At 70.9% G+C, this 42187-nt stretch carries 33 protein-coding genes and 2 tRNA genes (1 of these 35 only partly in view); 6 read left to right on the top strand and 29 right to left on the bottom strand.

Translation table 11 applies throughout. The features are described from left to right. The 14 genes from ADK54_RS22230 to folC form a co-directional block, all read right to left on the bottom strand. Positions 1-551, bottom strand: a 551-nt coding sequence (locus tag ADK54_RS22230) for a UTP--glucose-1-phosphate uridylyltransferase (RefSeq protein WP_234392157.1), incomplete at its 3' end; no start/stop codon positions are given. Positions 552-683: 132 nt separating this feature from the next. Beyond that, positions 684-4676, bottom strand: coding sequence for an Rne/Rng family ribonuclease (locus tag ADK54_RS22225; protein ID WP_053727420.1), 3993 nt, complete (start codon positions 4674-4676; stop codon positions 684-686). 234 nt (positions 4677-4910) lie between these two features. Next, a complete protein-coding gene (locus ADK54_RS22220) occupies positions 4911-5690 on the bottom strand; it encodes a TIGR03936 family radical SAM-associated protein (RefSeq protein ID WP_053727419.1) in 780 nt (259 codons plus the stop codon). Between the two features lie 132 nt (positions 5691-5822). Then, positions 5823-6911, bottom strand: coding sequence for a hypothetical protein (locus ADK54_RS22215; RefSeq protein ID WP_053727418.1), 1089 nt, complete (start codon positions 6909-6911; stop codon positions 5823-5825). Between the two features lie 93 nt (positions 6912-7004). After that, positions 7005-8930, bottom strand: coding sequence for a TIGR03960 family B12-binding radical SAM protein (locus ADK54_RS22210; protein WP_053727417.1), 1926 nt, complete (start codon positions 8928-8930; stop codon positions 7005-7007). Positions 8931-9002: 72 nt separating this feature from the next. Then, positions 9003-10553, bottom strand: a complete 1551-nt coding sequence (locus ADK54_RS22205) for a CYTH and CHAD domain-containing protein (RefSeq protein ID WP_053727416.1) — start codon at positions 10551-10553, stop codon at positions 9003-9005. A gap of 81 nt (positions 10554-10634) precedes the next feature. Further along, positions 10635-11825 carry a rod shape-determining protein RodA gene (gene rodA / locus ADK54_RS22200; protein ID WP_053727415.1) on the bottom strand — a complete coding sequence of 397 codons (1191 nt, stop codon included), beginning with the start codon at positions 11823-11825 and terminating at the stop codon, positions 10635-10637. A gap of 4 nt (positions 11826-11829) precedes the next feature. Beyond that, entirely contained in the window at positions 11830-14058 is a 2229-nt protein-coding gene (gene mrdA, locus ADK54_RS22195) for a penicillin-binding protein 2 (protein WP_053727414.1), read from the bottom strand. A 19-nt stretch (positions 14059-14077) separates the two neighbouring features. Next, positions 14078-14752 carry a rod shape-determining protein MreD gene (gene mreD, locus ADK54_RS22190; protein ID WP_053727413.1) on the bottom strand — a complete coding sequence of 225 codons (675 nt, stop codon included), beginning with the start codon at positions 14750-14752 and terminating at the stop codon, positions 14078-14080. A gap of 12 nt (positions 14753-14764) precedes the next feature. Further along, the gene (gene mreC / locus ADK54_RS22185; RefSeq protein WP_078966536.1) at positions 14765-15874 is read right to left on the bottom strand and encodes a rod shape-determining protein MreC; all 1110 of its coding nucleotides are present in this window, start codon (positions 15872-15874) and stop codon (positions 14765-14767) included. A gap of 123 nt (positions 15875-15997) precedes the next feature. Further along, the gene (locus tag ADK54_RS22180; protein ID WP_053727412.1) at positions 15998-17017 is read right to left on the bottom strand and encodes a rod shape-determining protein; all 1020 of its coding nucleotides are present in this window, start codon (positions 17015-17017) and stop codon (positions 15998-16000) included. Positions 17018-17284: 267 nt separating this feature from the next. Further along, positions 17285-17698 (bottom strand): nucleoside-diphosphate kinase, encoded by a 414-nt coding sequence (gene ndk / locus ADK54_RS22175; RefSeq protein WP_053727411.1) that lies wholly within the window; start codon positions 17696-17698, stop codon positions 17285-17287. An 87-nt stretch (positions 17699-17785) separates the two neighbouring features. After that, a complete protein-coding gene (locus ADK54_RS22170; RefSeq protein ID WP_053727410.1) occupies positions 17786-18136 on the bottom strand; it encodes a DUF4233 domain-containing protein in 351 nt (116 codons plus the stop codon). Between the two features lie 4 nt (positions 18137-18140). Beyond that, complete coding sequence (gene folC, locus ADK54_RS22165) at positions 18141-19646, bottom strand: bifunctional tetrahydrofolate synthase/dihydrofolate synthase (protein WP_053727409.1); 1506 nt, start codon at positions 19644-19646, stop codon at positions 18141-18143. A gap of 101 nt (positions 19647-19747) precedes the next feature. Between folC and ADK54_RS22160 the strand changes: the two genes are divergently transcribed. After that, positions 19748-20755, top strand: a complete 1008-nt coding sequence (locus ADK54_RS22160; protein ID WP_107090592.1) for a rod shape-determining protein — start codon at positions 19748-19750, stop codon at positions 20753-20755. 30 nt (positions 20756-20785) lie between these two features. Here ADK54_RS22160 and ADK54_RS22155 read toward each other — a convergent pair whose 3' ends face one another. Beyond that, complete coding sequence (locus ADK54_RS22155) at positions 20786-21946, bottom strand: sensor histidine kinase (RefSeq protein WP_053727439.1); 1161 nt, start codon at positions 21944-21946, stop codon at positions 20786-20788. Positions 21947-22077: 131 nt separating this feature from the next. On the opposite strand from ADK54_RS22155, the gene ADK54_RS22150 reads away from it, so the two are divergent. Further along, a complete protein-coding gene (locus ADK54_RS22150; RefSeq protein ID WP_053727407.1) occupies positions 22078-22644 on the top strand; it encodes a vitamin K epoxide reductase family protein in 567 nt (188 codons plus the stop codon). Positions 22645-22744: 100 nt separating this feature from the next. Here the strand turns inward: ADK54_RS22150 and ADK54_RS22145 are convergent, their stop codons facing one another. Further along, complete coding sequence (locus ADK54_RS22145; protein ID WP_053727406.1) at positions 22745-25369, bottom strand: valine--tRNA ligase; 2625 nt, start codon at positions 25367-25369, stop codon at positions 22745-22747. 137 nt (positions 25370-25506) lie between these two features. Here ADK54_RS22145 and ADK54_RS22140 point away from each other — a divergent pair, with 137 nt between their 5' ends. Further along, positions 25507-26502, top strand: coding sequence for a hypothetical protein (locus ADK54_RS22140; RefSeq protein WP_053727405.1), 996 nt, complete (start codon positions 25507-25509; stop codon positions 26500-26502). 82 nt (positions 26503-26584) lie between these two features. Here ADK54_RS22140 and clpX read toward each other — a convergent pair whose 3' ends face one another. The 5 genes from clpX to ADK54_RS22115 form a co-directional block, all read right to left on the bottom strand. Continuing rightward, entirely contained in the window at positions 26585-27877 is a 1293-nt protein-coding gene (clpX, locus tag ADK54_RS22135; RefSeq protein ID WP_053727404.1) for an ATP-dependent Clp protease ATP-binding subunit ClpX, read from the bottom strand. 176 nt (positions 27878-28053) lie between these two features. After that, positions 28054-28743 carry an ATP-dependent Clp protease proteolytic subunit gene (locus tag ADK54_RS22130; protein WP_053727403.1) on the bottom strand — a complete coding sequence of 230 codons (690 nt, stop codon included), beginning with the start codon at positions 28741-28743 and terminating at the stop codon, positions 28054-28056. A gap of 44 nt (positions 28744-28787) precedes the next feature. Further along, positions 28788-29396, bottom strand: a complete 609-nt coding sequence (locus ADK54_RS22125) for an ATP-dependent Clp protease proteolytic subunit (RefSeq protein WP_053727402.1) — start codon at positions 29394-29396, stop codon at positions 28788-28790. Between the two features lie 255 nt (positions 29397-29651). After that, positions 29652-31046: a trigger factor gene (gene tig, locus ADK54_RS22120; protein WP_053727401.1), complete on the bottom strand. Its 1395-nt coding sequence runs from the start codon at positions 31044-31046 to the stop codon at positions 29652-29654. A gap of 178 nt (positions 31047-31224) precedes the next feature. Next, a tRNA-Pro gene (locus ADK54_RS22115) sits at positions 31225-31301 on the bottom strand. A gap of 247 nt (positions 31302-31548) precedes the next feature. Here ADK54_RS22115 and ADK54_RS22110 point away from each other — a divergent pair. Further along, positions 31549-31619 (top strand) — tRNA-Gly (locus ADK54_RS22110). A gap of 51 nt (positions 31620-31670) precedes the next feature. Here ADK54_RS22110 and ADK54_RS22105 read toward each other — a convergent pair. The 5 genes from ADK54_RS22105 to ADK54_RS22085 all read right to left on the bottom strand — a co-directional run bounded on the left by ADK54_RS22105 (position 31671) and on the right by ADK54_RS22085 (position 37556). Beyond that, positions 31671-31865, bottom strand: coding sequence for a hypothetical protein (locus ADK54_RS22105; RefSeq protein ID WP_053727400.1), 195 nt, complete (start codon positions 31863-31865; stop codon positions 31671-31673). A gap of 159 nt (positions 31866-32024) precedes the next feature. Continuing rightward, complete coding sequence (locus tag ADK54_RS22100; RefSeq protein ID WP_107090591.1) at positions 32025-32468, bottom strand: HD domain-containing protein; 444 nt, start codon at positions 32466-32468, stop codon at positions 32025-32027. 29 nt (positions 32469-32497) lie between these two features. Beyond that, entirely contained in the window at positions 32498-34951 is a 2454-nt protein-coding gene (locus tag ADK54_RS22095; RefSeq protein ID WP_053727399.1) for an ABC transporter permease, read from the bottom strand. Positions 34952-35457: 506 nt separating this feature from the next. Beyond that, a complete protein-coding gene (locus tag ADK54_RS22090) occupies positions 35458-36267 on the bottom strand; it encodes an ABC transporter ATP-binding protein (RefSeq protein WP_078966533.1) in 810 nt (269 codons plus the stop codon). Positions 36268-36410: 143 nt separating this feature from the next. Then, positions 36411-37556 (bottom strand): PP2C family protein-serine/threonine phosphatase, encoded by a 1146-nt coding sequence (locus ADK54_RS22085; RefSeq protein ID WP_053727398.1) that lies wholly within the window; start codon positions 37554-37556, stop codon positions 36411-36413. A gap of 290 nt (positions 37557-37846) precedes the next feature. Here ADK54_RS22085 and ADK54_RS22080 point away from each other — a divergent pair, with 290 nt between their 5' ends. After that, entirely contained in the window at positions 37847-39076 is a 1230-nt protein-coding gene (locus ADK54_RS22080) for a GNAT family N-acetyltransferase (RefSeq protein WP_053727397.1), read from the top strand. Here ADK54_RS22080 and ADK54_RS22075 read toward each other — a convergent pair. Together ADK54_RS22075 and ADK54_RS22070 are read right to left on the bottom strand one after the other, a co-directional pair. Next, positions 39064-39873 carry an Fpg/Nei family DNA glycosylase gene (locus ADK54_RS22075; protein ID WP_053727396.1) on the bottom strand — a complete coding sequence of 270 codons (810 nt, stop codon included), beginning with the start codon at positions 39871-39873 and terminating at the stop codon, positions 39064-39066. The two genes, ADK54_RS22080 and ADK54_RS22075, sit on opposite strands and share 13 nt — an antisense overlap. A gap of 9 nt (positions 39874-39882) precedes the next feature. Continuing rightward, complete coding sequence (locus ADK54_RS22070; protein WP_053727395.1) at positions 39883-40371, bottom strand: ribose-5-phosphate isomerase; 489 nt, start codon at positions 40369-40371, stop codon at positions 39883-39885. Positions 40372-40552: 181 nt separating this feature from the next. On the opposite strand from ADK54_RS22070, the gene ADK54_RS22065 reads away from it, so the two are divergent. Beyond that, positions 40553-42022, top strand: coding sequence for an amino acid permease (locus tag ADK54_RS22065; protein WP_053727394.1), 1470 nt, complete (start codon positions 40553-40555; stop codon positions 42020-42022). Here ADK54_RS22065 and ADK54_RS22060 read toward each other — a convergent pair. Beyond that, on the bottom strand, positions 41986-42187 hold the 3' end of the coding sequence (locus tag ADK54_RS22060; protein WP_063802031.1) for a serine/threonine-protein kinase. 1325 nt of this gene lie beyond the right edge of the window; 202 of the gene's 1527 nt are visible here — the last part of the coding sequence; its start codon lies beyond the right edge, outside the window; its stop codon occupies positions 41986-41988. The genes ADK54_RS22065 and ADK54_RS22060 overlap by 37 nt on opposite strands.

Here is a 42187-nt window from a genome sequence, read left to right as displayed (position 1 = left end):
ACGACGTCACTCTCGGCGGTGGTTTCGACGGCCGCACAGCCGTAGAGGTGGATCTGTTCGGGATCGACCTCCATGAGCGCGATCACGCTGCCGCCCTCGCGCTCCTGGACCTCGACCATGCGGCGCAGGAGCGGGTCCCGGGCGTCTATGAGGTCGTCGCCGAGCAGCACGGCGAAGGGCTCGTCGCCGACGTGCGGGGCGGCGCACAGGACCGCGTGGCCGAGGCCCTTGGGATCGCCCTGGCGTACGTAGTGGACGGTCGCCAGGTCGCTGGACTCCCGCACCTTCGCGAGCCGGTCCGCGTCGCCCTTGCGGGTCAGCGCGGACTCCAGCTCGTGGTTGCGGTCGAAGTGGTCCTCCAGGGCGCGCTTGTTGCGCCCGGTGACCATCAGGACGTCCGAGAGCCCCGCCGCGACCGCCTCCTCCACCACGTACTGGATCGCCGGTTTGTCGACCACCGGCAGCATCTCCTTGGGGGTGGCCTTGGTGGCCGGCAGGAAACGCGTGCCGAGCCCGGCGGCGGGGATGACGGCTTTGCTGATCGCACTCATGCGGGGACTCATGCGGGGGCGGACTCTCCTTCGTACGACGGAGCCCGCCCCCGGTGATCCGGGGGCGGGCTCCTGGGGCCGTACAACAGCCAACTACCGCTTGGTGTACGTCATCTGAGCGCAGGCTGTCCGTCAGCTGTCGGTCGACGCCGAGACCGACGTCTGCTGCTGCTCGGCCGCCGCCGTCTTCTTGGCGGTGGCCTTCTTGGCGGTCGTCTTCTTCGCCGCGGTCTTCTTGGCCGCCGTCTTCTTGGTGGCGGCCTTCTTCGCGGTGGCCTTCTTCGCCGTCTTGCGGGCCGCCTTCTTCGCCGGTGCGGCCTCCTCGGCGGGCTCCACGACTGCCGTCGCCTCGGCCGGGGCCGGCTCGGCGGCCGGGGCAGCCACGACCACGACGACCGCGGCGTCCTCGGCACCCGAGGGCGAACCGGCCGGGGCCGTGGCCTTGCGGGTCGCCCGGCGGCGGGCCCGCGGCGGGGCGGCGACCGGCGCCTCCTCAACAGCGGGCTCGGCGACGGGCTCGGCGACCGGCTCCTGTGCCTTGGGCTCCTCGGCCTTCGGCTCGGGCTCCGTGACGACCACCACCGGCTCGGCGACGGCCGCGGTCGGCGCGCCCGCCGGGGCGGTCGCCTTGCGCGTGGCGCGGCGACGGGTGCGGCCGCCGCGCGGCGCGTCGTCCTCGATGAACGAGGCGACGGTCACCGCCGCCGGAGCCTGCACGGCCTCCGGCTCCTCGGCCACCGCGGCCGGGGTCTCGACGGCGGCCGCACGGGGCGCACCGGCCGGAGCCGAGGCCTTGCGGGTGGCGCGGCGGCGCGACCGTCCGCCACGGGCCGCGGCCTCCGCCTCGGCGGCGCTGCTGTACAGCTCCTCGTCGGGCACGAACTCGGGCTCGGCGAGCGCCACGGGAGCGGCGATCTCGGCGGCGACCTCGGCCTCGGACTCGACGGCCTCGACGGCCTCGCTGTCGAGGACCTCGTGCTCGTGGGTGTGCTGGTCGTGCTCGGCGCCACCGCGGCCGCGCTTCTTCGCGCGCTTGCCCGCACCGCCGCCGACCGTGGTCGGCTGCTCCATGTGCACGATCACGCCGCGCCCGTTGCAGTGGACGCAGGTCTCGGAGAACGACTCCAACAGGCCCTGGCCGACCCGCTTGCGGGTCATCTGGACCAGGCCGAGCGAGGTGACCTCGGCCACCTGGTGCTTGGTGCGGTCGCGGCCCAGGCATTCGAGCAGCCTGCGCAGGACCAGGTCGCGGTTGGACTCCAGGACCATGTCGATGAAGTCGATGACGACGATGCCGCCCAGGTCGCGCAGCCGCAGCTGGCGCACGATCTCCTCGGCCGCTTCGAGGTTGTTCCTCGTCACGGTCTCTTCGAGGTTGCCGCCCTGGCCGGTGAACTTGCCGGTGTTGACGTCGACGACGATCATCGCCTCGGTCTTGTCGATCACCAGCGAGCCGCCGGACGGCAGCCAGACCTTGCGGTCCAGGGCCTTGGCCAGCTGCTCGTCGATCCGGTACGTCGCGAAGACGTCGACCTCGCTGGTCCAGCGCGAAAGCCGCTCGGTCAGGTCCGGCGCGACGTGCGCGACGTACCCGTGGATGGTCTCCCAGGCCTCGTCACCGCTGACGATGACCTTCGAGAAGTCCTCGTTGAAGATGTCGCGGACGACCCGGACCGTCATGTCCGGCTCGCCGTAGAGCAGCGACGGCGAGGACGTCGAGATCTGGTTGGCCTTCTTCTGGATGTCGGCCCACTGCGCCTGGAGGCGCTCGACGTCGCGGCGCAGCTCGTCCTCGCTGGCGCCTTCGGCGGCGGTGCGCACGATGACGCCCGCGTCCTCGGGGACGATCTTCTTGAGGATGGTCTTCAGACGCGCGCGCTCGGTGTCGGGCAGCTTGCGGCTGATGCCGGTCATCGAGCCCTCGGGCACGTACACCAGGTAGCGGCCGGGCAGCGAGACCTGGCTGGTCAGGCGGGCGCCCTTGTGGCCGATCGGGTCCTTGGTGACCTGGACGAGCACCGACTGGCCGGACTTGAGGGCGGCCTCGATGCGGCGCGGGCCGTTGCCCATGCCGAGCGACTCGAAGTTGACCTCGCCGGCGTACAGGACGGCGTTGCGGCCCTTGCCGATGTCGACGAACGCGGCCTCCATGGAGGGCAGCACGTTCTGGACCTTGCCCAGGTAGACGTTGCCCACGTAGGACGTGGCCTGCTCCTTGTTGACGTAGTGCTCGACGAGCACGTTGTCTTCGAGGACACCGATCTGCGTGCGCTCGCCGCTCTGGCGGACGACCATGACGCGCTCGACGGCCTCGCGGCGGGCCAGGAACTCGGCCTCGGTGATGATCGGGACGCGGCGGCGGCCCTGCTCGCGGCCCTCGCGGCGGCGCTGCTTCTTGGCCTCCAGACGCGTCGAGCCCTTGATGGACTGGACCTCGTCGGAGGAGGTAGAGCCCGACGAGAGGGACTCGGCGCGCTCGCGGGCCGGGCGCGGCTCGCGGACCTTGACGACGGTGCGCTCCGGGTCGTCGGAGCCCGGCTCGCCCTCGGGGCCCGCGTCGCCGGAGCGGCGACGGCGGCGGCGCCGGCGACGGCTGCTGCTGGTCCCGGCCGCGGAGGGGGTGCCGTCCGCGTCCTCGTCCTCGTCGTCCTCTTCCTCGGACTCGGAGCCCTCGGCCTGCTCGTACGTCTGCTCCTCCGCGGCGTCCTCGGCCTCGGCGGGCTCGCCGCGGCGACGGCGACGGCCGCCACGGCGACGGCGGCGCGAGGGGCGGTCGTCGTCGGACTCGTCGGACTCCGCTTCGGCCTCGGCCTCGGCGGCCTCCTCGACGTGCTCGTCGAGGGGTTCCTCGGCGGGCTTCTCCTGGACCGGCTCGGTCGGCTCGCCACGGCGGCGACGACGGCGCGAGCGGCCCTGCGGCTCGGCGGCGGGCTCGGCGGCCTCGGCCACCGGAGTCTCCTCGGCCTCGGCCTCGGGCTCCTCGACGCGGGCGGCGGCAGCGGCGGCCGCGGCCGTCTCCGGGGTCTGGAACATCGGCTCGGTGAAGACCGGCGCCTGGAACACGGCCACGGCGGGCCGGGTGGCGCGGCGGCGGCGACCGGTGGCGGGCTCCTCCGCCTGGGCCGCGGGCTGCGGCTCCGGCTCGACCGGGGTGAACTGCGGGGTGGACGCGGGCCGGGCGGCACGGCGGCGCGTACGCCCACCACGGGGTGCCTCGTCCTCGGCGGCCGGGGCGGCGGCCTCGACCGGCTCCTCGACGGCGGCCGGGGCAGCGGCGGCGGGCGCGGTGGCCTGCCGGGTGGCACGGCGGCGGATGGGGGTACCTCCCTGGCCCTTAAGGCCTCGGGGGAGGCCGCGCGGCGCCTCGTCCTCGACGACCGGGGCTTCGACGGCGGCGACCTCTTCGGTCCCCTCCTCGTCCTCGTCGGGCTCTTCCTCTTCGACGACCTCGACCGGGGCCGAGACGGTGGTCTGCGGCGCGGTGGCCTTACGGGTCGCACGGCGACGGGTCCGCGGCGCGGGCGCCTCGGCGGCCTCCTCGACTGCCTCGGGCTCGGCGGCGACCGGGGTCTCGACGACCTCGACGATCTCCTCGGCGGCCGCGGGCGCACCGGCCGGAGCCGTGGCCTTGCGGGTGGCACGACGGCGGGTACGAGGCGCGGGCGCCTCAGCGTCGGCCTCGACGGCCTCGGGCTCGGCGACGACCGGGGCCTCGACGGCCTCTACGACTTCGGCGGCCCGCGGCGCACCGGCCGGAGCCGTCGCCTTACGGGTCGCACGACGGCGCGTACGAGGCGCGGGCGCCTCAGCGTCGGCCTCGACGGCCTCGGGCTCGGCCGCGACCGGGGCCTCGGCGGCCGGAGCGGTCGCCGTACGGGTGGCACGGCGGCGGGTGCGCGGCGCCGGAGCGGCGTCGGACTCGGCGGCGGCCGGTGCGGCCGGCTCGGCGGCCGGTGCCGCGGGCTCCGCGGTCTGCCCGGCGGGCTCCGCGTTCTGTGCGCCCACCGGCGGCCCCGCGGGCCGCGACGCCGCGCGGCGCCTGCGGCGCGGCGGCAGCGTGTCGCTGGGGCTGTTGTTGTCGTTGGTGTTGTCCCCGGTGGTGCCGGGTTCGTTCTGCTCAAGCATGCGGGCGTAGCTCCCGTCACGCTCCCGGGCGCCGCGCCTGTTCCGGTCCGGCGGCACGGCCCGCGTGATGTGCGCGGGTGCCGCCGTCCGGGGCGCGGGCGCCGCACGGGAGCTGATATCTGGCTCGCCGGTTCCGTACGCGTTGTACGTACGGCCTGGCGAAAGTCTTCAGGTCAGTGCGCGGCCCGACCCAGGTGGCTCCCGAGTGCCAGGGCTGCGCTACAACGACTGCCCTTACGCGGCGGGACCTTCCGGCGCCGTCGCAGAGACGGTCCCGGCGGCTGTTTGTGGAGCGGCCGGGGCTGCCTCGCGGTCGGGCGCGAGCGGGTCGGTCACCGTGCCGGACTCCTCGTCGAAGAGCCCCTGCGCCAGCCTGGTCACCGCTGCGGGGACCGGCGGCGCCAGGTCGGCCACAGCTTGGAGACCGGACAGGACGTCGTCGGGTCGTACGGCAGGTGTCAGGTGCCGTACTACCAGCCGCAGTATCGCACAGGCGTCGTCGAGAGGCCTATCAGCCTGCGGAGCGAGCGCTTGGAGCTCGGCGACGGCGCCCCGGGTGTCGAAGGTGCGCATGCCGTTCTTGGTCTTGCGCTGGACCTCGACGGTCTCGGCGGCCAGGAACGTCGCGACGGCCTTCTCGGCCGCCGCCACGGTGACGCCCTCTAGGCGCAGCTCCCAGACGGAGGCGGTGAGCCGGTCGGCGAGGCCCGAGGTGCGGACCTCGACCGCGTCGATGATGTCGAGCCCGGTGGGCAGCGACTCGTCGAGCAGGGCGCGCAGTTTCTCGGGGTCGCGCTGTGCGGTGAGGGCGATCTCCAGGTACTCGGCCTCGGAGCCGACGCCGGTGGGTGCGGCGTTCGCGTACGACACCTTGGGGTGCGGGGTGAACCCGGCCGAGTACGCCATGGGCACCTCGGCGCGGCGCAGGGCCCGCTCGAAGGCGCGCTGGAAGTCGCGGTGGCTGGTGAACCGGAGGCGGCCGCGCTTGGTGTAGCGCAGTCGGATGCGCTGCACCGCAGGTGCGGGCGGCGGGCCTTCGGGCTGTCGCTTGCCCAGTGGTTCTTCTCCTCGGTGCGGGGCGGCGCGGTGGGCGCCGCCCACCGTCCTGTGGGGGCCCCTCCGGTCACGGCCGGTGCGCCACCCGGCTCATCCCTCCGTCTTGCTGAGGGAGATCTCGGGGGCGGGCACCGCGCCGGAGGCAGTAGTTGTACTACCCAGAGTACGCGCCCGGTGCCCACCCTGTTCCCGGGGCGGGCCGCCGACCAGCGCCCGCCAGGCGTCGCGCCGGGCGGTCCGCACGGTCTCGCGCGCCGACGCCAGCGCCTCCCGCGCGCTGCGCCCCGCCGCGAGTGCCGCCTTCTTGGCCGGCCGCAGGACGGCGTCCTGCACCCAGTGCCCGACCGGCGTCAGGAGCACGACGTACGCCCAGCGCGCCGGCCGCCCGACAAGATTCCGGGCGAGCCACTTGAGGGCCCGCCCCACCGCCCGCGACACGAACCCGGCGGCCCGCCAGGCGTGCCCGAGCGCGTCACCGATCTCCCGCGCGACGACCACCACCGCGTGCCCGAGCGGGGTGAGCAGCGTCCGGTACACCCAGACCGCCGGGACCACTAGCAGCAGGACGGCCAGCGCCGCGAGCCCCCGCCCCACCGCGGCGAGAGCGGCCGCCGCCAGCCCGGCGAGGAGGGCGATCGCGTGGCCGGCCGGGGTGAGTGCGTACCGGTACAGCCAGGCCCCCGGCGTGAGGAGGCCGTGGCGCAGCAGCGGCGCGAGGACCCGGCGCCACAGCGTGACCGGCGGCCACACGAACAGCGCCCAGAGCAGCCGGCGCAGTCCGAGGCCGATCGCCTCGGCCACCCGGGCGGCGCCCCGGCCGAGCGGGGTCAGCACCGTGCGGTACACCCACGCCGCGGGAACGGCCACCAGTGTCACCGCGACCCACGCCACGCCGCGCCCGAGCCACCCGATCCCGGCCCCAACTGCCCTTCCCAGCCCGGCAGTTGCGTGCCCGAGCGGGGTCAGTACGCGGGCGTACAACCATCCGGACGGGGTGACGACCAGGGCGCGCCACAGGGGTGTGAGGACCGCCCGGCGCAACGCCTTCGCGCCGGCCGCGAGGAGGTCCCAGACCATTCGGACGGGGACGACCAGGACGAGCACCACGATCCGCACCGGCATGCGGATCGCGACGGTCAGACACCCTTCGGGCCCCTGTGGGGCGGGCCGGTTCTCCATACGATCAAGGACGCACGAAGGGCCCCTGCCGTTGCGGCGGGGGCCCTTCGTGATCCGGCGGTTATGCGTCCAGCGCTGCTGAGGGGCGCGGGCTCAGCTCTTCACCGTGAGCGGCAGCAGCTTCTTGCCCGTGGGGCCGATCTGGATGCTCGTGTCCATCTGGGGACACACGCCGCAGTCGAAGCACGGCGTCCACCGGCAGTCCTCGACCTCGGTCTCGTCGAGCGAGTCCTGCCAGTCCTCCCAGAGCCAGTCCTTGTCGAGGCCGGAGTCCAGGTGGTCCCAGGGCAAGACCTCCTCGTAGGTGCGCTCGCGGGTGGTGTACCAGTCGACGTCCACGCCGAAGGAGGGCAGCGTCTTCTCGGCGCAGGCCATCCAGCGGTCGTAGCTGAAGTGCTCGCGCCAGCCGTCGAAGCGGCCGCCGTCCTCGTAGACCGCGCGGATGACGGCGCCCACGCGGCGGTCGCCGCGCGAGAGCAGGCCCTCGACGATGCCGGGCTTGCCGTCGTGGTAGCGGAAGCCGATGGAGCGGCCGTACTTCTTGTCGCCGCGGATCTTGTCGCGCAGCTTGGTGAGGCGCGCGTCCGTCTCCTCGGCGCTCAGCTGCGGCGCCCACTGGAACGGGGTGTGGGGCTTGGGCACGAAGCCGCCGATGGAGACGGTGCAGCGGATGTCGTTCTGGCCCGACACCTCGCGGCCCTTGGCGATCACGTTGACCGCCATGTCGCCGATCTGGAGGACGTCCTCGTCGGTCTCGGTGGGCAGGCCGCACATGAAGTACAGCTTCACCTGGCGCCAGCCGTTTCCGTACGCGGTCGCGACGGTACGGATGAGGTCCTCTTCCGAGACCATCTTGTTGATGACCTTGCGCATGCGCTCGGAGCCGCCCTCGGGGGCGAACGTCAGACCCGAGCGACGGCCGTTCCTGGTCAGCTCGTTGGCGAGGTCGACGTTGAACGCGTCCACGCGGGTGGAGGGCAGGGACAGGCCGATCTTGTCGTCCGTGTAGCGGTCCGCGAGGCCCTTCGCGATGTCGCCGATCTCGGTGTGGTCCGCAGAGGAGAGGGAAAGGAGCCCCACCTCTTCGAAGCCGGTCGCCTTGAGGCCCTTCTCCACCATTTCGCCGATGCCGGTGATGCTTCGCTCCCGCACGGGGCGCGTGATCATGCCGGCCTGGCAGAAGCGGCAGCCGCGGGTGCAGCCGCGGAAGATCTCCACGGACATGCGCTCGTGGACGGTCTCGGCGAGCGGGACCAGGGGCTGCTTGGGGTAGGGCCACTCGTCGAGGTCCATGACGGTGTGCTTGGACACCCGCCACGGCACGCCCGACTTGTTCGGTACGACGCGGGCGATGCGGCCGTCCGGCAGGTACTCGACGTCGTAGAAGCCGGGAACGTAGACGCTGCCCGTCTTCGCGAGGCGGAAGAGGACCTCTTCGCGGCCGCCGGGGCAGCCCTCGGTCTTCCACCCGCGGATGATCTCGGTCATGTCGAGGACGGCCTGCTCGCCGTCGCCGATGACGGCGCAGTCGATGAAGTCCGCGATCGGCTCGGGGTTGAAGGCCGCGTGGCCGCCCGCGAGCACGATCGGGTCGTCGATGGTGCGGTCCTTGGACTCCAGCGGGATGCCCGCGAGGTCCAGGGCCGTGAGCATGTTGGTGTAGCCGAGCTCGGTGGAGAAGCTGAGCCCGAACACGTCGAAGGCGCGCAGCGGGCGGTGCGAGTCCACCGTGAACTGCGGGACCTTGTGCTCGCGCATGAGCTCTTCCATGTCCGGCCACACGCTGTACGTGCGCTCGGCGAGGACGCCCTCGCGCTCGTTCAGTACCTCGTAGAGGATCATGACGCCCTGGTTGGGCAGCCCGACCTCGTACGCGTCCGGGTACATGAGCGCCCAGCGGACGTCACACTCGTCCCAGGCCTTGACGGTGGAGTTGAGCTCACCGCCGACGTACTGGATCGGCTTCTGCACATGCGGGAGCAGCGCTTCGAGCTGTGGGAAGACGGACTCGGCAGACATCTCGACCTTCGTGGGCTGGCAGGGGGCGACTCTCTAGCGTAACGCGAGCCGGGTGGCCCCCTCGCACGACGATCATGGGGCGGTGAGGCGTTCCCGGAGCTTCGGGGCGCTCGCGCGGGCCCAGACCTCGGGCAGTTCGCGCTCGCGCCGGTCGGCCGTCGCCTCTTCCTGGCCGTACAGCAGTCCCCAGGTGAACGCGGACTCGCCGGCCGCGTGGGCCTGGGCGGCGAGCGTGCGCAGGGCGTCGCGGGCGACCACGCTGTCCTGGTGGTCGCCGAGCACGTTCTGTACGGCCTTCATGCGCTTGGCGAACTTCTCGGCGGCCCTGCCGAGCGCGGGGGCCGCGGCTTCGGCGGCGTACCGGGCGCGTTTGGCGGCCTTGCGGGCCTCGTGCATGGCGAGGTCCCGTTCGTGGCCGGGCGCGAGGCCGAGCGCGGTGTGGACGCGGCCCGCGAGCCGGTCGTAGTCCTTGAGCACGGCCCTGGGCAGGACGTCGGCGACGGGCCGCTCGGCCGCGGGGAGCAGCGGCGGGGCCGCGAGCAGCGTGTCGAGGGTGCCGAGGAGGGAGAGGTAGCGCTTGCCGTCGAGCACGGCGAGTGTCCTGCGCCGGGAGCCGGTGCGGCGGGCCGCGGTCCAGACGCGCAGCCGGCCGCGGACCGGGCCGAGGAGCAGGGTGCGGGGCAGCGTGGCGATGCGGGTCCGCAGGCGTTCGGTGAGGACTTCCTGGTCGCGGTCGACGCCGAGCTCGGCGGCGAGCCATTTGAGCTCCTCGCCGACGGGGTCGGTGACGGCCCGGTCGACGACCTTGGCGTACGACTTGAACGCGCTGCGCAGGCGGCGGGTCGCGACCCTCATCTGGTGGACGGAGTCGGGCAGTTCGCGCCGGACGGCTGGGTCGAGGGCGACGATCGCGTCGCGCTGGGCGCGCAGGTAGCCGAGGACGTGGGCGCCCGCGGTGCCTTCGGCGGGCCCGGCGTTCTTCGCGGCCTTGGCCGCCTTGCGCGGCTTCGGGGCCGTCTCCCGCAGGGCCCGGGCGACCTTGGAGGAGCTCGTCGAGGGCCGGATGCCCGCCTTGCGCAGTCGTTTCTCCACACCGTCCAGGATGCTCTCGTCCGCCACGCCGTCGGCGAGCTCGACCTCGATCTCGGTCCAGGTGGTGGCCGAGGACCCTTCGCGCAGCCCTTCGGCGCGGACGGTGTCGATGCTGAGCTCGGCGAGCAGCGTGTGGTCGGCGGCGAGCAGGTGGCGTACGTCGCGGGAGGACAGCAGCCTCACGACGGGCCGCAGTTCACCGTCGCGGACGCGGGAGCGCAGCAGGGCGGCGAGGACGGGCGGGAGGCGGTCGGAGAGCGGGGCGCGGATCTCGTCGCGGATGCCCGCGGAGACCGGGAATTTGAGGTGCCAGCCGGCGTCGGCGCCGCCCGTTCTGCGGCGCAGGGTGAGGGAGTCGGCGTCCAGGCGCAGGTCCTGGGTGTCGTAGTAGACCGCGTCGAGGTCGACGACGCCCTTGTCGACGACGCTGCCGACGCCGGGGACCCGGGTCAGGTCGGGGAGCGGGCCCTGGTCCCCGTCGGACGGGGTGTACTCGAATTTCCGCTCGATCTCGCGCTTCGTGTCCGCCATGACCAGAATCTAGACGCGATCGGGTCTCGGCGGCAGGGCCCCGGACCGGCCATCTCCCGGGCCGGTCCGGGGCCCTGTGCGCTATGCCGTCATCGGCCGCTGCACCCGGATCGACTGGAGCAGCCCTATGGCGACCCACACCGCGAACATGGAGGAGCCTCCGTAGGAGACGAACGGCAGGGGGATGCCCGCCACCGGCATGATGCCGAGCGTCATGCCGATGTTCTCGAAGGACTGGAAGGCGAACCAGGCGATGATGCCGGCCGCGACGACGGTGCCGTACAGCTCGGTCGTCTCGCGGGCGATGCGGCAGGCCCGCCACAGGATGACGCCGATCAGCACGATGATCAGGCCCGCGCCGACGAAGCCGAGTTCCTCGCCGGCGACGGTGAAGACGAAGTCCGTCTGCTGTTCGGGGACGAACTGGCCGGTGGTCTGGGAGCCCTTGAAGAGCCCGGTGCCGGTCAGGCCGCCGGAGCCGATCGCGATCCTGGCCTGGCCGGTGTTGTAGCCGACGCCGGCCGGGTCGAGCTTGGGGTTGGCGAACGCGGCGAAGCGGTTGATCTGGTACTTGTCCAGTATTCCGAGCGCGGCGACCAGGACCGCTCCGACGACACCGGCGCCGAGCAGGCCGAAGATCCAGCGGTTGGAGGCCCCCGAGGCAAGCAGCACGCCGAGGATGATCACCAGGATGACCATGGTCGAGCCGAGGTCGGGCATCAGCATGATGCAGCCGATCGGGATGATCGCGATCCCTAGGGATTTCACCACCGTGCGGTGGTCGGGATGCAGTTGGTCGCCCGCGTCGACCCGGGCCGCGAGCAGCATCGCCATGCACAGGATGATCGCGATCTTCGCGAACTCGGAGGGCTGGAGGGAGAATCCGCCGCCGAGCACGATCCAGGAGTGCGCGCCGTTGACGGTGGCGCCGAGCGGCGAGAGCACCGCGAGCAGCATCAGGATCGAGAGCCCGTACAGGATGGGCACCGCGCCGCGCAGGGTGCGGTGGCCGAGCCAGATGGTGCCGACCATCAGGCAGAGCCCGATGCCGGCGTTCATGATGTGCCGGATCAGGAAGAAGTACGGGTCGCCCTGGTTGATGTTGGTGCGGTTGCGGGTGGCGGACCACACCAGGAGCGAGCCGATGAGGCAGAGCGCGAGGGCTGCCAGGAGCAGCGGCCAGTCGAGCCTGCGAAGGACCGAGTCGCGGGCGGTCAGCTTGGCGAACGCGCTGCGCTCGGGGGTGTAGCGCTGGACGGAGAAACCTGCCATGGCGCTAGTCCCTCCGTGGGTTGCGGTTGTCGACGTCGGTGGCCGGGGTGTTGCTGGGCTGCGGCTGTCCGCTGGGCAGCGGCTGGCCGTCGGGGCCCTTCTTGTCCTTGACCTTGCCGGCGTTCGGGTCGTACGCGGTGATGGTCGGGGCGTCGATGGAGCCGTCGGCCTGGATCTTGGGCAGGGACTCCACGGGCTGCGGCAGCATGGCGCGCTTGAGGTCCTGGTTTCCGGCGTCGTCGACGCCGTACATCGCCTCGTAGATCTTGCGCACGGCCTCACCGGAGGCACCGGAACCCGTACCGGCCTGGGAGATGGTCATGACGACCGTGTAGTCCTTGGAGTACGTGGCCAGCCAGGACGTGGTCTGCTTGCCGTAGACCTCGGCGGTGCCGGTCTTGGCGTGCAGTTCGATCTTGTCCTGCGGCCAGCCCTGGAACTTCCAGGCGGCGGTACCGCTGGTGACGACCCCGGCGAGGGCCTTGTTGTAGCCGTCGAGGGTGGCCTGGCTGACCGGCAGCTTTCCGTTGACCTTCGGCTTGATCTCCTGGATCGTCTTGCCGTCGGCGCTGACGATCGCCTTGCCGATGGTCGGCGCGTGCATGGTGCCGCCGTTGGCGATCGCCCCGTAGATCATGGCCTCCTGGATCGGCGTGACGAGGGTGTCGCCCTGGCCGATGGAGTAGTTGATCGCGTCGCCCTCGCGCATCTTGTTGCCTTCGAGGCAGTTCTCGTACGCGATCTTCTCGACGTAAGTGCCGTTCTTCTTGCCGGACTTGCACCAGCTGTCCTTCATGGCCGTGAAGAGGTTCTCCTTCCACTGGCGGTCCGGGACGCGGCCGGTGACCTCGTTGGGCAGGTCCACGCCGGTGGCCTTGCCGAGGCCGAACTGGTGGGCCGCCTTGTAGAAGTAGTCCTTGGGCTGGCCCTTCTTCGGGTTGATGCCCCCGTCCTTCTTCCACTCGTTGTCGGCGAGCCCGTAGAAGACGGTGTCGCAGGAGACCTCAAGGGCCCGGCCGAGCGAGATGGGGCCGAAGCTCTCGCCCTCGAAGTTCTTGAAGACCTGCCCGCCCACGGAGTAGGAGCTGGTGCACGGGTAGCCGCCGTCCCACTTGTAGCCGGCCTCGACCGCGGCGGCCGTGGAGACCACCTTGAACGTCGAGCCGGGTGCGGCCTGACCCTGTATGGCCCGGTTCAGCAGCGGGTAGTCGCTGTCCTTGCCGGTGAGCTGCTGGTAGTCCTTGCCGGAGATGCCGCCGACCCAGACGTTCGGGTCGTACGTCGGCGCCGAGGCCATGGCGACGATCCGGCCGGTCTTGGCCTCCATGACGACGACGGCGCCGGAGTCGGCCTTGTAGTTCTCGTTGGTGATCTTGTCGAACTGCTTGCGGGCCTCGACCATCGCGTTGTTCAGCTCGAACTCGGCGACCGCCTGCACGCGTGCGTCTATCGACGTGATGACGTTGGCGCCCGGCTGAGCCTTGTCGCTCTGCGCCTGCCCGATGACCCGCCCGAGGTTGTCCACCTCGTACCGGGTGATGCCGGCCTTGCCGCGCAGCTGCTTGTCGTAGGTGCGCTCAAGGCCGGAGCGGCCGACCTGGTCGGAGCGCAGGTAGGGCGAGTCGGTGTCCTTCGCCTTGGTGATCTCGTCGTCGGTGACGGGCGAGAGGTAGCCGAGGACCTGGGCGGTGTTGGACTTGCCGGGCGCGGGGTAGCGGCGTACGGCGGTGGGGTCGGCGGTGATGCCGGGGAAGTCCTCGGAGCGTTCGCGGATCTGGAGGGCCTGCTGGGTGGTGGCCTTGTCGGTGACCGGGATCGGCTGGTAGGGCGAGCCGTTCCAGCAGGGCTTGGGGGTCTTGGCGTCGCAGAGCCTGACCTTGTCCATGACGTCCTGCGGCTTCATGCCGAGCACGGCGGCGAGCCGGGTCAGGACGGCCTTGCCCCGGTCGGGCATCTTCGAGAGGTCGGTGCGCGAGGCGGAGACCACGAGGCGGGTCTCGTTGTCGGCGAGCGGGACGCCGCGGGCATCGAGGATCGAGCCGCGCACGGCGGGCTGGACGACCTGCTGGACGTGGTTGTTCTTGGCCTCGTCCTCGTACTCCTGGCCGTTGCGGATCTGCAGGTACCACAGGCGTCCGCCCAGCGTCAGCAGGAGCGAGAAGACCAGGACCTGGATGATGATGAGCCGGATCTGCACCCGGGGGGTGCGGCCGGTCTCAGGGATGTTGCTCATGCCGTGACGACCCCCTGTTTCACAGTCGCTTGACGCCCTTGATGCGGCCTGCGCGGGCCGCTCTGTTCTTCGCCACCTTGACCCGCAGACCGCCGCGCTGGCCGCCGATGCGCAGGCCGGTGCCTCCGGAGAGCCAGCCGGAGGTGATGTCGCTCCTGGGGCTGCCGTTGCCGGTGGTCTCGGCGAGCGGGTCGTTCTCCGCGCGCCGGGCGATCGCCATGATCAGCGGCACGACGAAGGGCGCGAGCAGCAGGTCGTACACGGCGGCCGTGAACAGCAGGCTGGGCAGGCCGACATGGCGGGCCGCGGTGTCCCCGACGAGCGCGCCGACCAGCGCGTAGAGCAGCGTCGAGCCGATGGCGGCGCCGACCACCACCAGCATCGGCCCGGCCGCCGTGCGCAGCCGGCCGTGGTCCGGCTTGGCCAGGCCCGCGAGGTAGCCGATCACGCACAGCACGAGGGCGTAGCGCCCGGCCGCGTGGTCGGCGGGCGGCGCGAGGTCGGCGAGCAGCCCGGCGCCGAATCCGACGAAGGCGCCGCCGAGGTGGCCGTAGACCAGGGCCAGACCGAGGACGGTCAGGAGCACCAGGTCCGGTACGGCGCCCGGGAGTTGGAGGCGGGCGAGGACGCTCACCTGGATGACGAGGGCGACGACGATCAGGGCGGCGGAGAGGATGACCCTGTTGACACGCATCTGGATCAGCTCCTACTGGTCGCCGTCGGCGTTGGCGTTGCCGTTGGGATCACCGTTCGGATTGGGTTTGGGCGGATTCGGATTCGGATTGGCGTTCGCGGCCGGGGGGTTGGCGTTGCGCGCCGGCGGGTTCGGGTTCCCGTTCGGGTCCGGGTTGCCGTCGGGGTTGGCGTTCTGGTCGGCGATGTTGGTGTTGCCCTGGCCGTTGGGGGTCGGGGACGGGGTGGCCGTGACGGTGACCGTCGGGGTCGGCGTGGGCTTGGGCTTGGCGGGCAGCACCTCGTCGCGCGGATCGGTGCGCGGGGCCTGGACGACGACGCCGACGATGTCGAGCTTGGTGAAGCCGACGAAGGGGCGTACGTAGATGGTGCGCGTGAGGTCGCCGCCCGAGGGGTCGACCTTGACGACCTCGCCGACCGGGACGCCCGGCACGAACGGCTTGTCGGCCTGCGAGCCGAAGGTCACCAGGCGGTCGCCGGGGTTGACCTTGGCCTTGCCGTTGAGCAGTTGCACCGACAGCGGCCGGTCGCCGTGGCCGGTGGCGAAGCCCAGCTCGTCGCTGCTCTCCATCCGGGTGCCGACGGTGAAGTCGGGGTCGTTGGCGAGCAGCACGGTCGCGGTGGAGGGGCCGACGGTGGTGACCCGGCCGACCAGGCCGTCGCCGTTGAGCACCGTCATGTCGCGCTTGATGCCGTCGTTGGACCCGGCGTCGATGGTGACCGTCCAGGAGAAGCCCTGGGCCGCTCCTATGGCGACGACCTGGGCGGCCTTGATGCCGTACTGGCCCTCGCCGGCGGTCTTCAGCATCGCGTCGAGCTGGTTCAGTCGGCTGCGGTTGCGGGCGTCGCTGCCGAGTTTCTGCTTGAGCGCCTCGTTCTCGGCCTGCAGGGTGGAAATCTTGTCGTGGCGCTTGCCCGAGTCGCGTACCGCGCCGATCGCGTTGCCGACCGGGTCCACGGCGGCCGCGACCCCGTTCTCCACCGGGCCGAAGACTGCGGCGGCGGCCTGCCGGGCGCCGTCCACCGGTGAATTCGCCCCGCCTCTGATATCGACCGTGATCAGCGCGAACGCTACGGCGATCAGCAGCACCAGGAGCAGCCGGCTCTCTCGTGTGTCCCTCACGTGCGGCGGCCGTGCCTTCCTCATAGGAATGTGGGTGATCTACAAGATCTCTTCGATCTGTATATCAACGATCCGCCGTACGAGTTGGCAGTGACCCGTACGGCGGACAGCAGGCCCCGAGGGCTATCTGCGGGGCTGGGCGTCGAGCACCTGCTGGAGCGCCTCGAACTCCTCGACGCACTTGCCGGAGCCCAGGGCGACCGAGTCCAGCGGGTCTTCGGCGATGTGGATCGGCATGCCCGTCTCGCGGCGCAGCCGCTCGTCCAGGCCGCGCAGCAGGGCGCCGCCGCCGGTGAGGACGATGCCGCGGTCCATGATGTCGCCGGAGAGCTCCGGCGGGCACTTGTCGAGGGTCGTCTTCACGGCGTCGACGATGGCGTTGACGGGCTCCTCGATCGCCTTGCGCACCTCGGCGGCGGAGATCACGACGGTCTTCGGCAGGCCGGAGACGAGGTCGCGGCCGCGGATCTCGGTGTGCTCGTCCTTGTCGAGGTCGTACGCGGAACCGATGGTGATCTTGATCTGTTCCGCGGTCCGCTCGCCGAGCAGGAGGGAGTACTCCTTCTTGATGTGCTGGATGATCGCGTTGTCGAGCTCGTCGCCCGCGACCCGGATCGACTGCGCGGTGACGATGCCGCCGAGCGAGATCACGGCGACCTCGGTGGTGCCGCCGCCGATGTCGACGACCATGTTGCCGGTCGCCTCGTGGACGGGCAGGCCCGAGCCGATGGCCGCGGCCATGGGCTCCTCGATGATGTGCACCTGGCGGGCACCGGCCTGGGTGGAGGCCTCGATGACGGCGCGGCGCTCGACTCCCGTGATGCCCGAGGGCACGCAGACCACGACGCGCGGGCGGGCCAGGTATCGGCGCTTGTGGATCTTCAGGATGAAGTAGCGGAGCATCCGCTCGGTGATCTCGAAGTCGGCGATCACACCGTCCTTCAGCGGCCGCACGGCAACGATGTTGCCCGGCGTACGCCCGATCATCTTCTTGGCCTCGGCACCGACCGCGAGGATGCCGCCGGTGTTGGTGTTGATGGCGACGACGGACGGCTCGTTCAGGACGATTCCGCGGCCCCTGACGTACACCAGCGTGTTGGCGGTCCCGAGGTCGACAGCCATGTCACGGCCGATGAACGACATTTTGTTGCTCCCCATGAGGATGCGTCCGGCCTTCCCTAATCGAGCGTTGACGGCTTCTCAGGTCGGCGAGGTGGGTGCGTTGAGCGCGAGGCCCCATCGTAGTCCGGCCTGCACGGACACGGCGCGTTGGTCCACCTCAGTATTGGTGACGTCTTGTCGGGGCGATGCGTTCCCGAAGTGGGCCCGCATATGCCAGGGGGCGACCGAAATTCCTTCGGTCGCCCCAGGTCATGAGCGCTATATGGCTGACATTGCGTCAGGAAATGGTCAGCCGCGGCCCGGGAAGAAGATCTTCAGTTCTCGCTCCGCGGACTCCTCGGAGTCCGCGGCGTGGATGAGGTTCTCCCGGACGATGGTCCCGAAGTCGCCACGGATCGAGCCGGGCGCCGCCGCGATCGGGTCGGTGGGACCCGCCAACTGGCGCACGCCCTCGATGACGCGCTCACCCTCGACCACCAGGGCGACGACCGGACCCGAGGACATGAACTCCACGAGCGGCTCGTAGAAAGGCTTGCCCTTGTGCTCGCCGTAGTGCTGCTCAAGGGTGTCCTGATCCAGGGTGCGCAGCTCCAGCGCGGTGATCTGCCAGCCGGCCTTGCGCTCGATGCGGCCGATGATCTCGCCGACCAGCGAGCGGCGGACGGCGTCCGGCTTGAGGAGGACGAGGGTGCGCTGCGTCATGGTGTGCGGCTCCTTGGCAAACGTGTGCGGTCCGCCGAGATTACCGGGTGTAGCTGAGCTGCTGTCACCCGGTCCCTTCACCGCCCCTTACGCCTGCGGCTGGGCCTCCGCCTGGGCGGCGAATCTGGCCTTCGCCTCGTCGATCTTGCGGCCGTAGTGGACCGAGGCCCACCACAGGGCCGCGAAGAGGGCGCCCATGAAGAACATCAGCGGGACGGCGAAACCGCTCGCGATCAGCGCGATCTGGAGCGCCCAGCCGAGCTCGACCCCGCCGCGCCGGCCCAGCATCCCGCACAGCAGCACCGAGAGCAGCATGCCGATGCCGCACACCGTCCAGACCGTGGTGGTGGCGAGGTCCGGGTCCTTCATGGCGACCAGGCCCGCGAAGGCGATGACGAAGAATTCACCGATCAGGGTGGACGCGCAGAGCGTACGCATCGGCTCAGCCCCTCTTCAGCAGCAGCCGGGCATCGCCGACCGTGAACACGGAGCCGGTGACGAGGACGCCCGCGCCCGCGTACTCGTCCTCCTCCTCGGCCAGGGTGATGGCGGCCTCGATGGCGTCGTCCAGGCGCGGCTCGACCACAACCCGCTCGTCGCCGAACACCTCGACGGCGAGCGCCGCCAGCTCGTCCACGTCCATGGAGCGACTGGAGGTGTTGGCGGTGACGACGACCTCGGCGAAGACCGGCTCGAACGCTTCGAGCAGGCCCTTCACGTCCTTGTCGGCGCTGGCCGCGACCACTCCGATCAGGCGCGAGAAGCCGAACGCCTCGGTCAGGCCGTCCGCGGTGGCGCGGGCGCCGGCCGGGTTGTGCGCGGCGTCCAGGACGACGGTCGGCGAGCGGCGCACGACCTCCAGGCGGCCCGGCGAGACGACGGAGGCGAACGCCTTGCGGACGGTGTCGATGTCGAGCGGGCCCGCCTGCTGCGAGCCGACGCCGAAGAACGCCTCGACCGCGGCGAGCGCCACCGCCGCGTTGTGCGCCTGGTGGGCTCCGTACAGCGGGAGGAAGACCTCCTCGTACTCGCCGCCCAGGCCCCGCAGCGTCAGGAGCTGGCCGCCGACGGCGACTTCGCGGCCGACGATGCCGAACTCCATGCCCTCACGGGCCACGGTGGCATCCGTCTCGACGGCCTTCTTCAGCATGACCTGCGCCGCGTCGACCGGCTGCTGGGCCAGGATCACGGTCGCGCCCTGCTTGATGATCCCGGACTTCTCGACGGCGATCTCGGCGGGCGTGTTGCCGAGCCGGTCGGTGTGGTCGAGGTCGATGGGAGTGACGACGGCGACGCCGGCGTCGATGACGTTCGTCGCGTCCCAGGAGCCGCCCATGCCGACCTCGACGACCGCCACGTCCACCGGGGCGTCCGCGAAGGCCGCGTACGCCATGCCGGTGAGGACCTCGAAGAAGGAGAGCCGGAACTCCTCCTTGGCGTCCACCATCTCGACGTACGGCTTGATGTCCTCGTACGTCTCGATGAAGCGCTCGGCGGGGATCGGCAGGCCGTCCAGGCTGATCCGCTCGGTGATCGACTGAACGTGCGGCGAGGTGTAGCGGCCGGTGCGCAGCTCGAAGGCGCCGAGCAGGGCCTCGATCATGCGGGCGGTGGAGGTCTTGCCGTTGGTGCCGGTGATGTGGATCGTCGGGTAGGCGCGCTGCGGCTCGCCGAGGACGTCCATCAGGGCGGCGATGCGGCGTACGGACGGCTCCAGCTTGGTCTCGCCCCAGCGGCCCGCGAGCTCGGTCTCGACCGCGCGCAGCGCCGCGTCCACCTCGGGGTCGGCGGGGCGGCCGGGGGCCGCGTCGCCCTGGGGCACGCCGCCGTGGGTGCGCAGGGTGCGGCTGCCGGCCTCGATCACCGCCAGGTCGGGGTCTCGATGGGTTTCGGCTTCGACGATTCCGTCGAAGTCATCGGCTTCACTGCGGTCGGGCTGCTCGGTCACGGGACCAGTCTACGGAGGGGCACCGACAGGACCTTGGACCCGCCCCTTTCGGGACGTTCGGCCCCCGGGTCCCACAGACTCCCCGGGCAAACTTGGCGATCATGGACATAGGGATCGACCTCGGGACCGCCAACACTCTGCTGTACGCCAGGGGGCAGGGCATCGTGCTCAACGAGCCGTCCGTGGTGGCGATGAAGGAGGGCGGCCGCACGGCACTGGCCGTCGGCACGGAGGCCAAGGAGACCATCGGCCGCACGCCCGGTTCGATCACCGCGATCCGGCCGCTGCGGGACGGCGTGATCAGCGACTACGAGGCGGCGGAGGAAATGATCCGCCACTTCGTGAAGAAGGCGGTGCCCGGGCGCCGCCCGCGCACCCGCATGGTGGTGTGCGTGCCGAGCGGGGTGACCCCGGTGGAGCGGCGCGCGATCGTGCACGCCGCGCAGCGGTCCGGCGCGAAGGCCGTGCACCTCATCGAGGAGCCGATGGCGGCGGCGATCGGGGCCGGGCTCCCGGTGGCCGAGCCGCGCGGCTCGATGGTGGTGGACATCGGCGGCGGCACCACGGAGGTCGCCGTGATCTCCCTTGGTGGCATCGTGACCGCGCAGTCCCTGCGGGTGGGTGGCGACCGCCTGGACACCGCGATCACCGACTACGTACGCAAGGAGCACGCACTGCTCATAGGCGAGCGCACCGCCGAGGACGTCAAGTGCGCGATCGGGTCGGCCTGGCCGGTGCCGGGTGACGACGAACTGGAGGAGCGGACCTTCACCGTCCGGGGCCGCGAGAAGGTGGGCGGCCTGCCCAAGACGCTCCAGCTCACCGCGCGCGAGGTGCGCGCCGCGCTCGACGAGCCGGTCGAGTCGATCATCGCGGCGGTGCGGGTGACCCTGGAGGAGTGCCCGCCGGAGCTGTCCGGCGACGTGATGGAGCACGGCATCGTGCTGACCGGCGGCGGCGCGCTGCTGCCGGGCCTGGACCTGCGCCTCGCATCGGCCACCGGCATCCCGGTGTTCGTGGCGGACAACCCGCTGGACTGTGTGGCGCTCGGCTCGGGCAAGTGCGTGGAGGACTTCGACCAGCTGCAGAAACTGCTGGCCAGCGCGTAGGCCCGCCCCCAGGGCGGGCCGGCCGCCCGATCAGCCGACCGCCCCGGCCGGAAGCGTCGCCCGCACCTCGTACGTGGTGTCCGTACGGGTCGTGGCGAGCGAGCCGCCCATGCTCTCCACCCGCTCCCGCATCGAGAAGGTCCCGGTCCCCGTGGAGACCGGGGCCTTCACCGGCACCGAGCGGGGCAGCGGGTTCTGCACCGTCACGACCAGGTCCCCCTCGGCGAGCCGGATCGTCACCGCGACCGGCTCGCCCTGGGCGTGCTTGACCGAGTTGGTCAGGCACTCCTGGACCACCCGGTAGACCGCCGCCTGACGCAGCGGGGACACCCGGTGGGCGGCCGGCTCGATGTCCAGGCCGACCGGGGTGCCCGCTCCGCGGCTCTCCTCGGCGAGCGCGTGCAGGCCGTCGATCCCGGGCGTGGCCGTACGCTCGTCGGCGCGCCGCACGATGATCTCGTTCAGCATGAGGTGGGCCCGGCGCGCGGTGTCGGCGAGCTCCTCGAAGTCCTTGTGGTGCGGCTCGTTCCTGGCCCGCATCGCGAGCACCTCGGAGCGCACCGCGAGCATCGTCAGCTCCCGGCCCACCATGTCGTGCACGTCCCGCGCCACCGAGACCCGCTCGACCTGCACGGCCTGCACGGCCGCGTGCTCGGCCCGCTGGGTCTCCAGCTCGCGTACGAGGTCGTGGCGGTAGGCCGAGATGCCGACGCCCGAGGCGAGCACCCCCACCGGCACCACGATCGCCAGGAACGAACTCAGCGTCTCGCCCCGGGTGTCGGGCCAGCCCGGCAGGTTGAACAGCGCGTACGCCACCGCGATGTACCCGCACGTGGCGAGGATGCCCGCGCGCCGGCCCCGGAAGCGGCCGAGCGAGTACAGCGCGAACTGCACCAGGTTCAGCTGGTGCAGCCAGCCCAGATAGAGCAGCGAGACCAGATACGGCAGCCACGGCCAGCGGCGGCGGAAGAGCAGGGTGGCCGCGCCGAGGGCGAGGACGGGCGGCGCGGTGTAGCTGTTGAGGGAGTTGTCGGCCTTGGCCAGGCCCGGCACGTCCAGGATCATCAGGCCGAAGCAGCTCAGCGCGATCAGCACGTCCAGAGCGCGCTCCTCGCCCACCCAGCGCGCGCTCGCGGCACGCGCCGCCGCCAGCGCGCGCTGGGGCGCGGAGCGGGAGGGCGGCGTGTGCATGCCCTCCATCATCCAAGGTCTTTGGACCTGAACACCTAAGCCGAACGGCCCAAATTTAGTGATATGTCGCACGCGGCTGCTGGCCGTTCGGCCCTGCCCCGGTGGCCATGTGGATCCCTAGCGTTGTTCCCATGCCTGCCCTCTCCTCCCGCCGTCCGGCGCGCGGCACCGCCCTGCTCCTGCTGATCGGCGGGCTGCTCGGCACCCTCGCATCGGCCGTCCTGACCGCCGACCGCATCCACACCCTGGAGAACCCGGCCTTCTCCCCCGGCTGCAACATCAACGCGGTCCTGAGCTGCGGCGACGTGATGGACACCTGGCAGGGCAACCTGCTCGGCTTCCCCAACATGCTGCTCGGCGTCGGCGCGTTCGCGGCCCTCGCGGCGCTTGGCCTGGCCCTGCTCGGGGGCGCGGAGTTCCCCCGGTGGCTGTGGCTCGGCATCTGGGCCGGCGTCGCGGCGGGCTTCGCCTTCACGGTGTGGCTGATCAGCCAGTGCCTGTACGTCATCGGGGCGCTTTGCCCGTGGTGCCTGCTGGTGTGGGCGGTGATGATCCCGCTGTTCTGGTACGTGACCCGGCATGTGGCCGGCCCCCGCTCCTTCGTCCGCCGGGTGACCCCGCACTGGCTGGTGCCGCTCGCGATGTACGCGGTGGTGGCGGCGCTGGTGTGGGCGGAGTTCGGCGACCGGCTGTTCTGACCGCCTGGTCTTCCGTACGCATGAGGCGCATAAGACGCATGAGGAAGGCCCCCGGGATCGAATCCCGGGGGCCTTCCTGCCATCCGTATGTCCGTCCGGATCAGCCCTTGGGCAGGGCGGCGATCTGGTTGGTGATGCGCTCGATGTCGGCCTCGGCCTTGGCGAGCCGCCCACGGATCTTGTCGACCACGTTGTCCGGGGCCTTCGCGAGGAAGGCCTCGTTGCCGAGCTTCTTGTTCGCGTCCGCCTTCTCCTTCTCGGCCGCCGCGAGGTCCTTGGTCAGGCGCTTGCGCTCGGCCTCGACGTCGATGGTGCCCGACAGGTCGAGGGCGACCGTGGCGCCCGCGACCGGCAGCGAGGCGGTGGCGTGGAAGCCCTCGCCGGCCGGCTGGAGACGGAGCAGCTGACGGATGGCCGCCTCGTGCGGAGCCAGCGCGGTGCCGGTCAGGGTGAGCTCGGCCGGAACCTTCTGGCCGGGCTGGAGACCCTGGTCGGAACGGAACCGGCGGACCTCGGTGACGACCTGCTGGACGAGCTCGATCTCGCGCTCGGCGGCCTCGTCGCGGAAGCCGCTGTCCTTGGGCCAGTCGGCGACGACGAGGGACTCGCCACCGGTCAGCGTCGTCCACAGGGTGTCGGTGACGAACGGGACGATGGGGTGCAGGACCCGCAGCATCACGTCGAGGACCTCACCGAGGACCCGGCCGGAGACCTTGGCCTGCTCGCCGCCCGCGAAGAACGTCGTCTTCGACAGCTCGACATACCAGTCGAAGACCTCGTCCCACGCGAAGTGGTAGAGCGACTCGCTGAGCTTCGCGAACTGGTAGTCCTCGTAGTACGCGTCGACCTCGGCCACGGTCTTGTTCAGGCGCGACAGGATCCAGCGGTCGGTCGCCGACAGCTGCTCCACGGGCGGGAGTTCACCCTCGACCGTGGCGCCGTTCATGAGCGCGAACCGGGTCGCGTTCCAGATCTTGTTGGCGAAGTTGCGGGACGCCTGGACCCAGTCCTCGCCGATCGGCACGTCCGCGCCGGGGTTGGCGCCCTTGGCGAGGGTGAACCGGACGGCGTCCGAGCCGTACGCGTCCATCCAGTCGATCGGGTCGACCGCGTTCGGGTTGGACTTCGACATCTTCTTGCCGAACTCGTCGCGGACCAGACCGGTCAACGCGACCGTCTTGAACGGGACTTCGCCGTCCATCGCGTACAGGCCGAACATCATCATCCGGGCGACCCAGAAGAAGATGATGTCGTGGCCGGTGAGCAGGACGTCGGTCGAGTAGAACTTCTCCAGGTCCGGGGTCTTCTCCGGCCAGCCCAGCGTGGAGAACGGCCACAGACCGGACGAGAACCACGTGTCCAGGACGTCGGGGTCCTGGCGCCAGCCCTCACCGCTGGGCGGCTCCTCGTCGGGCCCGACGCACACGACCTGACCCTCCGGGCCGTACCAGATCGGGATGCGGTGGCCCCACCACAGCTGGCGCGAGATGCACCAGTCGTGCATGTTGTCGACCCAGTCGAAGTACCGCTTCGACATGTCCTCGGGGTGGATCTTGACCCGGCCGTCGCGGACCGCGTCACCGGCGGCCTGCGCGAGCGGGCCGACCTTGACCCACCACTGCATCGACAGGCGCGGCTCGACGGTCGTCTTGCAGCGCGAGCAGTGCCCGACGGAGTGCATGTACGGGCGCTTCTCGGCGACGATGCGGCCCTGCTCCTTGAGCGCGCCGACGATCGCCGAACGGGCCTCGTAGCGGTCGAGCCCCTGGAAGGGACCCGGGACCGTGATGATGCCGCGCTCGTCCATGACGGTGATGGAGTCGAGGTTGTGCCGCTGCCCGATGGCGAAGTCGTTCGGGTCGTGCGCCGGGGTCACCTTGACGCAGCCGGTGCCGAACTCGGGGTCGACGTGGGTGTCCGCGACGACCGGAATGGAGCGGTCGGTCAGCGGCAGCTTGATGAGCCTGCCGATGAGGTGCTGGTAGCGCTCGTCGTCCGGGTGGACGGCGATCGCGGTGTCACCCAGCATCGTCTCGGCGCGGGTGGTGGCGACGACCAGGGTGTCGTCCCCTTCGCCGTACTTGAGCGAGACGAGCTCGCCCGGGTCGTCCTGGTACTCCACCTCGATGTCCGAGATGGCGGTCAGACAGCGCGGGCACCAGTTGATGATGCGCTCGGCCCGGTAGATCAGCTCGTCGTCGTACAGGTTCTTGAAGATGGTCTGGACGGCCTTGGAAAGCCCCTCGTCCATGGTGAACCGCTCACGCGACCAGTCGAGCCCGGCGCCCAGGCGCTTGAGCTGGCCCAGGATCCGGCCGCCGTACTCGCCCTTCCACTGCCAGACCCGCTCGGTGAACGCCTCCCGCCCGAGGTCCTGCCGGGACTTGCCCTCCTCGGCGAGCTGCTGCTCGACCTTGTTCTGGGTGGCGATGCCCGCGTGGTCCATGCCGGGCAGCCACAGCGTCTCGTACCCCTGCATCCGCTTGCGGCGGGTGAGGGCGTCCATGAGCGTGACCTGGAAGGCGTGCCCGAGGTGCAGCGCGCCCGTGACGTTCGGCGGCGGGATGACGATGGTGTACGGGTCCTTGTCGGACCCGGCGTCAGCGGTGAAGTAACCGCGCTCTACCCAGCGCTCGTACAGCTTCCCCTCTACCTCGGCCGGCGCGTACTGGGTCGGCAGTTCGGTGGTGGGCGCTGGATTCTGCTGCTGAGGATTCTCGGTCACGGGGTCAGTTTAGAGGTGTCACGGGCCCGTACTGAAACGGGAATGTTTGGTAACGGTGAGCCCCCCGATGCACCACCTCAACGGCCTGTCGGCCAGGATGTTCGGATCGGATAAGCATTCCTAGGGGGAACCCAGCAATGAGCTACAACCAGCCGGGCCCGTACGGCGGCCAGCCCCAGCAGCCCGGTCCGTACGGCCAGCAGCCTCCGCAGCAGCCGTACGGGCAGCCCGGCCAGCCGCAGCCCGGATACGGCTACCCGCAGCAGGCCCCGCAGGGCGTGCCGCCGCAGCAGCCGGGACCGTACGGGCAGCAGCCTCCGCAGCAGCCCTACGGGTACCCGCAGCAGCAGCCGCAGTACGGCCAGCCGCCCCAGCAGCCCCCGTACGGCCAGCAGCCTCCTTACGGCGCCCCGATGCAGCCCGCGCCCCCGGCCCCGCCGAAGAAGAAGACCGGCCTCATCGTCACGGCGGTCGTCGTGGCGGTCGCGGTCATCGGCGGCGGCGTGTGGTTCCTGACGAAGGGCGGCGGCGCGAGCAACAGCGACGTGTCGGCCAGCACGAAGGGCTACAAGATCGCCCCGCCCGCCACGGTCGAGGACTTCAAGAAGTCCGCTGCGGGCGACAAGACGTCGCCGATGACCGCCGAGCAGAAGTCGAAGGCCGAGGCCCTCGGCGTCAAGAACCCGCAGCAGATCGGCGCGCAGTACCAGTCTGGCGACAGCGCGAACCCGCTGGCCGGCAAGGCGCTCACCTTCCAGGGTTTCTGGGGCGACATCACCGACCCCGCCAAGGTGATCAACGCGTCGTTCCAGAACACCAAGGACAACGTCAGCAAGGACCCGAGCGTCAAGGCCGAGCTCGTCGGCGAGGCCAAGGCGGTCAAGCCGGCCGGGTTCTCGGGTGCGCTGATGAAGTGCCAGAACATGAAGCTCACCAGCTCCGGCAGTGACGCGGCGGCAGCGAAGGGGCCCAAGGAGTTCCTGATCCCCATCTGCGTCTGGGCCGACTACAGCACGTACGGTGTCGTGGACGAGGTGGACATGGCCAAGGCTGCCCTCGGTGGCGGCCCGAGCCAGGACGAAGTCGCCAAGCTGACGGCCTCGCTCTACAACACGGCCCGCCAGAAGGCCTAGTCACCCTCTGAACACGGCTAAGGGGCGCCCGGTCAAGGAGGTTGACCGGGCGCCCCTTAGCCGTGCCTGGGCAAGCGCAGCGCTACGCGCTCTTCTCGTGACGCCCGTCGTTCTTCACGATCCGCGGCTCGCGCGGGACCAGCGTCGGGTTCACGTTGTTGCGGACCACGTCCGCGGTGATGACGACTCGGGCGACGTCCTTGCGGGACGGGACCTCGTACATCACCGACTGGAGGACCTCCTCCATGATGGCGCGCAGGCCGCGCGCGCCGGTGCCGCGCAGGATGGCCTGGTCGGCGATGGCCTCCAGGGCCGGGCGGTCGAAGTCCAGCTCCACGCCGTCGAGTTCGAAGAGGCGCTGGTACTGCTTGACCAGCGCGTTGCGCGGCTCGACCAGGATCTGGAGGAGGGCTTCGCGGTCCAGGTTGTGGACCGAGGTCAGGACGGGCAGGCGGCCGATGAACTCGGGGATCATCCCGAACTTCACCAGGTCCTCCGGCATGACCTCCTGGAACTGGTCGCTGGCCTCGATCTCGCGCTTGGAGCGGATCGTCGCGCCGAAGCCGATGCCCTTGGCGCCGGCCCGGGACTCGATGATCTTCTCCAGGCCCGCGAAGGCGCCGCCCACGATGAACAGGACGTTCGTCGTGTCGATCTGGATGAATTCCTGGTGGGGGTGCTTGCGGCCGCCCTGGGGCGGGACGGAGGCCGTGGTGCCCTCCAGGATCTTCAGCAGGGCCTGCTGGACGCCCTCGCCGCTCACATCGCGGGTGATCGACGGGTTCTCGCTCTTGCGGGCGACCTTGTCGATCTCGTCGATGTAGATGATGCCGGTCTCGGCCTTCTTGACGTCGTAGTCAGCGGCCTGGATCAGCTTGAGGAGGATGTTCTCGACGTCCTCGCCGACGTAGCCGGCCTCCGTGAGGGCGGTCGCGTCCGCGATCGCGAACGGCACGTTGAGCATCCGGGCGAGGGTCTGGGCCAGGAGCGTCTTGCCGGAGCCCGTCGGGCCGAGCAGCAGGATGTTGGACTTGGCGAGCTCGATCGCGTCGTCGCGGCCCTGCGCGCCGCCGTTCTCGCCGGCCTGGACGCGCTTGTAGTGGTTGTAGACCGCCACCGAGAGCGCCTTCTTGGCGGGCTCCTGCCCGACGACGTAGCCCTCAAGGAACTCGTAGATCTCGCGCGGCTTGGGGAGTTCCTCCCACCGCACCTCGGAGGACTCGGCGAGCTCCTCCTCGATGATCTCGTTGCAGAGGTCGATGCACTCGTCGCAGATGTACACCCCGGGGCCTGCGATGAGCTTCTTCACCTGCTTCTGGCTCTTTCCGCAGAACGAGCACTTGAGCAGGTCGCCGCCGTCACCGATGCGTGCCACGAGGTGCTTCCCCTTCGCCTGGGAGACGCCATGTGCGCCGCCTCCTGGTGCCTACTGCGTTTTCCGGGGGGACACCCCCAGACCCCCTACCGACGGTACCTTGCCGAGCCCCTCGTTCGGGCCCCCCTTGGCGCGGTTCACTTTGACGTGGACCGCGCCAAGGTCGCCGAAGCGGCTCAGGCCGCCGCCGAGGTCGTCGTCTTGCGGGTCGAAACGATCTGGTCGACCAGGCCGTAGGCCAGCGCGTCCTCGGCCGTGAGGATCTTGTCGCGCTCGATGTCGTCGCGGATCTTCTCGATCGGCGTCGTCGAGTGCTTGGCCAGCATCTCCTCCAGCTGCGAACGCATCCGGAGGATTTCGTTGGCCGCGATCTCCAGGTCGGAGAGCTGCTCGCGGCCGGTGCCGCCCGAGGGCTGGTGGATCAGGACGCGGGCGTTCGGCAGCGCCATGCGCTTGCCCGGCGTGCCGGCGGCGAGCAGGACGGCGGCGGCGGAGGCCGCCTGGCCCATGCAGACCGTCTGGATGTCGGGCTTCACGAACTGCATGGTGTCGTAGATCGCCGTGAGGGCGGTGAAGGAACCACCCGGGCTGTTGATGTAGATCGAGATGTCACGGTCCGGGTCCATCGACTCCAGGCACAGGAGCTGCGCCATGACGTCGTTGGCGGACGCGTCGTCGATCTGCACGCCGAGGAAGATCACGCGCTCCTCGAAGAGCTTCGCGTACGGGTCGTACTCGCGCACGCCCTGCGAGGTGCGCTCGACGAAGCGCGGCACGATGTAGCGGTTGTCGACCTGCGGGCCGGTGTAGAGGCCGCTCGCGTTGGCCGAGGGGCCGGAGAAGTTGCTCATTGGGGTGTTCACCATCCTGGTGGCGTTCAGTGGGCGGGTCGAGGCGGTGCGGGCGGGGCTCAGGCCCCGGTGCCGCCGCCGCCCGGAACGCCCGAGGCGGCGGAGATGATCTCGTCGATGAGGCCGTAGTCCTTGGCCTCCTCCGCCGTGTACCAGCGGTCGCGGTCGCCGTCGCGGATGATCGTCTCGACGGACTGGCCGGAGTGCGCGGCAGTGATCTCCGCCATGCGCCTCTTCGTACGGATCAGGTACTCGGCCTGGATCTTGATGTCGGAGGCGGTGCCACCGATGCCGGCGGAGCCCTGGTGCATCAGGATGTCGGTGTTGGGGAGCGCGAAGCGCTTGCCCGCGGTGCCGCCGGTCAGCAGGAACTGGCCCATCGAGGCGGCCATGCCCATGCCGATGGTGACGACGTCGTTCTGGATGTACTGCATGGTGTCGTAGACCGCCATGCCGGCCGTCACCGAGCCACCGGGGCTGTTGATGTAGAGGTAGATGTCCTTGTCCTGGTCGGCAGCGGCCAGGAGGAGCATCTGGGCGGTGATCTTGTTGGCGATCTCGTCGTCGACCTGCTGGCCGAGGAAGATGATGCGGTCGTTGAGCAGTCGGCTGTAGACCTGGTCGCCGAGGCCACCACCGAGGGACGGCTCACCGGCGGCGTAAGGCATCAGATTCGTCACGTATCCACCTGCTCGTCTCTGACGGCTTCGGCCGTCTCAGCGTCTTCGTTCCGGGGGCGCGGGCTCCGGCTCGCCAGACTCCACCACCCTCGTATTCATGGACCCTAACGCGCAGGTGGGACAACGCCATCCCGGTTCCCGAACTGTTCGCTCGGAGCGCAAGGTGGTTGAACCGGAATTACGTACGAAGAAGGGCCCGTACGCGGCTGCGCACGGGCCCTTCTCGACGGGTCAGGCCGAGGCTCAGGCCTCGGTCTTCTCCTCGGCGACGACCTCGGCCGGCTCGCCCTCGGCGGCGGCGACGACGGCCTCGGCGACCTCGTCCTCGTCGTCCTCCAGGTCGACGACCTCACCGTTGGTGTCGGTGACCTTGGCGGCCTCGACGACCACGGCCAGCGCCTTGCCGCGGGCGACCTCGCCGACGAGCATCGGCACCTGGCCACCCTCGACGACGGCCTGGGCGAACTGGTCCGGGCTCATGCCGGAGGAGGCGGCACGCCGCATGAGGTGCTCGGTGAGCTCCTCCTGGTTGACGTTCAGCTTCTCCTTGTTGACGAGCTCGTCCAGGATGAACTGCGTCTTGATGCCCTTGACCGCCTGCTCCTCGGTCTCGGCGGTGAACTCTTCCTCGGTCTTGCCCTGGATCTCCAGGTACTTGGCGAGGTCGATGCCCATCTGGCCGAGCTGGTGGTGCTCAAGGTTGTGCTTGCGGGTCTGGATCTCGTCCGCGAGGAGCTTCTCGGGGATCGGGACCTCGGCCAGCTTCAGGAGCTCGTCCAGGACGCGCTCCTGGGCCTGGGTGGCCTGGTCGTACTGCTTCATGTTCTCAAGGCGCTTGCGGCTGTCGGCCTTGAGCTCGTCCAGGGTGTCGAACTCCGACGCGAGCTGCGCGAAGTCGTCGTCCAGGGCGGGCAGTTCACGGGCGGCGACCTGGGTGACCTTGACGGTGACCTCGGCCTCCTTGCCCTCGGCCGAGCCGCCCTTCAGCTCGGAGGTGAAGGTGGCCTCGCCACCGGCCTCCAGGCCCTTGACGGCGTCGTCGATGCCTTCGAGGAGCTCGCCGGAACCGATGGTGTACGAGACACCCTCGGCGACGCCGTCCTCCAGGACCTCGCCGTCGACCTTGGCCTGCAGGTCGATCGTCACGACGTCGCCGTCCTCGGCGGCACGCTCGACGGGGGAGGTCGAGGCGAAGCGCTCGCGGAGCTGCTCCACGGACTTCTCGACGTCCTCGTCGCTGACCTCGACGGCGTCCACGGTGACCTCGATGCCGGAGTAGTCCGGGATCTCGATGGTCGGGCGGATGTCGACCTCGGCGGTGAAGTTCAGCGTCTCGCCGTCCTTCAGCTCGGTGATGTCGACCTCGGGCTGACCCAGCGGGTTCAGCTCCGCCTCGTTGATCGCCTCGGTGTAGAACTTCGGAAGCGCGTCATTGACGGCCTCTTCGAGCACGGCGCCACGACCGAACCGCTGGTCGATCACTCGGGCCGGGATCTTGCCCTTGCGGAAGCCCTTGACCGTGACCTGCTGGTTGATCTTCTTGTACGCCGCGTCGAGGCTGTCCTTGAGCTCCTCGAAGGGCACCTCGACAGTGAGCCGAACCCGAGTCGGGTTCAGGGTCTCCACGGCGCTCTTCACGGTTCGGTCTCCTTGTGGCTGACTTCTTTGGGGGTTCTGCCTAAGACCGACGGTCCCTGGCGGATGGGGCCCGGTACATCATTCATCAGACACACGGGCACGCAGCTTGCATAGTAACCGCAAGCGGGATGCCACCCACAATGTGATCTTGTACGCGGAGATCGGACATCGGTGACGCTGGTCGGGGTGGCGGGATTTGAACCCACGGCCTTCCGCTCCCAAAGCGGACGCGCTACCAAGCTGCGCCACACCCCGTCGGTGCGACACGTAGGGTACATGGCCGCGGGGACCGCGTCGGCCGCTTTGTTCAGCTGGTGCGGTGCGGATCGTTCGGGGGGCGCGGCCTGGCGGGATCGCGCGGGCACGGGTCACCGGGAATGCGCGGGCGTGGCCAGAATCGTTTCGCGAACGGGCGCCGGGAGAACGCGGTGTGCACGGCCGGGGTGTGACCCGCTACGATGCTCTACGTGCCGCGGTCGCGATGACCTGCGGCGCGGTGCTTGCGGGCGTAGCTCAATGGTAGAGCCCTAGTCTTCCAAACTAGCTACGCGGGTTCGATTCCCGTCGCCCGCTCTTGTGATCCCGAAGGGCCCGGCAGCCGAGCTGCCGGGCCCTTCGGCGTGGTCAGAACTTGATCTGGTTGATCGTGTCCGCTATCGAGTTCAGGAATCGCTGGATCGAGGGGGCCATGCCCGTCGAGGCCAGGAAGAAGCCGAAAAGTATCGCGACGATGGCCGGCCCGGCCTTGATGGAGCCGCCGCGGATGAGCACCACGAGGACGACCGCCAACAGCAGCACCACTGACAGTGAAATGGCCACAACTGATCACACACCCTTGGTCGGTCCGCCTTGCCGGCCCGGGGGCATGCCGCGCACACCCCCACAATGACTATCGTGCCACCAACACCCCTGTGGTTGTTCCCGGGTGACGGATCGCCAAGGTAAGGATCAGGCCAACCGCGAGCCGGGCTCAAGGGCTTACGAGAGGCCGAGCAGGCGGCGCACCTCGGCGTACTTGGCCGTCAGGCGCGTGCGGGTCGGCTCGTCCAGGACCGCGAGGCGCGCCGGGTCGGCGTTGTGTGCGAGGTCGGACTCCTTGATCAGGAGCGCGCCCTCGGCGGCCAGGATGCGCCGCGTGTAGGACTCCAGTGCCTCGCCCGGGCGTTTGGTCATGGCGAGCACCAACTCCTTGACGGATCGCGGGAGTTGGGCGGATTCCAGCCACTGGATCGACAGCGCGTCGTCTTCGATCGCGTCGTGCAGCCAGGCCGCCTTGATCTGGTCCTCGGTGCCGCCCCGGGCCCGTACGCCCTCGGCGACCGCGGCCAGGTGTTCGGCGTAGGGGCGGCCCGCCTTGTCGGTCTGGCCCTCGTGGGCGGCTCGGGCGACGGTCTCGACCTCACTGAGGGTCATCATCGGCATGGCTTCGACTGTACGGGCCCGGGTGCGGGTCACTTCAGCGCCGCCCGGGCCGGGAGGGCCGTCGCCGCGAGGCCGAGGACCAGGATGCCGCCCGCGAACGAGGCGTACAGGAGCGGCGGTACGTAGGGGGCGCGGCCGGTCAGGCCGTTCATCATCGGGACGAGGGTGGCCAGGGCGATCGCGCTGCCGATGACGACGCCCGCCGCGACCACCAGGAGGGCCTCCCAGCGGATCATCTTGAGGACCTGGCGGCGGGTGGTGCCGATCAGGCGCAGGGTGCCGAGTTCGCGGCGGCGGTCGAAGACCGTCATCACCAGGGTGTTGACGGCGGCGACCGCCGCGAATCCGCCGAGGACCGCGGCCATGACGGCGTTGGCCCAGGCGTTGACCTCGCGGTCCGTGCTCTGCGCGGTGGCGTACCCGGCGGCGTCGGTGACGTGGCCGAGGGTGGCGAGGGGGGTGGCCGCGGCGGGGGTGGCCCTGGTGAGCAGGGTGGTGGGGGTCGGCGAGGTCAGGTGGGTCCTCAAGTCGGCCTGAGGGAAGGTGAGTTGAGCAAGGCCGAGGCCTCGTTCGTACGTGGCGACGATCTTCGGGGCGGCCTTGGTGCCGTCGGGGAGCAGCAGCGGGAGGCGGTCTCCGGTGCGTACGCCCGCGGTGTCGGCCAGGGAGGCGTCGATCGCGACGGTGCCGGGGGCGAGGGAGGCCAGGGATCCGGTGCGTATGCCCAGGTCCTGGACCTTCGCGAGGTCGGTGCCGGTGCCGGTGACGCCCTGCGCGGAGGCGTCGCGCGGGGTGGAGCCGGCGCCGACGTTCGGGATCAGGACGGCGGTGCGGGTGAGGCCGACGGCGGTGTCGACGCCGGGGACGGCGGCGGCGCGGGCGACCGCGTCGGAGGGCAGGCCCGCGGGGGCGGTGACCACCTGGTTCGCGGTGATGCCGGCGCGCTGCTGGTCCTCGGTCGCCTTCTCCTCGCTGGTGTGCATGAAGACCAGGACGGACGAGAAGGCCATCGCGAGGACGATGGGGGTGATCGCGGAGGCCAACCTGCGTGCGTTCGTACGGGAGTTGGCGGCGGCCAGCGCGCCGGGGGCGCCCGCGGCGCGCAGCGGGACGCCGAAGACGGTGGCGCAGGCGCGGGCGAGCAGCGGGCCGAGCAGGCCGACGGCGAGCATGAAGAGCATGACGACGCCGAGGGCGGCGTTGGCCGCGTTCTCGCCGGTTTCCGAGGCCGCGACCCCGGCGAACACGCAGCCGCCGACGAGGGAGGCGACGCCGAGCGGCGTACGGATCCAGCCGGGGCGCAGGCGTTCGGCGGCGGATTCGGCGAGGGCCTGGCCGGGCTTGATCTTCGAGGGCCGGCGGGCGGCGGCGGCTCCGGCGCACAGGGCGGTCAGGACGGTGGCGGCGACGGCGATGAGCAGCGGGAGCGGGGTGATGGCGAGGTCGACGGTGTCCGGGATCGCGCCCTTGTCGCGGAGCTGGCCGAACCACCAGGTGGCGAGCGCGATGCCGGGCAGGCAGCCGAGCACTCCGGCGAGCGGGGCGACCAGGAGCGCTTCGGTGGCGATGGTGCGGCGGATCTGGCGCGGGGTGGCGCCGATCGCGCGCAGCAGGGCGTACTCGCGGCGGCGCTGGCCGACGGAGAGGGCGACGGTGCCGGCGGCGGTGAACACGGCGACCATCGCGGCGACGCCGCCGAACGAGCCGCCGAGCCCGGTGAGCATCTCCTTCGCCTTGGCGAGGCCGCTGTCCTCGACGGTGGCCCGGTCGTCGCCGGTAAGCACTTGGGCCTGGCCGCCGAGGGCCTGCTCGACCTGCGCGGCGAGGGTGGCGGTGGAGGTGCCGGGCTTGGGGAGTACGGCGATCGCGTCGATCTTGCCGGGGTGGCCGGACAGGGCGCGGGCGTCGGCGTCGTTGAGCCAGATCTGGTTGGTGCCGGGGGCGCCCACGGTGCCGGAGATCCTGAACTCCCGCTTGCCGCCGGGGGTGTCGAGGGTGATCCGCTCCCCCACGGCGCCGGCCGTGGTGACCGCCTCGCCGGGGCGGGGGGCCGTGCCGGAGGTCGGCTTCGTGCCGGTGAAGGCGGTGGAGGCCCAGTTGTGGGCGGTGGCGGGGGTGTTGTTGTCCGTACCCACCGTACGTACGGGGAGGGCGAGGTCGGCGACGGCTTCGGCCGCGCCGGGGGCCGAAGCGGCCTTCGCCACCAGGGAGTTGTCCAGGCGGGCCCGGTCCGGGTAGGCGACGGACTCGGTGGTGCGGTCCTCGCCGGAGCCGGTGGTGTAGTGGAAGCTCTGGTCGGCGGCGGCCACGACGGGGGCGGCGGCGTAGCGCTGGGCCGGGACGGAGGCGGTGATCCCGGTCGCGAGCAGGAGGCCGCACGCGGAGACGATCATCGCGGCCATGAGGAGGGCGACGAAGGTGCCGGCGAAGGCGGACGGTTTGAACCGGAGTGCTGCGCGGGCCAGGCGGTTGGGGCGGTGCATGCGGGGCTCCTGCGGAGTGCTGGGGGGTGTGGTGCCGGGTTCTCCCACCCGCCCGCCCGTTCTGCTCCCTCGGAAGGGTGAGGGATCTGTGGGTGGTGCGGGTGCGTTGGCGGCCGCGGGCCGGTGGGCGGGGCCCGGCCTTCGGCCGGTGAGGTTTCCCACCCGCCCGCCCGTTCTGCCCGCTCTAGAGGGCTGAGGGACCAGTGGGTGGTACGGGTGCGCCGGCTGCCGCCGGCCGGCCGGTGGGGCCTGGCCTTCGGCCGGAGGGCATCACCCACCTGCCCGTTCGGCTCGGTTGGGAAGGTCTCGGTCGGGAAGGTGAGGACCAGCGGGTGGTGCGGGTTCGCCGGTGGCCGGCTGGCGGGGCGCGAGTTGGCGGGGTGGGGCCGGGCCAAGGCGGGCTCGGCTATGTGTGCTGCGCTGCACCCGGCCCACAAGGGGCGCGGGGAACTGCGCGGTCGGCCGTCACCGGGCCGAGGACGAAGCGCTCCATTCCCGCGGAGCGCTCAGGCCGCCACCCCCACGAACGGGCGCCTCGCGGTCAGGGTTGTCATCCTCTCCGCGATCTGGGCCCTGGACGCGCTCGCGAGGGCGTCCACGATGGAGCCGTCGGCCAGGAACAGGACCTGGTCGGCGTAGGCGGCGGCCGCTGGGTCGTGGGTGACCATCACCACCGTCGCGCGCAAGGAGTCCACCGCGTTGCGCAGGAGGGCGAGGACCTCGGCCGCGGTGGTGGTGTCCAGGGCTCCGGTCGGCTCGTCCGCGAAGATCACGTCGGGGCTCGTGACCAGCGCGCGGGCTATCGCCACGCGCTGCTGCTGGCCGCCGGAGAGCTCGCCGGGACGCCGGTCGCCCTTGCCGGCGAGGCCCACCTGGGCCAGGAGTTCGGCCGCACGGCGCCGGTCGGGGCGGTCCCCGGCGAGCCGCATCGGCAGCACGACGTTCTGCTCGACCGTGAGCGAGGGCAGCAGGTTGAAGGCCTGGAAGACGAAGCCGAGGCGGGAGCGGCGCAGTTCGGTGAGCTTGTTCTCGCTCATGCCGGTGATCTCGGTGCCGCCCAGCCGGACCGAGCCGTCGGTGGGCCGGTCGAGGCCCGCCGCGCACTGCAGGAACGTCGACTTGCCGGAGCCGGACGGTCCCATCACCGCGGTGAAGCTGCCCCGGGGCAGGGTGAGGTCGATGCCGCGCAGGGCGTGCACGGCGGAGGCACCGCGGCCGTACTGCCGCCGGACCCCGCGCAGTTCGACGGCCCAGTCGTGGGCGGGCGCCGCGTCCGCGGTCGTCCGCCGTGTGTTCTTGGCCCGTCGCAGTGCCATGGCTCCTGCCTTCCACTCGTTCCGCCCGGCGCACTCACGCCGACCCTTCGAACCTACGGATCGGGGCGGATACGAACCATGGCGGTCGCCGGTGGATCAAGGGTGGGGCTGACCCCACCACGGGGCGGGGGGACGACCGGCGATCACGCCTCGCGCCTGATCAGGAGCAAGGCCCTGTCGTCGTTGACATCCTTCGCCACCGCCTCGATCAGGTGCCAGGCCGCCCCGTCGAAGCCCGTCGACACGTAGCGGTCGGCCTCGCCCGTCAGGCGGTCCATGCCTTCGCCGATGTCGCGTTCCGAGGTCTCGACGAGGCCGTCCGTGAAGAGCATCAGGACGTCGCCGGGGGCGAGCGAGCCCTTCGCGGGGTGGAACTCGGCGCCGTCGTACACGCCGAGCAGGGGGCCTTCGGCGGCCTGTTCGTGCCAGCGGCCCGAGCCCGCGTGGAGCTGGAGGGCCGGGGGGTGGCCCGCCGAGAGGAGTTCGTAGTCGCCGGAGTCGAGGTCCAGGACCAGGTGGATGGCGGTGGCGAAGCCCTCGTCCCAGTCCTGGCGCAGCAGGTAGCCGTTGGCCGCGGGCAGGAAGGCGTGCGGGGGCAGCGAGCCGAGGAGGCCGCCGAACGCGCCGGACAGCAGCAGGGCGCGGGAGCCCGCGTCCATGCCCTTGCCGGAGACGTCGGTGAGGACGATCTCCAGGGTGCGGCCGCCGCCGGTGCGGGCCGCGACGACGAAGTCGCCGGAGAACGACTGGCCGCCCGCCGGACGCAGCGCCATCTCGCGGTGCCAGCCCTTGGGCAGGCGGGGCAGCGCGCTCTGGACCCGGATGCGTTCGCGCAGGTCGAAGAGCATGGTGCCGCCGCGCCGCCACGGCACCCCGACGCGGGCCCGGAACTGCGCGATGAGCAGCCCGAAGAGCCCGCAGGCGGCCACCACGAGCACCGTGCCGGGGGTGACCCGCGACGGCCCCGCCGTGTAGGGGCCGAGCCGTACCGACTCCACGATCAGCGCGGTCGCGGCGGCCGCGTACAGGCCGAGGAGGTTGGCGGGCCGCAGCAGGAGCCCGCCCGCCACGATCGGCAGGACCAGGGCGGAGGGGGCGCACCAGACGGGGGCGACGAGCGTTGCCCAGGTGATGGCCGGGACGGTGAGGAGCAGGCCGGCCAGGGCGATCCAGTCGGAGCCGTCGCCGCGGAAGTAGTCGACGCCGGATCTGCGCACCGCGTTGCGGACCCGGTGCAGCGCCTTGCGCCACCGGGCGGTGAACGAGTCCGCTCTCATCGCACGTGCCATTGCCGAGGACCCTATCCAGCCGGTGGCGCCCCGTGCAGGTGGCCCCCGGCGCCCGGAGGGGGCGGTCCGGTGGAAAACCGGTAGCCAGGGAGGCGTACGGCCCGCCGGACACGGCGCCCGGGCCGCTCGCGCCCCGCGCGGGTGCCCCCGACGGGGGGTGTGAGGAAAATCCGTTCCCCCGGGGCCTCGTACGGCCCGCCGGGGCACAGCCCGCGGCCCGGCTGCCCCCGGGGCGGGCCGTGCCGGAAATCCGTTCGCTCCAGCCGCGTCCTGCCTGCTAGTCATGGCCCATGACGATGGAGTTGCGGGTTCTGGACCCGGCCGAGTGGGACGAGTGGTACGGAGCCCTGGTGGTGGCCTTCGGGGGGAATCAGGATGCCCCCGAGGAAGTCGAGCTGTGGCGCGAGCTGATCGATCCCGCGCGGACGATCGCCGTGTGGGACGGCTCGCAGTGCGTGGCAGGCACCAGCACCTTCCCGTTCCGCCTGAGCGTGCCGGGCGGCGCCGTGGTGCCGGCCGCGGGCGTGACCGGGGTCGGCGTCATGGGCACCCACCGCCGTCGCGGCATCCTCACCTCGATGATGCGGCGCCAGCTCGACGACCTGCGGGAGCGCGGCGAGGCGCTGGCCGTTCTGACCGCGTCCGAGCCGGCCATCTACGGGCGGTTCGGGTACGGCATCGCCACGATGGCGCTGTCCGCGGAGATCGACACGACCCGGGTCCGGCTCGATGTGCCGCCCGGCACCGACGAGGTGCGGCTGCGGTACGTGAAGGTGGCGGATTCGCTGGCCGCGTGCGAGGCGCTGTACGCGCGCCTCGTGCCGGGGCGCCCCGGCATGCTGGCCAGGCAGCCCGGCTGGGACCGGTTCACCACGTGCGACCCGGAGTCCTACCGGGACGGCGCCTCGGCGTTGCAGTGCGTGCTGGCCGAGCGCGACGGGGAGCTCGTCGGATACGCCCGCTACCGGGTCGCCGCGAAGTCGGGGCCGGCGGGCGTGGACGGCACGGTGACGGTGAACGATCTGGAGGCCGTGGACCCGGCGGTGTCCGCGGCGCTGTGGCGCTACCTGTTCGGCATCGACCTGACGAACACGCTGAAGGTGAAGAGCCGCCCGGCCGACGACCCCTTCCAGCATCTGGTGTCCGATGTGCGGCGCTGCGGGATCCGGCTCCGGGACTCGCTGCACCTGCGCCTCGTCGAGGTGGGCGCGGCCCTTGAGGCGCGCACGTACGCGGCGCCCGTCGACGTGGTCCTGGAGGTCGAGGACGCGTTCTGTCCGTGGAACGCAGGTCCCTGGCGGCTGACCGGCGACGCGAAGGGCGCGTCCTGCGTGCGCACCGAGGACCCGGCCGAACTGGCCCTGTCCGTAAGGGAGTTGGGCGCCGCCTACCTGGGCGGGGTCACGCTCGCCTCACTGGCGGGCGCGGGCCGGGTGCGCGAGCTGCGCCCCGGCGCGCTGACGGAGGCCTCGACGGCGTTCGGCAGCGAGCTCGCGCCGTGGCTGCCTCACGGCTTCTGACAGCCGGGGCACCAGAACAGATTGCGGGCGGCGAGATCGGCGGTGCGGATCTCGCCGCCACAGATGTGGCAGGGCTGATGGGCGCGGCGGTAGACGTACACCTCGCCGCCGTGGTCGTCGACGCGCGGCGGGCGGCCCATCGCCTCGGGGGTGTGCTCGGGGCGGACGGTGTCGATCCGGTTGAGCCGGACGCCCTCGCGCATCAGCTCCACCAGGTCGGCCCAGACGGCGTCCCACTCGGCGCGGGTCAGGTCCTTGCCGAGCCGGTAGGGGTCGATGCCGTGCCGGAAGAGGACCTCGGCGCGGTACACGTTGCCCACGCCCGCGATGACCTTCTGGTCCATGAGCAGGGCGGCGATCGTGGTGCGGCTCTTCGAGATCCGCTGCCAGGCCTTCTCGCCGGTGTCGGCGGCCCGCAGCGGGTCGGGCCCGAGCCGGTCGTGTATCGCCCGCTTCTCGCCGTCGGTGATCAGCGCGCACGTCGTCGGTCCGCGCAGGTCCGCGTACGCGTCGTCGTTCAGGAGGCGCAGCCGTACGGTGTCGGTGGCCGGCGGGGCCGGGGCGTCGCCGAAGCCGTACTTTCCGAACAGGCCCAGGTGGATGTGGAGCCAGCCGGAGGGGCCGAAGCCGAGGAACAGGTGCTTGCCGTGGGCCTCGGCGCCTTCCAGGACCTGGCCGTCGACCAGGGCCGCGCCGTCCGAGAACTTGCCCTGGGGGCTGGAGACGCGCAGCGGCCGGCCGCCGAACATGAGGTCGTGGTCGGCGGCCAGCCGGTGGATCGTGTGCCCTTCAGGCATGGGTGACGCTCAGCCCTGCTGCGGGTGGTGGGCCGGGATCTCGGGGAGCTTGCCGGTGGTCTCGTACTCGGTGAGCATCTCGATGCGGCGGGTGTGACGGGCCTCACCCGAGTACGGGGTGGCGAGGAAGATCTCGACGAACTTGGCCGCCTCCGCCTCGGTGTGCATCCGGCCGCCGATGGAGATCACGTTGGCGTCGTTGTGCTCACGCCCGAGGGCGGCGGTCTGCTCGCTCCAGGCCAGTGCGGCGCGGACGCCCTTGACCTTGTTCGCGGCGATCTGCTCGCCGTTGCCGGAGCCGCCGATCACGATGCCCAGCGAGTCCGGGTCCGCGGCCGTCTTCTCGGCGGCACGCAGGCAGAACGGCGGGTAGTCGTCCTGGGCGTCGTAGATGTGCGGACCGCAGTCCACGGGCTCGTGGCCGTGGGCCGTGAGCCACTCGACGAGGTGGTTCTTGAGTTCGAAGCCGGCATGGTCGGAGCCGAGGTACACGCGCATGCCCCGAGTGTGGCATGCGCGGGGCTGGGCAGGGCTGAGCGGGGTGGAGCCTTTCGACCCGGGCTCCTGGGACTTTCGTCCTAGTACAACGATCCGGATTCAGGTCTTCCGTCCCGAAGCCGTCCAGGCTTGAATGCACGGGCTCGTAACCCGAGTGCTCCGAAAAGGTAAGGAAGCGTCCATGACCTCGCAGCCGTCCCTTGCGAAGGAAGACAGCCTGCCCGGTATACCCGGTGATTCACAGGTGCCCGACAGCGGCCTCAAGGCCGGTCTCAAGAACCGCCATCTGTCCATGATCGCCATCGGTGGCGTGATCGGCGCCGGCCTGTTCGTGGGCTCCGGCTCCGGCATCGCCGCGGCAGGCCCCGCCATTCTGCTCTCGTACGCGCTCGTCGGCGTGATGGTCGTCTTCGTCATGCGGATGCTGGGCGAGATGGCCGCGGCCCGCCCGTCGTCGGGCTCGTTCTCGGCGTACGCGGACCGCGCGCTCGGCCGCTGGGCCGGGTTCTCGATCGGCTGGCTCTACTGGTTCTTCTGGGTCGTGGTGCTCGCGGTCGAGGGAACGGCCGGCGCGAAGATCCTGCACGAGTGGGTGCCGGGGGTTCCGCAGTGGGGCTGGGCGCTCATCGTGATGGTGGTCCTGACCGCCACCAACCTGGCCTCGGTGTCCTCGTACGGCGAGTTCGAGTTCTGGTTCGCCGGGATCAAGGTCGTCGCGATCGGCGGCTTCGTGGTCATCGGTCTGCTCGCGGTGTTCGGCGTGCTGCCCGGCTCCCACAACCCGGGCGCGGGCTTCGCGCACCTCACGGACGCGGGCGGGTTCTTCCCCAAGGGCTACGGCGCGATCCTCACCGGTGTGCTGATGGTCGTCTTCTCCTTCATGGGCTCCGAGATCGTCACCCTGGCCGCCGGCGAGTCCGAGGACCCGCGCCGCGCCGTGACCAAGGCCACCAACAGCGTGATCTGGCGGATCGCGGTCTTCTACCTCGGTTCGATCTTCATCGTGCTCACCCTCCTGAAGTGGAGCGACCCCTCGATCGTCGCGGACGGCTCCTACGTCGCCGCCCTGAAGACGATCGGCATCCCGCACGCCGACCAGATCATGAACGTGATCGTCCTGACGGCGGTGCTGTCCTGCCTCAACTCCGGCCTGTACACGGCCTCCCGGATGGCGTTCTCGCTCGGTGAGCGCGGCGACGCGCCGAAGTCCTTCGCCCGGACGAACAAGCGGGGCGTGCCGCAGGTCGCGATCCTGTCCTCGGTCGTCTTCGGCTTCGTCGCGGTCTTCTTCAACTACAAGTGGCCGGACACCGTCTTCGCGTTCCTCCTGAACTCCTCGGGCGCGGTCGCCCTGTTCGTGTGGCTGGTCATCTGCTTCACGCAGCTGCGGATGCGCGGGATCATCCTGCGCGAGCAGCCGGAGAAGCTGACCGTGAAGATGTGGGGCTTCCCCTATCTCACCTGGCTGACGATCGGGATGATCTCCTTCGTCCTCGTCTACATGCTGTTCGACAAGTCGGGGCGCGAGCAGGTGCTCCTGTCGCTGCTCGTCGCGGCGATCGTGATCGTGATCGCGGTGGTCAAGGAGAAGGTCCTCGCGGGCCGCGCCACCGCCTACAGCGGGGTGAACGAGGACGTCACCGCGTCGTAGGTGCCGAGGGCGGCGGACTCCGTGTCGGCCTCGTACCAGGTGTTGATCTGGTAGGACTTGCCGCCCTCGTTGAAGCCGATCTGGCGGGCCTTCCACGGGATGCCGTTCTGGGTGAAGTCGTAGTCCCAGATGATGGCGGGCTGGTCGTGGAAGGTCGTCCGGTCG

This window comes from Streptomyces sp. WM6378, from assembly GCF_001279695.1.
Classification (GTDB): Bacteria; Actinomycetota; Actinomycetes; order Streptomycetales; family Streptomycetaceae; genus Streptomyces.
The sequence above is the reverse complement of the archived record's forward strand: the minus strand, read 5'-3'. Positions and strand labels throughout refer to the sequence as shown.

Bases quoted from the DNA above. Each gene is read 5' to 3' on its own strand.
- ADK54_RS22225 (WP_053727420.1), bottom strand. From the start codon at position 4,676: ATGCTTGAGCAGAACGAACCCGGCACCACCGGGGACAACACCAACGAC.
- ADK54_RS22215 (WP_053727418.1), bottom strand. From the start codon at position 6,911: ATGGAGAACCGGCCCGCCCCACAGGGGCCCGAAGGGTGTCTGACCGTC.
- ADK54_RS22210 (WP_053727417.1), bottom strand. From the start codon at position 8,930: ATGTCTGCCGAGTCCGTCTTCCCACAGCTCGAAGCGCTGCTCCCGCAT.
- ADK54_RS22205 (WP_053727416.1), bottom strand. From the start codon at position 10,553: ATGGCGGACACGAAGCGCGAGATCGAGCGGAAATTCGAGTACACCCCG.
- rodA (WP_053727415.1), bottom strand. From the start codon at position 11,825: ATGGCAGGTTTCTCCGTCCAGCGCTACACCCCCGAGCGCAGCGCGTTC.
- mrdA (WP_053727414.1), bottom strand. From the start codon at position 14,058: ATGAGCAACATCCCTGAGACCGGCCGCACCCCCCGGGTGCAGATCCGG.
- mreD (WP_053727413.1), bottom strand. From the start codon at position 14,752: ATGCGTGTCAACAGGGTCATCCTCTCCGCCGCCCTGATCGTCGTCGCC.
- ADK54_RS22180 (WP_053727412.1), bottom strand. From the start codon at position 17,017: ATGTCGTTCATCGGCCGTGACATGGCTGTCGACCTCGGGACCGCCAAC.
- ndk (WP_053727411.1), bottom strand. From the start codon at position 17,698: ATGACGCAGCGCACCCTCGTCCTCCTCAAGCCGGACGCCGTCCGCCGC.
- ADK54_RS22170 (WP_053727410.1), bottom strand. From the start codon at position 18,136: ATGCGTACGCTCTGCGCGTCCACCCTGATCGGTGAATTCTTCGTCATC.
- ADK54_RS22160 (WP_107090592.1), top strand. From the start codon at position 19,748: ATGGACATAGGGATCGACCTCGGGACCGCCAACACTCTGCTGTACGCC.
- ADK54_RS22155 (WP_053727439.1), bottom strand. From the start codon at position 21,946: ATGCACACGCCGCCCTCCCGCTCCGCGCCCCAGCGCGCGCTGGCGGCG.
- ADK54_RS22150 (WP_053727407.1), top strand. From the start codon at position 22,078: ATGCCTGCCCTCTCCTCCCGCCGTCCGGCGCGCGGCACCGCCCTGCTC.
- ADK54_RS22140 (WP_053727405.1), top strand. From the start codon at position 25,507: ATGAGCTACAACCAGCCGGGCCCGTACGGCGGCCAGCCCCAGCAGCCC.
- ADK54_RS22130 (WP_053727403.1), bottom strand. From the start codon at position 28,743: ATGGTGAACACCCCAATGAGCAACTTCTCCGGCCCCTCGGCCAACGCG.
- ADK54_RS22125 (WP_053727402.1), bottom strand. From the start codon at position 29,396: ATGCCTTACGCCGCCGGTGAGCCGTCCCTCGGTGGTGGCCTCGGCGAC.
- ADK54_RS22100 (WP_107090591.1), bottom strand. From the start codon at position 32,468: ATGCCGATGATGACCCTCAGTGAGGTCGAGACCGTCGCCCGAGCCGCC.
- ADK54_RS22095 (WP_053727399.1), bottom strand. From the start codon at position 34,951: ATGCACCGCCCCAACCGCCTGGCCCGCGCAGCACTCCGGTTCAAACCG.
- ADK54_RS22090 (WP_078966533.1), bottom strand. From the start codon at position 36,267: ATGGCACTGCGACGGGCCAAGAACACACGGCGGACGACCGCGGACGCG.
- ADK54_RS22085 (WP_053727398.1), bottom strand. From the start codon at position 37,556: ATGGCACGTGCGATGAGAGCGGACTCGTTCACCGCCCGGTGGCGCAAG.
- ADK54_RS22080 (WP_053727397.1), top strand. From the start codon at position 37,847: ATGACGATGGAGTTGCGGGTTCTGGACCCGGCCGAGTGGGACGAGTGG.
- ADK54_RS22075 (WP_053727396.1), bottom strand. From the start codon at position 39,873: ATGCCTGAAGGGCACACGATCCACCGGCTGGCCGCCGACCACGACCTC.
- ADK54_RS22070 (WP_053727395.1), bottom strand. From the start codon at position 40,371: ATGCGCGTGTACCTCGGCTCCGACCATGCCGGCTTCGAACTCAAGAAC.
- ADK54_RS22065 (WP_053727394.1), top strand. From the start codon at position 40,553: ATGACCTCGCAGCCGTCCCTTGCGAAGGAAGACAGCCTGCCCGGTATA.